The organism is Dickeya oryzae, from assembly GCF_009372235.1.
In the GTDB taxonomy this organism is placed as follows: domain Bacteria; phylum Pseudomonadota; class Gammaproteobacteria; order Enterobacterales; family Enterobacteriaceae; genus Dickeya; species Dickeya oryzae.
Genome location: NZ_ML762920.1, coordinates 452312 through 509982, shown reverse-complemented (window position 1 = coordinate 509982; position 57671 = coordinate 452312). Strand labels below are relative to the sequence as shown.

52 protein-coding genes and 1 tRNA gene (1 of these 53 cut by a window edge) are annotated in these 57671 nt (G+C 48.7%); 35 read left to right on the top strand and 18 right to left on the bottom strand.

The features are described 5' to 3' along the window. From FAZ14_RS02215 to phoH, 13 genes are all read left to right on the top strand, one after another. Positions 1 to 629, top strand: the 3' portion of a protein-coding gene (locus FAZ14_RS02215; RefSeq protein ID WP_016940886.1) for a NeuD/PglB/VioB family sugar acetyltransferase. It extends 28 nt beyond the left edge of the window; only the last 629 of its 657 coding nucleotides appear in the window; its start codon lies off the left edge, out of view; the stop codon is at positions 627 to 629. An 88-nt stretch (positions 630 to 717) separates the two neighbouring features. Next, positions 718 to 954, top strand: coding sequence for a hypothetical protein (locus FAZ14_RS02210; RefSeq protein ID WP_016940885.1), 237 nt, complete (start codon positions 718 to 720; stop codon positions 952 to 954). Between the two features lie 9 nt (positions 955 to 963). Then, positions 964 to 1707, top strand: a complete 744-nt coding sequence (locus FAZ14_RS02205) for an SDR family NAD(P)-dependent oxidoreductase (RefSeq protein ID WP_016940884.1) — start codon at positions 964 to 966, stop codon at positions 1705 to 1707. A 16-nt stretch (positions 1708 to 1723) separates the two neighbouring features. Then, positions 1724 to 2470, top strand: a complete 747-nt coding sequence (locus tag FAZ14_RS02200; protein ID WP_029456284.1) for an SDR family NAD(P)-dependent oxidoreductase — start codon at positions 1724 to 1726, stop codon at positions 2468 to 2470. Further along, positions 2467 to 3291, top strand: coding sequence for a transketolase (locus FAZ14_RS02195; RefSeq protein ID WP_016940882.1), 825 nt, complete (start codon positions 2467 to 2469; stop codon positions 3289 to 3291). The genes FAZ14_RS02200 and FAZ14_RS02195 overlap by 4 nt, the downstream gene beginning before the upstream one ends. After that, positions 3285 to 4253 carry a transketolase family protein gene (locus FAZ14_RS02190; protein WP_016940881.1) on the top strand — a complete coding sequence of 323 codons (969 nt, stop codon included), beginning with the start codon at positions 3285 to 3287 and terminating at the stop codon, positions 4251 to 4253. The genes FAZ14_RS02195 and FAZ14_RS02190 overlap by 7 nt, the downstream gene beginning before the upstream one ends. Positions 4254 to 4255: 2 nt before the next feature. Beyond that, a complete protein-coding gene (locus FAZ14_RS02185) occupies positions 4256 to 5662 on the top strand; it encodes an AMP-binding protein (RefSeq protein ID WP_016940880.1) in 1407 nt (468 codons plus the stop codon). Further along, positions 5655 to 6737 carry a LuxE/PaaK family acyltransferase gene (locus FAZ14_RS02180; protein WP_016940879.1) on the top strand — a complete coding sequence of 361 codons (1083 nt, stop codon included), beginning with the start codon at positions 5655 to 5657 and terminating at the stop codon, positions 6735 to 6737. The genes FAZ14_RS02185 and FAZ14_RS02180 overlap by 8 nt, the downstream gene beginning before the upstream one ends. Further along, complete coding sequence (locus tag FAZ14_RS02175) at positions 6691 to 7935, top strand: acyl-CoA reductase (protein ID WP_420890227.1); 1245 nt, start codon at positions 6691 to 6693, stop codon at positions 7933 to 7935. Before FAZ14_RS02180 ends, FAZ14_RS02175 begins: the two co-directional genes overlap by 47 nt. A gap of 107 nt (positions 7936 to 8042) precedes the next feature. Further along, a complete protein-coding gene (locus FAZ14_RS02170; RefSeq protein ID WP_033581369.1) occupies positions 8043 to 9461 on the top strand; it encodes a hypothetical protein in 1419 nt (472 codons plus the stop codon). 381 nt (positions 9462 to 9842) lie between these two features. Further along, on the top strand, positions 9843 to 10565 hold the full coding sequence (locus tag FAZ14_RS02165) for an RNA polymerase sigma factor FliA (protein ID WP_012884247.1): 723 nt from the start codon (positions 9843 to 9845) through the stop codon (positions 10563 to 10565). A gap of 52 nt (positions 10566 to 10617) precedes the next feature. Continuing rightward, a complete protein-coding gene (gene fliZ / locus FAZ14_RS02160; protein ID WP_016940876.1) occupies positions 10618 to 11130 on the top strand; it encodes a flagella biosynthesis regulatory protein FliZ in 513 nt (170 codons plus the stop codon). A 644-nt stretch (positions 11131 to 11774) separates the two neighbouring features. Further along, on the top strand, positions 11775 to 12563 hold the full coding sequence (gene phoH, locus FAZ14_RS02155; protein WP_153507974.1) for a phosphate starvation-inducible protein PhoH: 789 nt from the start codon (positions 11775 to 11777) through the stop codon (positions 12561 to 12563). 70 nt (positions 12564 to 12633) lie between these two features. Here phoH and FAZ14_RS02150 read toward each other — a convergent pair whose 3' ends face one another. The 5 genes from FAZ14_RS02150 to FAZ14_RS02130 form a co-directional block, all read right to left on the bottom strand. Beyond that, a complete protein-coding gene (locus FAZ14_RS02150) occupies positions 12634 to 14238 on the bottom strand; it encodes a methyl-accepting chemotaxis protein (RefSeq protein WP_153507973.1) in 1605 nt (534 codons plus the stop codon). 896 nt (positions 14239 to 15134) lie between these two features. Beyond that, positions 15135 to 15224 (bottom strand) — tRNA-Ser (locus FAZ14_RS02145). Between the two features lie 184 nt (positions 15225 to 15408). Next, complete coding sequence (locus FAZ14_RS02140; RefSeq protein ID WP_016940872.1) at positions 15409 to 16047, bottom strand: RpiB/LacA/LacB family sugar-phosphate isomerase; 639 nt, start codon at positions 16045 to 16047, stop codon at positions 15409 to 15411. A 329-nt stretch (positions 16048 to 16376) separates the two neighbouring features. Further along, positions 16377 to 16895, bottom strand: a complete 519-nt coding sequence (gene fabA, locus FAZ14_RS02135; protein WP_016940871.1) for a bifunctional 3-hydroxydecanoyl-ACP dehydratase/trans-2-decenoyl-ACP isomerase — start codon at positions 16893 to 16895, stop codon at positions 16377 to 16379. 90 nt (positions 16896 to 16985) lie between these two features. Then, on the bottom strand, positions 16986 to 18716 hold the full coding sequence (locus tag FAZ14_RS02130; RefSeq protein WP_016940870.1) for an AAA family ATPase: 1731 nt from the start codon (positions 18714 to 18716) through the stop codon (positions 16986 to 16988). Positions 18717 to 18924: 208 nt separating this feature from the next. Between FAZ14_RS02130 and matP the strand changes: the two genes are divergently transcribed. Then, the gene (gene matP, locus FAZ14_RS02125; protein ID WP_038926155.1) at positions 18925 to 19398 is read left to right on the top strand and encodes a macrodomain Ter protein MatP; all 474 of its coding nucleotides are present in this window, start codon (positions 18925 to 18927) and stop codon (positions 19396 to 19398) included. A 226-nt stretch (positions 19399 to 19624) separates the two neighbouring features. Here the strand turns inward: matP and FAZ14_RS02120 are convergent, their stop codons facing one another. Further along, positions 19625 to 19810, bottom strand: coding sequence for a GhoT/OrtT family toxin (locus tag FAZ14_RS02120; protein ID WP_016940868.1), 186 nt, complete (start codon positions 19808 to 19810; stop codon positions 19625 to 19627). A gap of 863 nt (positions 19811 to 20673) precedes the next feature. Here FAZ14_RS02120 and FAZ14_RS02115 point away from each other — a divergent pair. Both FAZ14_RS02115 and FAZ14_RS02110 read left to right on the top strand, forming a co-directional pair. Next, entirely contained in the window at positions 20674 to 20949 is a 276-nt protein-coding gene (locus FAZ14_RS02115) for a hypothetical protein (protein ID WP_016940867.1), read from the top strand. A gap of 1200 nt (positions 20950 to 22149) precedes the next feature. Then, positions 22150 to 23814: a methyl-accepting chemotaxis protein gene (locus FAZ14_RS02110; RefSeq protein WP_016940866.1), complete on the top strand. Its 1665-nt coding sequence runs from the start codon at positions 22150 to 22152 to the stop codon at positions 23812 to 23814. A gap of 131 nt (positions 23815 to 23945) precedes the next feature. On the opposite strand, the gene FAZ14_RS02105 is transcribed toward FAZ14_RS02110, so the two are convergent. Together FAZ14_RS02105 and FAZ14_RS20430 are read right to left on the bottom strand one after the other, a co-directional pair. Beyond that, a complete protein-coding gene (locus FAZ14_RS02105; protein WP_038926156.1) occupies positions 23946 to 25427 on the bottom strand; it encodes a PepSY-associated TM helix domain-containing protein in 1482 nt (493 codons plus the stop codon). A 214-nt stretch (positions 25428 to 25641) separates the two neighbouring features. After that, on the bottom strand, positions 25642 to 26091 hold the full coding sequence (locus FAZ14_RS20430; RefSeq protein ID WP_071526191.1) for a DUF2946 family protein: 450 nt from the start codon (positions 26089 to 26091) through the stop codon (positions 25642 to 25644). A gap of 470 nt (positions 26092 to 26561) precedes the next feature. Between FAZ14_RS20430 and FAZ14_RS02095 the strand changes: the two genes are divergently transcribed. Both FAZ14_RS02095 and mdoH read left to right on the top strand, forming a co-directional pair. Next, positions 26562 to 28064, top strand: coding sequence for a glucan biosynthesis protein G (locus FAZ14_RS02095; protein WP_085930101.1), 1503 nt, complete (start codon positions 26562 to 26564; stop codon positions 28062 to 28064). After that, positions 28057 to 30606: a glucans biosynthesis glucosyltransferase MdoH gene (gene mdoH / locus FAZ14_RS02090; protein WP_016940863.1), complete on the top strand. Its 2550-nt coding sequence runs from the start codon at positions 28057 to 28059 to the stop codon at positions 30604 to 30606. The genes FAZ14_RS02095 and mdoH overlap by 8 nt, the downstream gene beginning before the upstream one ends. Before the next feature lie 85 nt (positions 30607 to 30691). Here mdoH and mdtG read toward each other — a convergent pair whose 3' ends face one another. The 3 genes from mdtG to FAZ14_RS02075 all read right to left on the bottom strand — a co-directional run bounded on the left by mdtG (position 30692) and on the right by FAZ14_RS02075 (position 34223). Continuing rightward, positions 30692 to 31918, bottom strand: coding sequence for a multidrug efflux MFS transporter MdtG (gene mdtG, locus FAZ14_RS02085; protein ID WP_016940862.1), 1227 nt, complete (start codon positions 31916 to 31918; stop codon positions 30692 to 30694). Positions 31919 to 31965: 47 nt separating this feature from the next. Next, positions 31966 to 32886: a Kdo(2)-lipid IV(A) acyltransferase gene (locus FAZ14_RS02080; protein WP_016940861.1), complete on the bottom strand. Its 921-nt coding sequence runs from the start codon at positions 32884 to 32886 to the stop codon at positions 31966 to 31968. 242 nt (positions 32887 to 33128) lie between these two features. After that, complete coding sequence (locus FAZ14_RS02075; RefSeq protein WP_153507972.1) at positions 33129 to 34223, bottom strand: NADH:flavin oxidoreductase/NADH oxidase; 1095 nt, start codon at positions 34221 to 34223, stop codon at positions 33129 to 33131. 201 nt (positions 34224 to 34424) lie between these two features. On the opposite strand from FAZ14_RS02075, the gene trhO reads away from it, so the two are divergent. Then, entirely contained in the window at positions 34425 to 35495 is a 1071-nt protein-coding gene (gene trhO, locus FAZ14_RS02070) for an oxygen-dependent tRNA uridine(34) hydroxylase TrhO (protein WP_153507971.1), read from the top strand. A gap of 47 nt (positions 35496 to 35542) precedes the next feature. On the opposite strand, the gene FAZ14_RS02065 is transcribed toward trhO, so the two are convergent. The 5 genes from FAZ14_RS02065 to pyrC form a co-directional block, all read right to left on the bottom strand. Further along, a complete protein-coding gene (locus FAZ14_RS02065) occupies positions 35543 to 36124 on the bottom strand; it encodes a YceI family protein (RefSeq protein WP_016940858.1) in 582 nt (193 codons plus the stop codon). 29 nt (positions 36125 to 36153) lie between these two features. Beyond that, positions 36154 to 36708, bottom strand: a complete 555-nt coding sequence (locus FAZ14_RS02060; RefSeq protein ID WP_016940857.1) for a cytochrome b — start codon at positions 36706 to 36708, stop codon at positions 36154 to 36156. Positions 36709 to 37075: 367 nt separating this feature from the next. After that, positions 37076 to 37330: a biofilm formation regulator BssS gene (bssS, locus tag FAZ14_RS02055; protein WP_016940856.1), complete on the bottom strand. Its 255-nt coding sequence runs from the start codon at positions 37328 to 37330 to the stop codon at positions 37076 to 37078. Between the two features lie 297 nt (positions 37331 to 37627). Continuing rightward, the gene (dinI, locus tag FAZ14_RS02050; RefSeq protein WP_016940855.1) at positions 37628 to 37870 is read right to left on the bottom strand and encodes a DNA damage-inducible protein I; all 243 of its coding nucleotides are present in this window, start codon (positions 37868 to 37870) and stop codon (positions 37628 to 37630) included. A 126-nt stretch (positions 37871 to 37996) separates the two neighbouring features. Beyond that, positions 37997 to 39040, bottom strand: a complete 1044-nt coding sequence (pyrC, locus tag FAZ14_RS02045) for a dihydroorotase (protein ID WP_016940854.1) — start codon at positions 39038 to 39040, stop codon at positions 37997 to 37999. Positions 39041 to 39218: 178 nt separating this feature from the next. On the opposite strand from pyrC, the gene FAZ14_RS02040 reads away from it, so the two are divergent. Beyond that, positions 39219 to 39506: a putative quinol monooxygenase gene (locus FAZ14_RS02040; protein WP_029456281.1), complete on the top strand. Its 288-nt coding sequence runs from the start codon at positions 39219 to 39221 to the stop codon at positions 39504 to 39506. Positions 39507 to 39594: 88 nt separating this feature from the next. Here the strand turns inward: FAZ14_RS02040 and rne are convergent, their stop codons facing one another. Next, on the bottom strand, positions 39595 to 42846 hold the full coding sequence (gene rne, locus FAZ14_RS02035) for a ribonuclease E (RefSeq protein ID WP_153507970.1): 3252 nt from the start codon (positions 42844 to 42846) through the stop codon (positions 39595 to 39597). A gap of 579 nt (positions 42847 to 43425) precedes the next feature. Between rne and rluC the strand changes: the two genes are divergently transcribed. Beyond that, positions 43426 to 44388, top strand: coding sequence for a 23S rRNA pseudouridine(955/2504/2580) synthase RluC (gene rluC / locus FAZ14_RS02030; RefSeq protein ID WP_016940852.1), 963 nt, complete (start codon positions 43426 to 43428; stop codon positions 44386 to 44388). Between the two features lie 71 nt (positions 44389 to 44459). Here rluC and FAZ14_RS02025 read toward each other — a convergent pair whose 3' ends face one another. Next, positions 44460 to 45062: a Maf family protein gene (locus FAZ14_RS02025; protein ID WP_016940851.1), complete on the bottom strand. Its 603-nt coding sequence runs from the start codon at positions 45060 to 45062 to the stop codon at positions 44460 to 44462. Between the two features lie 142 nt (positions 45063 to 45204). Here FAZ14_RS02025 and yceD point away from each other — a divergent pair, with 142 nt between their 5' ends. The 14 genes from yceD (at position 45205) to ptsG (ending at position 57548) form a co-directional block, all read left to right on the top strand. Continuing rightward, positions 45205 to 45726, top strand: coding sequence for a 23S rRNA accumulation protein YceD (yceD, locus tag FAZ14_RS02020; protein ID WP_016940850.1), 522 nt, complete (start codon positions 45205 to 45207; stop codon positions 45724 to 45726). Between the two features lie 16 nt (positions 45727 to 45742). Next, complete coding sequence (gene rpmF / locus FAZ14_RS02015) at positions 45743 to 45913, top strand: 50S ribosomal protein L32 (protein ID WP_012769343.1); 171 nt, start codon at positions 45743 to 45745, stop codon at positions 45911 to 45913. Positions 45914 to 45939: 26 nt separating this feature from the next. Then, a complete protein-coding gene (plsX, locus tag FAZ14_RS02010) occupies positions 45940 to 46986 on the top strand; it encodes a phosphate acyltransferase PlsX (RefSeq protein ID WP_016940849.1) in 1047 nt (348 codons plus the stop codon). 6 nt (positions 46987 to 46992) lie between these two features. Next, positions 46993 to 47943: a beta-ketoacyl-ACP synthase III gene (locus FAZ14_RS02005; RefSeq protein ID WP_016940848.1), complete on the top strand. Its 951-nt coding sequence runs from the start codon at positions 46993 to 46995 to the stop codon at positions 47941 to 47943. 19 nt (positions 47944 to 47962) lie between these two features. Then, positions 47963 to 48892, top strand: a complete 930-nt coding sequence (gene fabD, locus FAZ14_RS02000) for an ACP S-malonyltransferase (protein WP_016940847.1) — start codon at positions 47963 to 47965, stop codon at positions 48890 to 48892. A 14-nt stretch (positions 48893 to 48906) separates the two neighbouring features. Continuing rightward, positions 48907 to 49641, top strand: coding sequence for a 3-oxoacyl-ACP reductase FabG (gene fabG / locus FAZ14_RS01995; protein WP_016940846.1), 735 nt, complete (start codon positions 48907 to 48909; stop codon positions 49639 to 49641). A gap of 154 nt (positions 49642 to 49795) precedes the next feature. Further along, on the top strand, positions 49796 to 50032 hold the full coding sequence (gene acpP / locus FAZ14_RS01990; RefSeq protein ID WP_016940845.1) for an acyl carrier protein: 237 nt from the start codon (positions 49796 to 49798) through the stop codon (positions 50030 to 50032). Between the two features lie 81 nt (positions 50033 to 50113). Continuing rightward, positions 50114 to 51352, top strand: coding sequence for a beta-ketoacyl-ACP synthase II (gene fabF / locus FAZ14_RS01985; RefSeq protein WP_016940844.1), 1239 nt, complete (start codon positions 50114 to 50116; stop codon positions 51350 to 51352). A 125-nt stretch (positions 51353 to 51477) separates the two neighbouring features. Next, positions 51478 to 52281 carry an aminodeoxychorismate lyase gene (pabC, locus tag FAZ14_RS01980; protein ID WP_153507969.1) on the top strand — a complete coding sequence of 268 codons (804 nt, stop codon included), beginning with the start codon at positions 51478 to 51480 and terminating at the stop codon, positions 52279 to 52281. Positions 52282 to 52287: 6 nt separating this feature from the next. Then, a complete protein-coding gene (gene mltG / locus FAZ14_RS01975; protein WP_153507968.1) occupies positions 52288 to 53322 on the top strand; it encodes an endolytic transglycosylase MltG in 1035 nt (344 codons plus the stop codon). Beyond that, on the top strand, positions 53312 to 53956 hold the full coding sequence (gene tmk / locus FAZ14_RS01970; RefSeq protein WP_153507967.1) for a dTMP kinase: 645 nt from the start codon (positions 53312 to 53314) through the stop codon (positions 53954 to 53956). The genes mltG and tmk overlap by 11 nt, the downstream gene beginning before the upstream one ends. A 7-nt stretch (positions 53957 to 53963) precedes the next feature. Further along, positions 53964 to 54974, top strand: coding sequence for a DNA polymerase III subunit delta' (holB, locus tag FAZ14_RS01965; RefSeq protein ID WP_016940840.1), 1011 nt, complete (start codon positions 53964 to 53966; stop codon positions 54972 to 54974). Positions 54975 to 54992: 18 nt separating this feature from the next. Continuing rightward, positions 54993 to 55787, top strand: a complete 795-nt coding sequence (locus tag FAZ14_RS01960; RefSeq protein WP_038926161.1) for a metal-dependent hydrolase — start codon at positions 54993 to 54995, stop codon at positions 55785 to 55787. 327 nt (positions 55788 to 56114) lie between these two features. Next, positions 56115 to 57548, top strand: a complete 1434-nt coding sequence (gene ptsG / locus FAZ14_RS01955; RefSeq protein ID WP_016940838.1) for a PTS glucose transporter subunit IIBC — start codon at positions 56115 to 56117, stop codon at positions 57546 to 57548. Positions 57549 to 57671 lie beyond the last annotated feature (123 nt).

Below are 57671 nucleotides of genomic sequence, written 5' to 3'. Positions count from 1 at the left end.
GATTGGGTAGAGAGGTATTGCTTCTTGCCAAATATATTAACTCTGTTCATTCGAGATGGAGTGAGATATTTTTCATCGATGATTTTAATTTTGATAGAACACATAAAGGTCACCCTGTAGTATCATGTGAGTCGCTAGTTAAGAATCAAGTTGTTAGCAATGTTGAAGTTGTGATTGCTGTCGGTGAACCAAGTTTACGTGCACGTCTTGCGGATAAGATAGAGTCACATGGAATTCCATTAGCGATATTGATACATCCATCAGTTACTGTGCCAGAGTGTACAACAATAAATAATGGATGCGTGATTAATATGGGAGTTTATATATCCTGTGATATAAAAATAGGAAAGAATGTTTTCTTTCAACCCAACTCTAGTATTGGGCATGATTCTTATATTGGTGATCACTCAATAGTATCAACATATGTCAGTCTTGCTGGTGGATGTAGGATCGGCGAACAAGTGTTTTTAGGGATGGGGGCTATTGTTAAGGAAAAAACATCGATTGGCGATATGAGTATAATTGGAATGAGCTCGGCTGTGTTTGGAGATATTCCTGCAGAGGTTATCGCGCTAGGTAATCCTGCTAGAGTATTGCGGAAAAATGAAAGCAAAAAAATTTTTAACTAGCTATTCAGTGAAGCGAGTTAAAAGAAGCTATATAATAGAGCAATTGTAACATATAGTGCTATTAATATTTTTATTGAAGAGATTACTAATGACTAATTTAGAGAAATACAATCAGGTTTTTGTTCAAACATTCGAAGTTTCTGAAGAGATATTACCGGGATATAAATATCAAGATACAGCATCTTGGGATTCTGTTGGGCATATGTCCATGATTTCTTCTCTGGAAGAGACTTTCGATATTATGATGGATACTGAAGATATCATTGACTTCTCCTCGTATGAAAAAGGAAAGGAGATCTTAAGTAAATATGATGTAGTTATTTAGGAGTGTTCCATGCTGCTATCAGGAAAAACTGCTGTAGTTACAGGCTGTCTGCAAGGAATTGGCTTGGCAACATTAGATGCATTCGCTGCTGCGGGTGCAAATGTTTTTGCTTGTTGTCAGTACGCTGATGAAAAATTTCTCACCCATATAGAAAATCTTAAAGAGGAATATAAAGTTGAAATTATTCCTGTTTATTTTGATTTAATGAATTATGAGGAAATCAAGCAGGCTGCACGTCTTATACAGAAAGAAAAAAGAACGATAGATATATTAGCTAACATAGCTGGCGCTAATATTGATGCGTATTTTCACATGATGAGCTTGGAACAGTTACAAAATACATTTTCTATTAATTTTTTCTCTCAGGTTTATTTTACACAATATATAACAAAACTAATGTTAAGAGAGAAAAGAGGAAGTGTTATAAATGTTTCAAGTATATCGGCTATTGATGGTAATCTTGGGCAGTTTGCTTATTCTGCATCAAAAGCAGCAATGATTGCAGGTACAAAAACGTTAGCTGCCGAATTAGGGCCACACGGTATAAGAGTCAATGCTGTTGCTCCGGGCGTCATTAAAACACCGATGACAGAAAATCTGCCAAAGGAAGCGCTTGATCGTCAACTAGGCCGATGCGAACTAGGTCGGATTGGTTTGCCGCAAGAAGTTGCTAACACCATTCTCTACCTTGCATCAGATTCATCAAGCTATATTACTGGGCAAGTAATACGTATTGATGGCGGTATTGGATAATAAGTGGGGTTTTTATATGTTATTAAAGGGGAAGAATGTTCTCATCACTGGCACTCGACGTGGTATGGGGAAGTCGATGGTCGAGGCATTCGCTGCCAATGGAGCGAATATATATGCACACGCGCGACAGGAAACCCCAGATTTTGTGTCGTACATTCAATCCATAGCATCTAAATATCAGGTTGAAATATGGCCACTTTATTTTGATATGACTGACAGTATCGGCATGAAAGCGGCGATTAAAAAATTGATGGCAGAAAAAAAAACCATTCATGCGCTAGTAAATAATGCTGGGATTACGTTAAATTCATTATTTCAAATGACTACGGAAGATATTTTAAGAAGACAGTTTGAGGTGAATTTTTTTTCTGTCTTTCTTTTTACTCAATATATTTCCAAGCTTATGGTCAGACAGAAAACAGGAAGTATTATCAATATTTCTTCGACAGCTGGGGAAGATGGGAATCCTGGTAAATCAGCTTATGGTGCTTCTAAGGCAGCAGTCATCGCTATGACTAAGTCGATAGCCGCTGAATTAGGTGAGTATGGAATACGAGCGAATAGTATAGCACCCGGAGTTACAGATACAGAGATGTTGGAGACATTACCTGCATCTGTCCTTGAAGAGGCTATAAAAAATACGAAAATCCTTCGGGTTGGTAAGCCTGAAGAAATTGCTGATACGGCAGTCTTCCTTGCATCGGATTTATCGACCTATATTACAGGTCAGGTCATCCGCGTTGATGGAGGATTAACATTGTGAATGACATGGCTGCATTGTTTGACTCTGCACGCAATATACGAAAAAGTATATTACAAGTCGCTTATAATGCACCCAGTGATGGTGTTCATATATCTCCCGCTTTATCAATAGCCGATATACTCTCTGTGGTTTATGGTTCAAAATTACGTTACAACCCTGAAGATATAATAAATAAAAACCGAGATACATTTATTTTAAGTAAGGGACATGCAGCGTTGGGGCTTTATGCTGCGTTGAGAGAGTTTGGTATAATTAGCCAGGATGTTCTTGATACCTTCGAAGTAAATGGCTCTATTCTACAAGTTCATCCAACAAAATGTCCTGAACTAGGAATTGATTTTTCTAGTGGGAGCTTGGCTCAGGGGCTATCATTTGGTATCGGTCTGGCGCTAAGTTATCGATTAAAAAAACAGCCCTGGCATACCTATATTCTTGTTGGTGATGGTGAGTGTAATGAAGGTGCAATTTGGGAGGGTGCATTTTTCGCTGCGCAGCAACGCTTAGATTCATTGACTGTTATTGTAGACAATAATGGATTACAGTCTGATGGTTTTACCAGAGACATAATGAATATTAGTCTATCCTCTGTATGGCGTGCATGTGGCTGGTGTGTTGTTGAGTGTGATGGCAATAACATTAGCGATCTCATAAAAGCATTCGATGTGTCTAATAATAAGAAACCCAAAGTTATTATAGCTAATACCATAAAAGGAAGGGGTGTTTCTTTCATGGAAAATAACAAAGAGTTTCATCGAAATAAGCTATCTAAGCAGCAATATATAGATGCTTTGGCTGAGTTAGATGAGGGGGCGAAATGTTAGAAATAAAACCATCAAATATCCGCTCATGGTCGATGCTGGGGTCAAGGGGGACATTTGGTGTCGTACTTTTAGAGTTGGCTCATCAGTATGACAATCTGGTAGCATTATCAGCTGATTTATGTAAATCATCAGGGTTAGATCGTTTTAACAGTGCGTACCCCGAGCGTTTTTTTAATGCTGGAATTGCTGAACAAAATATGATCGGCGTTGCATCAGGTCTGGCCGCTGGCGGATTTATTCCATTTGCAACATCTTTTGCGAATTTCCTAACCATGCGAGCAGGTGAACAAGTCCGTCATAATTTAGGATATATGAATGAAAATGTAAAAATAGTTGGATTAGCTAGTGGTATCGCTACCGGGATGTTTGGTGCGACACATCATGGAATAGAGGATATTGCTGTTCTAAGAGCAATATCAAATATTACTATACTCTCTCCCGCAGATTGCACCGAAACAGCCAAAATGACAGAAGCTGCGTTGCTCCACCAAGGACCAGTATACATTCGGCTCACCGGAAATATGAGAGCACCTGTTGTATATAATTCTGACTATGAATTATCAATAGGTAGAGCTATCAAACTAAAGGATGGAGGCGATATATGCATTGTAGCAACAGGGAGTATGGTTTATCCATCACTGAAAGCAGCAGATATATTAGAACATGAAGGAATTAAATGTTCTGTTATCAATATGCATACTATTAAGCCTCTGGATTATAAAGCTTTAGATGATATTTCTGATAAGAAATTAATTGTTACAATTGAGGAGCATAGCACTATTGGCGGATTGGGTAGTGCTGTTGCTGAGTATTTAGCAGATAAGGAAAATCGACCAAGACAACTGATTATAGGTATCCCTCAAGGATATCCACATGCAGGCGATTATGATTACTTGTTGTCAGTGAGTGGATTAACAGTGACTGATATTGTAATGAAAATCAAAAAAAACATAAGTGATTAATTATGTTTCTTAATATAGAAAAGCATCCAGTTCAAAGCCTTGTTGCAGTTGATGAGAATTGCAATGAGTTATCTTATGGTGAATTAGTCTGTAATATAAATGCTTTTTCAGGGAAAATAAAAAAAAGGACATTAGTTTTTTGCTTTACCGAGAATTCGATCGGTAGCCTATTTGGCTATACTGCTTTTTTATCAAATCAAGTTGTTCCTCTTTTATTTAATAAAAATATCGAATCTAAATTCTTGGATAATCTGATTGATATATATCAGCCTTATTATCTTTGGCGGCCGGTTTCTGAATGGAATGATAACTATAGGGTTGTCTTTAGATTATATAATTATGAACTGGTTGAGACTGGTTTTCGTAATTACGAAATTCATGATGAATTAGCATTGCTTATAACCACATCTGGTTCGACAGGGAGCCCAAAGCTCGTTAGGCAGAGTTATACGAATATAATAAGTAACGCTTCTAGCATATCGAGTTATCTGAATATTGATAAGACCGAGAGAGCCTTGGTAAATTTACCCATGTACTATGTATATGGTCTATCTATTATCAATAGTCATTTGTTAAATGGAGCTACACTTTTATTAACAACCAAAGGACTAATGCAGAAGGACTTTTGGGAGTTTGTCAAAGAATATCAGGCATCATCCTTTTCTGGTGTTCCCTATACATATGAAATGCTAAAAAAGATAAGATTTTTAAATATGGAGTTACCATATTTGAAAACGATGACTCAGGCTGGTGGCAAATTATCACATGAGCTACATAAAGATTTTGCTGAGTATGCCAAAAAAAATGGAAAGCAATTTTTTGTCATGTACGGTGCAGCTGAGGCCACGTCGCGGATGGGATATCTCCCACCAGACGTTTCTTTGGAAAAAATTGGTAGTATAGGCATCAGTATTCCTGGTGGTCAGTTCTCTATTATTGACACTAATGGCATTGAGATTACTGAAAATAATGAGATTGGGGAATTAGTATACCTTGGTGATAATGTGACTTTAGGTTATGCACAGTCTCGTCTTGATCTCGTTAAGGGAAATGAGAGAAATAACCGACTTGAAACAGGTGATATAGCCCGTAGAGACGATGACGGTTATTATTATATTGTTGGAAGGAAAACGAGATTCTTAAAATTATTCGGGAATAGAATAAACCTGGACGATATAGAAGGGTTGATAAAAGAGAAATTTCCTGGCACTGAATGCGCATGCAATGGTATTGATGATAAAGTGAATGTTTTTGTCACTGAGCCAGAGCACATTGATGCAATAAAAAAAATGTTATCAAGCAGTATGAAGATAAATCATACTGCGTTCAGTATTAAGGTTATTCCTGAAATACCTAAAAATGAAGCCGGGAAAATATTATATTCAAAGTTGGACTGCAACGATGATTAAATATGATGATATATTTTCAATTCCACCATATTCGCTAGATAAGAATCAAAAAAAAGAGATTTTTATAAACAGACTGAGTTACTTGACCGCACACCACATTAAATCATGCAAAGCATATAAAAATATGCTAGATGGCATTTATTTCAATGCTGATAATGTAAACGATGTTGCTGACTTCCCATTTTTGCCGGTATCTCTTTTTAAAAATCTTGATTTATGCAGTGTTGATGAAAACGAAGTTATAAAAACAATGACATCATCCGGCACAACAGGACAGCAGGTTTCAAAAATTTTTTTAGATAAGATTACCGCCTCCAATCAGCAACGGGCATTTGTCAAAATAGTGAGTGACTTTACTGGTGCTTCACGCCTTCCGTTAATGATTATAGACACGCCGACCGTCATGAAGGATAGAAATCTCTTTTCTGCACGCGGTGCAGGGATTCTGGGTTTCTCTATTTTTGCATCAGATAAAATTTTTTGCCTTGATGATGCAATGAATATTGATGTTGATGCTATTGAGCGTTTTTTATCCAAGCATAAAGATAAAAAAATATTACTATTTGGGTTTACTTTTATGGTATGGCAGCACTTTTATAAAGTTGTCAAAGAGAAAAATATAAAAATAGATCTTTCAAATGCTGTGCTTATTCATGGTGGTGGATGGAAAAAACTACAATCGGAAGCTGTCTCTCAATCTGACTTCTGCTCTCTTTTGAAAGGGACTTTCGATATTAACCAAATAGTTGACTATTATGGTATGGTTGAACAGACTGGATGCATATATATGGAGTGTGAGCATGGGCATCTTCATGCAAGCTCTTTCTCTGATATTATAATTCGAAATCCTAAAGATTTCTCAGTTCTCCCTAATGGTTTCCCTGGTATTATTCAGGTTTTATCCCTGCTACCAGAATCATACCCTGGACATTCATTATTAACCGAGGATGTCGGTGTTATTTTGGGTGAAGATAATTGTCCTTGTGGGCGATTAGGCAAATACTTCAAAGTATTAGGTAGGCTCCAAAATGCTGAACTCAGAGGATGTAGTGATACCTATGCATCACAATTTTGATAATATAACTATATTAGTAGGTAATGAGACGTTTCTTGAACTGCTACCAGACATCAGTCCTTTGACTGCATTTGAAAACAGGGTTATTGATTTTTTGGATTGCCTGTCGAAGCTTATATTTAAAAACCCTAATGCAAAAAGATATCCTGACATAATTACTTTGGCTTTCTGGTGCAGAAAGGCATCTATCATCAATATAAAAGAAAAAGAGTATCCTACGTTAGATTCTCGGCTGGGGCGTGGTATCGCATTTCATATAGCCCCGTCAAATGTCGCATTAAATTTTGCATATTCACTGCTTGCTGGGTTAATGACGGGTAATGCAAATATCGTGAGGGTCCCGTCAAAACTATTTCCACAGATTGATTTGTTTTGTAATGAAATTAATCGAGCATTAGAGAGTTTTCCAGACTTAGCACCTTACATTATTCTTCTTCGCTATCCTCGAGAGAAACAGATTAATGATTATTTCTCGTCAATATGTCGAACTAGATTAATATGGGGTGGTGATTTGACAATTGAAATGCTTCGCAATTCTCCAACGCCTCCTAGATGTATTGATATTGTTTTTTCCGATCGATACTCTATTTGTGTTATTGATGCTGATTCTTATTTGAAAAATAACAATAAAGAGAAGGTTGCTATCGATTTTTACAATGACACTTTACTTTCAGACCAGAATGCATGTACTTCTCCTGGATTGGTTGTGTGGCTTGGTAAAGATAAAGATGCCGCAAGGAATCTATTTTGGGAGAAGTTTACAAAACTGGCTAATGAAAAATATGAGCTCAGTGATGTCGCTGCCGTTAAAAAATTAGCTGACTTCTATAGGCTTTGTGCAGAAAACGAAGGAGTTAAGAAAAATGCTGATGGTAACAATACAGTTTTCAGAGTTGAATTAAATTCTCTGAAGGCTACAACAATGGAGTATTCAGGAAATTGTGGCTACTTTATGGAGTATTTAGCTAGTGATATTTCTGAGATATACCCTGTATGTAGTGAGCGGTGTCAAACACTTTCTGTACTTGGAGTCAGTAATAAAGTTATACATGATTTTATCTTGAAGTACAAACCGCCTGGTATTGACAGAATTGTACCAATTGGGGAAACGCTGAATTTCTCCATGAAATGGGATGGCTATGACTTAGTGTACGCTATGACGCGTAGTATATACTCACAATCTAGTAAATATGTTTAATGGGGGATTTCCTGATTTAGAGTTAATCAAAATATATTTTAAAAGATTCTACTTCGGTCACCCTCCCATTTTCACCAGTCATGATAAATATCAATAAGAGGTTGTTAATGTCAAATTACTCTAACGTTAAGTCAACTCACCAATACTATCGAGATATATTTAGTCTGGATCTAAAAATTGGTGATATTGGTGATTTACCAAAAGATATTATCTATGATGTTCTTTTTAAAAAAAGTTGTGATATTTTCTCTTTAAATAAAAAATTAGAAAATAGTCAGAGCAAGTTGCCAGAAAAACAAGATAGAGCATTAAAATTCTTATTAAACGCTATTGCTTTATCTAACCTTGCGTTGGATGGTAAATGGAATGGCCAGCAAGTAAAACTACCGGCAGAATATGTGGATGGCATTATTGGCTATTTGAGTGATGCTATTGATCTGGAACCCAGTCTTGAATATTTAGTTATCTCTATTCAGATGTTATTTCGTATTGGTGCGATAGAGCACGCTATAGCATTGATTGAAGATAACTTAGATGCCTTGGAAGATGTACCGATTATATTTAAAATATTACTGCTTACGTGTGTTCTCGAAGAGAATTATGATTATGCGATGTTACTAGCAAAAAAAATGACTGCTAATTCTTACATGATTGGAGAAGATCCATTAACGTTGTTGATGATAGTGACAACAATATTCAAGAATGGTGGTTATCCTGATTCATTTATTGATTTTAATTCACTGATATCTAAAAAAGAGGACATTCCTTACGATCATTATCAGTGGTTACTGAATAGACGGGTCGATAATGATAAGCCTACAGTGTTGATCGCCTGTGATGTTAAGTATTATCAGCAGCATGCATCATATTTGATTTTTTCTCTTTATGAGACTAATCGAGAAAATCTTAATGTACATCTCCATATCTATGATATTGATGATGCAACAATTGAAGACATTAATAGTAAATGTACACAATTCCCTGAGCTGAATATTTCTTGCACAAATGAGCCTGTTGGTCGTGCATTTGGTATTAACGTACACTATGCCTGCAGACGATTTACGGCTGCAAACTATTTATTACCAATATTTAAAGGGCCGGTGTTGATTGTTGATGCAGACTCTCTGATAAAAAATAATTGGCAGTCTGTTGAAGCACTTCTATCGTCAGCAGATATAGCACTAACGAAAAGTACTGGTGCACCATTTTGGGAAAAAGCAATCGCTGGATTTGTTTATCTCAGCGGCAGTGAACAGTCCAGACGTTTTATCAAAAAAGTTGCTCTTTTTATATGGCACAATTTAGCGAAGGATAACGCTGCTTGGTTTTTGGATCAAGTGGCGCTGTCTGCTGTGTTGGATGGTGTGGATGTATCAGCCCGTATTGTACGAATTGATACATCGTTCGCTTTTGACGTGAATCACAAAGAAGGTGCTTTTATCTGGGCAGTAACCACCATTAAGAATGGGGATACTCCTTATTCGACATACAAACATTATCTTTCTGAAAAATATAAAAAATCGTAATTGTTAATTTGGTTGATAAGATGGCCTGTTACTTGGGTCGTCTTAATTTACAATTCTGTTTTTGGGCGGTAATTTATTGTTGAGTAAGCTGATTCTATTTCGATGACTGATTGGCTCAGTTTACTTTCTTCATCATGACAATTATTGTGTTAATAGTTTCTTTCATTATCAGTCAGTAACCGCACATCAATATCGCAAAAAATGTGCCTTTCCTGGTGGGACAGGTATCCACTTTGCGCTATAGCCGCTACAATTTTCAGAAATGGGAATCTGGCAGCATATCTGAAAAAAGCCTTTTTTCTGCACCTATTCTTCCGATTGTCATCGTATGCTAAACGCATAATGATGTTGAGCACCTTAATTTTATAGGTATTTATCACTGTGAGCGAACTGTATACCGCTGAAGGCACAATGGATAAAAATTCATTATGGAAGCGCTATGTTCCGTTGGTGCGCCATGAAGCCTTGCGGTTGCAGGTTCGTCTTCCGGCGAGCGTTGAGCTTGATGATCTCCTGCAGGCAGGGGGCATTGGGCTGCTCAGTGCCGTAGAGCGTTATGATTCGTTGCAAGGTACGGCATTTACTACCTATGCCGTGCAACGTATTCGTGGCGCGATGCTGGATGAGTTGCGCAGCCGGGACTGGGCGCCGCGTAGTGTCAGGCGTAACGCCCGGGAAGTGGCGCAGGCAATGCAGCAGGCTGAACAGTCACTCGGCCGGGCTCCAACCGAACAGGAAGTGGCCCAAACCCTGAACATCTCGTTAGAGGAATATCGTCAGATTCTGCTGGATACCAACAATAGCCAGTTGTTTTCTTACGATGAGTGGCGGGAAGAGCATGGGGATAGCGCTGAGGCGTTACTGGAAGGGAATGAGGATGCCAATCCATTAAACCTGTTGATGGACGTAAATCTACGTCAACGGGTGATGGACGCGATTGAAAACCTGCCAGAGCGCGAAAAAATGGTGTTGACTCTCTACTACCAGGAAGAACTGAACCTGAAGGAAATCGGTGCGGTTCTTGAGGTGGGCGAGTCGCGCGTTAGTCAGTTGCATAGCCAGGCGATAAAGCGTCTGCGTGCAAAATTAATGAGTGACGTTTAATTTGGAGCACACAGACATGTAGTTGTACCACCCTACAGTCAGGAATGGACTCATGCCTCAATCAACCAGGAAGAAGCAGCTTCTTAGCCGTTATTTAAAGGACTTCAAGCACAGACAAACACACTGCGCGCATTGCGCCAAAGAATTGGATCGTGTGTCGCTGGTATTTCGTGATCAGCTGATCAACAAGAAGTCGATTGCCATGATGGATAGACTGATTGACAACACGATCTGGGAGTCTGTGCAGGAAGAACTTGTCCCGCTATGCCGTTTTTGCAGCGAGGTCTCCTGCAATACGCACGCCAATTATTTCGATATCAAAGCGTTTACGCAGTATTTGATAGAGCAGACAGAAGTGCGACACAGCACTATGCGTGAATATGTCATTCGCTTACGACGTCTGGATGAACTACTGTTGGCGAAAAATTATCCACAGGAAAGTTTCACCTCAGACGGTAATATTCAGCAGCGTGTCTGCGATTATTTACCTGATATCGAGCAAAACACATACCGCAGTGCCCTGCGCAAGTACGACCAATACCTGCACTGGCAGAAACACTACTAACCCCTGGATTCCTCCGTCAGTTGGCGGAGGATATCTCCCTTGCACGAATCCCGTGTGACTAATCCAATATATACCCGTCACGCTTGAAGTTGCCGGCGTGTTGCCCTGCAACTCGAATTATTTTGGGTACAACTGGCCTGACCCAGAGTGGGCGCAATATAGAGTTTTATGTTATGGCTATGCAAAAATACTTGCCATGACGGGGCAACATATAGCACTGTCATCGTAATGACATCTACGGACGGTAATTTCATCCCAGATGTCGGATGCCTGATGCGGTCAATCATTATTCATCCGAATAGTTATTGTCACAGTGAGGAGTGCGAATGGTAGAGTCCTTCCCTGGACGGAATAGTCAGCAAATTCGCCCGTTTCTGCCGCCTTACCGAGGCGGAGGTTCTCTCTCCCGCTCCGTTTTTTCACTGTCTCCCGGTTGTTGCGATAATCCCCATAGAGCGATTTCCGCTCCATTCATCTATGCCAATGTTGAACTCGACTCTCCGCAGGGGGAACGGTGTCGGTTATGCATTGGCTTTCGTCATTTCCAACGCTACGGCTTAATAAGGAAGCCAAACCTCATTTGTGAACAAAACACCGTCGATCTCAGATCGTTCGGTCAGTGAAACAAACTGTAAGGTGCCACTATGGGAAGACAAAAAGCAGTGATCAAAGCGCGTCGTGAAGCCAAACGTGTTATCAGACGTGAATCGCGCGGCTATCGTCAGCGTGAAGAAGATTCGGTCACTTCTCTGGTTCAGTTGGGCGGCATTGAAGCTATCGGTATGGCGCGTGAGAGCCGTGACACCTCAGTCATTGAGGCCCGAAACCCGGCGCAGGAACACTACTTGTCTGCAATAGAAAATAAACAGTTAATCTTTGCCACCGGCGAGGCGGGTTGTGGCAAAACGTTTCTCAGTGCGGCCAAAGCGGCTGAAGCACTGCTTCATAAAGAGGTTGAACGCATTATCGTGACACGGCCAGTCTTGCAGGCTGAAGAAGATCTTGGCTTCCTGCCGGGCGACATTGCGGAGAAGTTCGCGCCGTATTTTCGCCCTGTCTATGACGTGTTGCAACGTCGACTTGGCTCTTCCTTCTTGCAGTATTGTCTGCGACCGGAAATTGCTAAAGTGGAAATTTCACCGTTTGCTTACATGCGTGGGCGTACGTTCGAAAATGCCGTGGTGATCCTGGATGAGGCCCAGAACGTTACCGTCAATCAGATGAAGATGTTCCTGACGCGCCTGGGTGAGAACGTGACGGTGATTGTTAATGGCGATATTACCCAGTGTGACTTGCCTGCCGGTGTAAAATCCGGTCTGCGGGATGCGCTGGAGCGGTTTACGGAAGACGATATGGTCAGCATCGTAACCTTTGGTAAAGAGGATTGTGTGCGTTCGGAGTTGTGTCAGCGGACGCTGGTGGCCTATTCCTGATACCGGGTTAACATCCATGTAAAAAGGGTTGCTCTCGCAACCCTTTTTTATCGCTATACCTGTTGATGACTTAGCGGTGGCTCAGACGCAGGTGGCTGGCACCACTCATGGTGTGCGAGTCAGTAAAGTGAGAGCCCGCTTCGAGTTTGAAAACTTCGACCGACTGACGCAATTTGGTTGCCTGTTCGTTCAGTGAGTCTGCGGCCGAGGAGGCTTGTTCCACCATGGCGGCATTCTGCTGTGTGACGCCTTCCATCTGGTTAATGGCGGTATTGATCTGGGAGATACCGCGGCTCTGTTCTTCGGAGGCCAGCGATACTTCGTTGACCAGGTTAGACACGTTTTGAATCACGCCTTTCACATTGCTGATAGCGTCGCGGACCTCATCGGCCTGCACCGCACCGTGTTTCACCGCGGTAATGGCACTGTCGATCAGGCTCTTGATCTCTTTGGCGGCGGACGAAGAGCGTTGTGACAGTGTGCGTACTTCACCCGCAACCACTGCAAAGCCCCGGCCATGTTCACCTGCCCGAGCGGCTTCTACCGCGGCATTCAGTGCTAGAATATTGGTCTGGAACGCGATGCCTTCAATCAGGTTGGTGATATCGGCCACTTTGGCGGAGCCATTGGCGATCTCTTCCATCGCATGTACCATACGTTGTACCGCTTCGTCACCGTGCTGAACCGCAACACTGGCCTGCTGACCCAGTTTATTGGCTTGTGCGGTATTGTCGACGTTACTTTCGATCGTGGATGAAATCTCATGCATGCTGGCGGCGGTCTGTGCCAGAGAAGAGGCCTGCTCTTCTGTACGTGCTGAGAGGTCTTCATTGGCAGCAGCGATCTCACCGGATGCCGTTGACACACTCTCGCTGGCAGAACGAACGTCGGACAATACCATCGCAAAACGTTGAATCAGATTATTGAACGCGCTTGATGTCTGGCCAATTTCGTCATTTTTGCTGGCATCGGCATGTAAAGTCAGGTCCAGGTTTTCGCTGACGGTAATCAGTGTCTGGCGTAAGGCATTGAGGCTGCTACGCACGTAACTGATGATCACCGTGGAGAAGGTGCCAGCAACGAGCAATGCCACCACAATCAAGCCAATCAGCCCAAAAAACGCTTGCTTGAAACTGGTATTGTTTTGCTCCTGCAGTCCGCCAGCCAGCGTGACATTATAGTCGTACTGGTCCTGGAACCCTTTCACCAGTTTTTCCTGGGCCAGAGTGACATAGCCCTGGGAGGAGAACGCTTTTTCTGCTGCCTGCGTGTCGGATTGCGCTTGCTGAAACAGCTTATCTTTCGCGGCACGGAAATCATTCAGGTATTGCAGATTATCATTCGCCATCTGTAAATCTTTGGGATCTGAAATCAAATCCTTCTTGTAAATGGCATTCAGTTTTTCAACTTTGGCGAGCGACTCATCGAGTGCGCGTTTTAAGGTAGTACGTTGTTGCTCATCTCTGGTTAGAAAGATAAGTGCCAGCGCGTTGCGGGCATCATTTAATGTGTTATTCGATCTCACGAGATTATCGAGGCTGGGTAAGGTATTCACCATCACATATTCCAGGCGGTCTTTTGACTGGCTAAGTGATTGAAGTCCAAAGCCACCGACGCTAATCAGTGCAAGGGCGAAGATACTGATTACGATAGCGAGTTTTTTTACGATAGTCATGTTGGAATACTCCGCCAAGGAAATAATCGATGGTAAAAATACAAAGGTTCAATACTCTTTCGGGAGTAAATTTATTTTATTTAGATTAAGTGAACATTAATGGAAATAAAAAATAGCTTTGTATTTTCTTCCATTGGTAAGTATAACCTGAGTGACTAATTATTATTTAATTTTGTTGTTTTACATCAATGTTTTATCTGTTTGACTCACTGTGAGTTGCTTTACTTTGCGAAAAAAATATTAGTAGACAGATACATAATACGGATTGTTATATGAAATAAGCGTTAATGTTACTCCGACACAGGAAAAACAGCGTTTTATCATAAGTACTGGTATTTCTATCATTTATCAGGTGATGAGATATTGTGTCTAACAGTCTGGGAGGGGGGAATGGTCGGTCAGGATTGACTCGCGCATGGCGCTCGCCCTACGGGCCGCCTGCGGCGGTCCAAAACGGCAGGCCGTTTTGTCGACCCCTGTCGGGGATTCTCGTCCATCCCGTCACCGGTTAAAAACAAAAACCCCAGACTTTCGTCTGAACAGAAAAGGGGGGCGTGAGCTGAGCTGGTCGGTCGGGATTGACTCGCGCGTGGCGCTCGCCCTACGGGCCGCCTGCGGCGGTCCAAAACGGCAGGCCGTTTTGTCGAACCCTGTCGGGGATTCTCGTCCATCCCGTCACCGGTTAAAAACAAAAACCCCAGACTTTCGTCTGAACCGAAAAGGGTGTGAGATGGTCGGTCGGGATTGACTCGCGCATGGCGCTCGCCCTGCGGGCCGCCTGTGGCGGTCCAAAACGGCAAGCCGTTTTGTCGACCCCTGTCGAGGCTTCTCATCCGTCCCATCACCGGTTAAAAACAAAAACCCCAGACTTTCGTCTGGGGTTTTTGTTTTTAATCTGGCGGTGAGGGAGGGATTCGAACCCTCGATACGTTTTCACGTATACACACTTTCCAGGCGTGCTCCTTCAGCCACTCGGACACCTCACCGGATTGTTACCTCAAGGGCAACGGGGCGCTACTATAGGGAGTCACCCAGTTATGGTCAAGCAGTATTTCTGGCTTTTAAAGCGTCTGGCTAACAGTTGTTCGACCTGAACAGGCGTGCACCGAATTACCGATAAAAAAAAGACCACCGCGCATGCGGTGGTCGGGATAACACCAGCTGACTGAATTAGTTCAGCAGGGATTTGATGAAGCTGGTCAGCTCCGCATTGGTGCTGTTGGCGAAGAAATACTCCTGGAATTTCGGACCAGCGATAGCGCCTTTAACCAGATCCTGATCCAGACCTTTCAGAATGGTGATCAGATCGTTATAGGTCACTGCTTTTACTGCATCCAGAATTTTCTTGTTACGCTGCTGCGGTGCAACGCGATCGCTCGGGTAACCACGGCCACCTTCTTCTTTGAACAGCTGAGTGAACAGGTTTTCCAGATTTAGTTCAGCACCCCAGCCAAAGCCTTTAGCGTAAGGCAGAGAAACGGCATTACCGTTATTGATCTGAGAGAACAGGTAAGCGTCAGACGGGTCAACAACCAGACCACAGATTACACCCGGGAAAGAGTTACAGGCCAGCATCGCACCCTGACCCGTACCACAACCTGTGACCACGAAATCAGCGGCACCGGAGTTCAACAGGATGGCAGCCAGAATACCGTTCTGGATGTAGGTCAGCTGTGCAGCGTCTTCAACAGCATATTGACCGTAGTTGTATACGGTGTGACCCATCGGTTCAACGGCTTTGGACAGAGCAGTCGCGATAATCGCGTTTTTTGCAGCCTGGCTGTTCTCGTTAATCAGTGCAATTTTCATGTTCGTTCCTTTAAGTGTGCGGACAACTACATTTTTTAAAACACTATTTCATTTCAATTGACCCAGTATACCTTGCTCGTCAGAAACCGCAAACCACCAGAAACCGGAATTGATCGCAAAAACGTGACCTGTTCGACCATCTTGTGATGACCGCTGCTGCTGTGATGTGTTGTACGAATGGGCTGGGTTGCCGGACGGCGTATTTAATGTGCTAACGGCACAGGGTAAGGGGGGAGGTATCAGGCATAACAGAAATATCAATAGCAAAACGCGGCGTTATCGCCGCGTTTTTTCTATTCATCTCATCGCTATTGATAAGCGATGCGGAATTAGAATGTGCTGGTATCTTTGAACAGACCGACTTTCAGATCGGTTGCTGTATAGATCAGGCGACCATCAACCAACACTTCGCCGTCGGCGATGCCCATAATGAGCTTACGGTTGATAACGCGCTTGAAATGGATGCGATATGTCACTTTTTTAGCATCCGGCAGCACTTGCCCGGTGAACTTCACTTCGCCTACGCCCAGCGCACGACCTTTACCTTCGCCGCCCAGCCAGCCGAGATAGAAACCAACCAGCTGCCACATTGCATCCAGACCCAGACAGCCTGGCATCACCGGGTCACCGATGAAGTGGCAACCGAAGAACCACAGATCAGGATTGATATCCAGTTCTGCTTCCACATAGCCTTTTCCGTGCAGACCACCGTCTTCGGTCATAGAGATGACACGATCCATCATCAGCATGTTGCCGGCTGGCAGTTGTGGCCCCTGTGGCCCAAACAGTTCACCGCGTCCGCTGGCGAAAAGATCTTCTTTTGAATAGGAATCGCGTTTGTCTACCATGTTTCTATAAGCCCTGTTTTTGTGGAGCAGGCAGGTTAGCGTACAGATGTACGCTGAGCAAGTCTGTTGCTTCTGGCCCAACCAGTTTCTTTAACGGAAAAACCACGGAAAGCGACGCCGCTCCGGTGGTGCCAACTGCGCGATGCGTTCACGGATCGCTGCCAGCAGGCTGGGTTGATGTTCATCGTCGTAAGGCACCTGCGTCAAGAGCGTCAGGGCTTCGGCGACCGAATCCACGACATAGATATGGAACTGCTCTTTGCGTACGGCGTCAATGACGTCTGGCAGCAGGCATAAATGACGTTGATTGGTCGATGGGATTATCACCCCTTGCTTACCTGTCAGGCCGCGACGCTGACATACCTCGAAGAATCCTTCAATTTTTTCGTTAACGCCGCCAATGGGCTGTACGTGCCCAAACTGGTCGACGGAACCGGTCACCGCCAGTTGCTGATTGATAGGACATTGCGACAACGCACTCACCAGCGCGCTAAGTTCAGCCAGTGATGCGCTGTCACCATCGACCTCGCCATAGGACTGTTCAAACACAATCGAGGCGGAGAATGGCAGTTGTTGCTCGAGTTCCAGCTCGGAAATCAGAAACGCCTGCATGATCATCATACCTTTAGCATGCAGGTTGCCACCCAATTCGGCCTTACGCTCGACATCGGTGAGTTCGCCATCGCCAGGATGGACCACACAACTGATACGAGCTGGCTCACCAAACATCAGCGGGTAACCGGGGTATTCCAGCACTGACAGGCCATTGACCTGGCCAATCATGTCGCCTTCGGTTTCGATCAGAACCTGACCCAGTTCGATTTCATCCTGCATGCGCTCAGACAGATACCCTTCGCGCCAGCGGCGTGCCGTGACGGCATCAATAAACGCTTGCCCGGTAATCTCCTCCTGGCGCGTATAGAGCGCCGCGTGCTTGAGCTGGTGCGTCAGCCATTGCGGGCATAATGGCACATTACCTTGATCACCACTATAGCGCACAGCCAGTGAAAACAGCTCTGGCCAGGCATCGGCGGCCAGCAGCGGCAACTGATTTTCCAGACATAACGCGTTGATGTAAGAACACCAGTGCACCATATCTTCCGGTTCGATTAATTGCAGGTGCGACTCAAATTCACCATAGATCGCCAGTTCGCCCAGTTCTGGCTCCATGTCATGGATATCGCCCAGACTGTCACGATCGCCGAGTACAACCAGACGCAAGTCGACTGGCATCGGCGGGATCTCTACCGGTAACGGTCGTCGCTCATCAGGAGACAACCAGTGATATTGACCATCAATGATGATTTGCTTAAGCCGCAGCCACATCAACGGCTGCGCCAGCAATGTCCGTGCGGACAGGATCAGCGTGCCGCCGTTGACGCGGTGGAGCAGGCCGGGTTGCAGAGTGATATCGTCTTTGTATATCCGCACACAGCCAAATAGCTGTTCCGGTTCGATCCATTCCTGGTAGCCGCAACGCAACGTAGCCGCAAAATTGTCATCCGGATACTGGGCTGGCTGAATGCTGATCTGCCGTCCATCAATATGATAACGATAGCCAGATAACGTTTCTGGTTGCCGCGCAGGTAACTGCGCGATGGCGTTGGCGATCAAAGCCAGATAAGCATTATTTTCCTGTGCCTTCAGCAACATAAACTGCGATGGCGAGCGGGGATGGCAAAAAATCGTCAGTGCATCGGCAAGCCGAGGCTGTACCGCAGAGAATTCAGCGGGGGCGAGTTGGGCTGCCTGGGAGAATAACGTCTGATATGGCGTATGATCGGGCAGCAGTTGCTGCCATTCGAGTCGGTTATTGGTCAAAGTATCTGCTGTAATCGTTTAAAGGAAAACCGTAATTATACAAGAATTCTCAAGGCTGCATACGTGCTGAGTTGGGAGAGGTTAACAAGAGAGCATTCAGAGGCCATTCTGGGCGAAAAATAACCAGACAGGGATTGCCTGGAGTGGGAATATCGGGCAACAATGGGGGCAAGTTCAGGCACGTTACACGGTCACTAAAGAATAATGTATGAAATATCAACAACTAAAAAATCTTGAGTGCGGCTGGAAGTGGAAGTACCTGGTTAAAAAACATCGCGAGGGTGAGCCGATAACGCGCTTTATTGAGCAAAGCGCAGCCGATGAAGCCGTCAGCCGACTGCTGAAAATGGAAAGCCAGCCGGTATTGGTGCTGGAGTGGATTGCGCAGTGCATGAATCCGACGCTGGAGAATCGCATGAAGCAGACGATCCGCGCCCGGCGTAAACGGCATTTCAACGCCGAACACCAGCACACCCGTAAAAAATCTATCGATCTGGATTATCTGGTGTGGCAACGCCTGGCGGCACTGGCGCAGCGTCGCGGCATTACCCTGTCAGAAACCATTGTGCAATTGCTCGAAGATGCCGAGCATAAAGAAAAGTATGCCAGCCAGATGTCGCTGCTCAGACAAGACCTCCAGGCCATGCTGAATCAACCACCGGAAAATGACGTTTCGGGCTGAAATACGTCGGCGATAACGCGCCATTTCGCCAGTTAAGTTTGTCGATTAATAAGAGGGGGGTTACTCGTTAAGTGGTGTTAATGCGTTATCCCTTCCCGATTAATGCAGTGAGTTCCATCACAGATTTCAGATCTCATACCCGACAGCACCTGACCGTTCAGCACGCCAACACATTTCAACATGCTAACTGATTGTCCTGAGACTTAAATTATTTTGAGTATAATAATTAAAAAAATGAAAAAACGATGACGACGGGAAAACTTAATGGCCAGGTGATGCCAATTAATATGGAGGCTAAAAAACGCATTATTAACGAATTATCTTTGCTCATAAAAAAAGTAAATATCATCGAGACCGCAAGGCCCAGGAAATAGAGGGTTCTGATCATTTCCCACAGGTGATGGTGTGACATATTTACTTCCTTATGGTTGCAGGGGCGTGTATTCTATGCCGTTAAAATTTTACGATCAATCGATTAACCTACCTGAATAATGTCTGCACGGACATACCGGCGGAGAAACCTTGTTGCACGGCCACTAAGTGAGCATCGCCACTGTTGTGACGAACTCCCACCATAGGCACCTGAATACCGCAAAAATGTTAACAGCAGTGAATGTCGCCGCTGTGAGACACTCAGCCGTAAGATTTGCTTTGTAATAATATTACACAGGGTCACGGTTTATTTCTGTCAGATATGTCAAAGAATACAAATCCAGAATAGTCTGAGCTGCATTTATCCCTTTTTTATACCCGTCATACTTCAAGTTGCAGGTGTGTTGGCGGTGTTAATTCACCCGAATCACTTACCTGAGTAAGCTCATCGGGATGAAATGAGAGACATCCTGTCTCTCACCAGAGGCCAGCCGTTGGCTGGTCAAATTCGTTCCCGACGAATTTGTCACTCTCTTGCCGCGTTACAAGGCTCTAATTAGCCTTGCCCTAAAGGACCAATGCGTGGCGTTGTTCAAAACGCAGTGCGTTTTGTCATGCAACTCGAATTATTTGGGGTATAGATAATTATTTATTTTCAGGCAAAGTATAAAACGCAGTGAGTGGCTGTGATAAAAGTCGCTACTCACGAGGTATAGTCAGAACACGCTTAAACAAGGGGTGGGTTAAAAAGAATAAAATTGAGATCTATATCACATCAAAAACACGTATTTTTTATATTTTTTTGTTATTTATATGACAATTATATTAATTTTTTGTTTCAGTATGGACTTTGTCAAAGGACTGGCATAGTTTGAGACTTTATCCTGCCAGAAAGGTAATGAAATGAGTGAGATATCCAGTCTGTCGCTGAAAATACCATCAGAGCTGAAAGAAAAGATTAAAGCCGCCGCGTTGGAAAACGAGGTTTCTATCAGCGCTGAGGTCAGTGCCCGTTTGCTGAGAAGTTTTGATATCGACGATCATGCCGATGATACTGATGAGGCAGAGATCGTTGATAGCCAGAACACGGAAGAGCTCGTCGAGCAACCGCTGACGGCGAAGGAAATCAAAAAGCTTCGCCAGTTGCTCAAAGGCAAAGGAACCTCCAGGAAGAAATAATCCTCGCCTTGTATGCTGTATCAGCCTTAAGTGGTACAGCATTTATCTTGTTTTTCTCCCTTTAGTTTGAGCGACTGCTCTCCCTGCCTCATCAATAGCGTTGATGCATGCGTCTTATCCCAGTATGCACGATAGCAACAGCGCCGTCGCAAAAAGGGGTCAGCCTGAAGGAACGTTTACCTGACTCTGACTACTCAGTTCTCATCGATGCAGTTCTCATCGATGATTGTTAGCTCAGAATGTGGGGTGAATTGCTTGCTATGATATCGGTTGTCGACCACTCCAGTGCTAATACTCCAGCGCTAACAGGTGTGAGCGGCGAAGATGAGCGTACCGTATCGGGTGTATGTGAATAAAGCGGGGCGTCGTTTTGCCGGGTGTTTACCCGAAAAAGTAAACATCGCGCTATCTTTCCAAAAAAACACCGAGTATTTTCCTGCACTATCGTAGATCGTTGTGTGTTCCAATGATAAGTATTTTCGGATAAAAAATATTACTCAAAAAATATTGCTTAAATAGACAGTCACATTATTTATCGCGTAATGATATGGAAAATTTTGTAAGATTTTTCTGTCAGCAACAACAAGAGACTTACTATTCTTTTTATAATATGAAACAATCCATCATCGGTGTGATTTCATCACAGAGATGACGCTGATAATGAGGATGGCAGGATGCCGAATCCGATTATTGCAATCAATATCTTATAGATATAACCGTGTCATTCACCAGACTCAAAACTAAACCATGCATGGTTGCTTTAGCGACGGATTCATCGCAGGAAATGATAATCATGGAGGATAATGTGATTTCCAGATATAAAATATACGGTAAACGTATTCATTGTACTAACCAAAACAATGTAAGACTCGACTTTCCCTTATGCGCATTTCCGCAATGCGCATGGCATCACACAGATGTTGTCACATGGTGCACAGGTAAGAGATCAGTGTTGTTATCTTATTTTACATCCTTTCTCTACCCCAGATAATTTGAGTTTCAGGACAACGCGCTTGTGTGCAACGCGTTAGCCCTCTAGGGCAAGGTCCAAGCTTGAAGTATGGCGTTTATAGAGGGTGAATCCATGATTCATGAAGCCAAAAGATGAATCGACCAAGGTGTGGGACCTGGTAAGTATAAATTATTTACCCATCGATTTATCGGATTGTAAACGAAAGGATTTTATTAAAGGGGCTCATAATGAATTTTTCCAATTTAAAAATAGGTTACAGACTAGCAATCGGATTTTCATTTCTTATTGTTATGTTATTGATTTCAGGCGCTGTGGCATTAAGCAATTTGAGCAATTTTAACCAAAAAATGGATCATACTGTTTCTGAACTTTATCCGCTGACAGAAAAAGGAAATAAATTAATTGATGAATTGAATGATGCATTGCTGGGACAGCTGTTTGTTTTAATGTCAGATTCCGTGGCAGATATTCAAAAGCAAAATGAAGAGATTAAAGCGCACTCTGCGGAAATTACGACTTTACTGACTGAGTTGAATAAAGACGTTAAAGATGCCCATTCTATTGGTTTGCTTAAAGATATCCAGCAGATTCGCAGCGAGTACACCTTGTCAGCGAATAAATTGATGGACCTGGCAAGTCGTGGGAACAAGCGTGAAGCTATAACGGAATTGATGAGTGTCTCTCAGGCGTTACAGCAAAAATATAAAAGCAAAGTCGCCGAATTCATCAATTATCAGGATAGCCAAATGATTAGCGCACAAGATATGGTGCAAAAGAGTTATAACGAAATTCGTATGATGCTGTTGATGGTTTTTATCATCAGTATTGTGGCAGGTGGACTGATTGCTTGGGGAATTACCCGTAGTGTGACGCGGCCATTGCAGGAGGCGCTCATACTGGCTGAGAAAGTGTCCAAAGGTGATTTAACGTCCGAACCCTCAGTGTGTACACAAGATGAAACCGGGAAGTTATTGCACGCACTGTATGGGATGAATGACAGTTTGTGCAATATCGTCAGTCAGGTCCGCGAGGGCGCGGAAACCATTTCTTCCGCTGCCTCGCAGATTGCATCAGGTAATCAGGATTTGTCTGCCCGAACGGAGGAACAGGCCAGTTCGCTGGAGGAAACCGCCGCGTCGATTGAACAACTGACCGCGACTATCAAAAATACGGCGGCCAATACGGAACACGCGGCGTCACTGGCGGGACAGGCTTCCGACATTGTACGTCAGAGTGGTGAAATGATGGTGGATGTCACCCGGGAGATGCGTGAAATACGCGATGGGTCTCAGCGTATGGCTGAAATTATCGGAGTTATCGACAGTATTGCCTTCCAGACCAATATTCTGGCGCTGAATGCCGCCGTGGAAGCTGCCCGGGCCGGTGAGCAAGGACGAGGGTTCGCGGTAGTGGCCAGCGAAGTTCGTGCTCTGGCACAACGCAGTGCGAATTCAGCCAAGGAAATTAAAGAGCTGATTGATAACTCGGTGCGGAAAGTGCAGGACGGCATGTTGCTGGTAGAAAACACGGAGCACACGATGGGGGCAGTGATCGATAATGCGCACAACACTGATAGCGTGATTACGGAAATCGCGAGGGCCAGTCTGGAGCAAAGTGAAGGCATTAATCAGATAAACCTGGCGATCGGCCAGATCGATACAACGACGCAACAGAATGCCGCCCTGGTAGAAGAGTCCGCAGCGGCGGCGTTATCGCTACAGGAACAGGCGCAAACGCTGGCGAAGACCGTCAGTGTATTCAAGCTGAGCCATTCTGGTTCAGGGAAAGGAACGTTGCGGCGCGAATCAGCAGGAAAAGGGGGGACGCTGACCGGATTACCGGGCACAAAAAACGCGAACGTGTCTGATACACCGGAATGGGCAATCTTCTGATCAACGATTCATTGTTGATGCAAATAAAAACCGCAGCCTGACAGCATGTCGCTGCGGTTTTCACATCCAGACGCGAGCATTACCAGAGAATAGCGTGGTGGTTGCTTATCTCAGCTATCTCATTAAGTTGGTTACCCAACGTGCCGATGTCGTGACCATCGCCAGATGTCGACGACCAGAAATAGCACCAGACTGACCCCCATGACGGGCAGGCTAACCATCAGCACACCTGAAATGACTAACACCAGCAGTCGCAGAGGTACAGCCAATTGCAAGAACGCTGTGGTTAAGGTCTGTACCGGGTTGCGGGCAGAGGCATATGCCGGACGTCGTATCCACCACATGCGATATCCCCAGACAATCAGGCAGCAAAGCCCGAGTCCAAAAGCAGCGAGCAACAACTGGTTGGGCAGGCCGAATAGTACGCCCATATGAGCGTCAATGCCCCAGCGAGTCAGTTTGGCGGCCAGTGGATAGTCGGCAAAGCGGACTTTATCTATGACGTGGAACGTTGTTGGGTCAACGGCAACCGAATCAACCTGTGTTGGCCATGACCGATCAATTTCGCTGACAGTCCAGGCTCGCTGAGGTTTGAGTGATGGGCGAATCTCTATTTTCCCGGCATCAATACCCGCGCCTCTGGCGGCGGCTAGTACGTTATCGAAGATCTGCGGTGTGACAGGGGTGGGCATCGCAGGCATAGACATCATGTGATGTTCTGCATGTGGTGACGCTGGCGTGTTCGGCACCGTATCCAGATGGGTATTCACCGATGGGGTTTGCCAGCCGAGTACAGCGCGAAGCTGGGCAACATTGTCACCTGCCCAGCGTGACCAGGTCAGACCGGTTGCTGAAAAGAAGAGCAATCCAAGCAGCAACAGCAGGCCGAGGGACGCATGATTGCGGCGTAATCCCTGACGTTGCCGGACGGGGCTTGGGCGCTTGCTGGTGGAACGACGACGTGAACGAGGCTGCACTTTGCGGGTCGAGAGCCAGATATAACCCCCTCCCAGTGCTGCAATCCATAGCCAGGAGGCGGCCAGTTCGCTGTAATGGCGACCAATATCGCCCAGCAACAGGTTGCGATGCAGATAATCCAGCGCGGTGCGAAACGGCAAAATACCACTGGTGCCATAGACGGTCAGTGCGCCACGAATATCAAGGGATACCGGGTCCACGAAGACCGCAAAACTTTCTGATGGGCCGAGTTCTGGCAGAGAATACATCACCCGGGTCGTCTGCCCGGCACCAGGTGCGGGTCGAACGGCGGTCAGTCGGGCATATTGCGCCTTATCACCCAGCGCATGCGCTGCCGCGTCAATTTGGTGCGACAGCAACTGCGGCGTTCCGCTGGTATCGGTAAACAACTGCTGGGAATAGAGCTTTGTTTCAATCTGGGGAGTTAGCACATAGAGCGTGCCCGTCAGGGCTGCAATAAAGATAAACGGGCCAACAAATAGTCCAATATAAAAATGCAAACGCATCAATAATGCCTGCATCGCGATACGTTGAGACCGAACCAGATTGTCGTGGCTCGCGTTTTGCACGGGCGACACATCCGTGAGTGTTTCTGCCTGATGGATGCGGGTGGTGACTGTTTTTGACTCGGACATAACCTCTCCAATAGCGTAAACCTGCCGCCGACAGCGGATATTTCTACGCTTGTTGGCGGGCATTGTTGTTCACCGGCACTGAAATCACCTTCTCATTGATGAAATCAGCTGTAAGCGTGTGATGTGACACCACGCCTGATGAACACTATGTTTATGAACACTATGTTTATGAACACCATGTTTTATAAACACATTGTTTTATAAACACATTGTTTTATAAATGAGCGATTGATAAAGGTGGGGCGCGAGCTAAGGGCGGCAGAAAACGCAGAAGATGAGGCGATGAACATAGAGGGCAAGGTTTCTGCCTGCGAGATAACCAGACTGCATGGGCAGGTTGGAGTGTGCCTGATAACGCCAGCAGCGGTAAATGCGACAACAGGACGCAGTAACCACATGCAGCATGATCCTCCATCCCCATCTCCCCGTGTGATATCGGGGTAATGGGCGAATGGGCAGGATACGCAGCGGGCGTATGCATACTATGATGTTCATGATGACCCGACATGGGGGCCATGGCTGACAGTGAAGCGGGAGAGGGGGTTTGAACGTGATGGCTATTTCGCAGCGATTGCGAAATGGGCGGAGCCAAAAAGATCATGACAAGGGCCAATATCCCAAGCCAGGCAGGGAGGCGTCGTTGTCTCAGTTCAAACAGGGACATGCGTTACATGCGATGCTCGTAAAAAGGCAGAATGGGCGATACTGTACCCGATCAGTTGATAAGGGTTAAGAAAATGTTCTTTTTTGATCCCGTCCGGTGAAAAAATTGCGTTCTGTTTTCCATAAATCGCCGTTTAATGCCTGTTGGGGCCAGAAGTTTCTTGCTACTGCCGTCATGTGAGAGGAAAATTTACCCTCGTTTCTCAACGGATGATTCCTAGGCATTTCTGGCGTCATATCCGTTATGGTTTTTCATCTTGAGGACGTGGTTTGTCACTGAAGTGGGTCGATGTTGTCTAAACGGTGACCTATTATGATGAACCATTCTTTTCTCAAGTTGTCGGAAAGCTAACTTATCCATTAATATGGGTTTTAGTTGATTTAGGCACACATACAGGGGGAGATGTGCTGGTTAATAAATTTAGGGTTAAGCAGCGTGTTGCTAATCTTCGCTGGGTTTCAGCGGCGGTCATGTTGTCTTTGACGTCATTGCACGCTTGGGCTTTTTCCATTGATGATGTGGCGCAAAAGGCGGAAAAGCTGGCTGAAAAGGGCTATGAAGCGCCAAAGAGCAATCTTCCTGCCCAGTTTCGTGACATGAAATTTGCTGATTATCAGCAAATTCGCTTCAACCAGGACAAATCCTACTGGAATTCAGACCCAACGCCTTTCAAACTGCAGTTCTACCATCAAGGTATGTATTTTGACATTCCGGTCAAAATCAACGAAGTGACTGCCACTGAAGTCAACGAAATCAAATATTCTACGGATTACTTCGATTTTGGCTCGGTCAACCATGACCCGGCGACCGTGAAAGATCTGGGCTTTGCTGGCTTCAAGGTGCTTTACCCAATTAATAAAGCGGATAAGAACGATGAAATCCTCAGCATGCTGGGGGCGAGTTATTTCCGTATCGTTGGTAAAGGGCAGGTGTATGGGTTGTCTGCCCGTGGGTTGGCTATCGACACGGCATTGCCTTCCGGTGAAGAGTTCCCACGTTTTCGCGAATTCTGGATTGAGCATCCGAAACCGGAAGACAAGCATCTGGTGATCTATGCATTGCTGGATTCTCCGCGTTCTGTTGGTGCCTACCGGTTTGTGCTTTATCCAGGCAGTGACAGCATGATGGACGTGGAAGCCAAAGTCTATCTGCGTGACAAAGTGGGTAAACTGGGCATAGCGCCGTTGACCAGTATGTTCCTGTTTGGGCCAAACCAGCCGTCGCCGACGCTGAACTACCGCCCGGCGCTGCATGATTCCGACGGTCTGTCGATCCATGCCGGTAATGGTGAGTGGATCTGGCGTCCGCTGAATAATCCCAAACATTTGTCGGTCAGCACCTATACCATTGAAAACCCGAAAGGCTTTGGTCTGCTGCAACGCGGCCGTAACTTCTCCGGTTATGAAGACCTGGACGACCGTTATGACCTGCGCCCAAGCGGCTGGGTTGAAACCAAAGGCGACTGGGGTAAAGGCAAAGTTGAATTGGTAGAAATTCCGACTGCGGATGAAACCAATGACAATATTGTCGCTTTCTGGACACCGGAAAACTTGCCAGAGAAAGGCAAGCCGTTGGAAATGAAGTACCGCCTGCATTTCACCCGGGATGAAGAAGCACTGCATTCTCCGGAACAGGCTTATGTCATGCAGACCATGCGTTCGACGGGTGACGTGAAGCAGTCTAACCTGATTCGTCAGCCAGATGGCACCATCGCATTCCTGGTTGATTTTGTCGGTGGCAAGATGAAGGGTCTGGATCCGAATACGCCAGTCGCGCCGCAAGCCAGTATTGGTGACAACGGCGAGATTGTGGAAAACAGTGTTCGCTATAATCCGGTAACGCATGGCTGGCGTCTGACACTGCGTCTGAAAGTGAAGGACAACAAGCAGCCGACGGAAATGCGAGCAGCGTTGGTCAATGGTGATACCACATTGACTGAAACCTGGAGCTATCAGCTGCCTGCTAATGAATAAATCAACGACTTCCCTCGAGTATATCGAGAAATTGCCTCTGCCTGCCGGGCAGGCAGAGGCCCTTCGCGAGACGCTGTCTTCGTCTCAGGATTTGTCTTCCTTACATCACTCACTGTCTGATGGTTCTGTCGTCAATATGCAGTCGCCGGACGATATTCCGCTGGTTTCTGTACCGCGTCGTCTGGAAATGGCGTGGGAGGACGGACTCAATGGCGGCAAGCAACTGGGCAAAGACCGTGAAGGTCGCACCGCATTACAGGCTATGCCGCGTATTACCCGTGCTTCTATGTTCCCTGATGCCTGGCAGACGAACCCAATGGTGCGCTGGTGGGATACTTTCAAAGGTCGCACTAAACCTCCTCGCCATCAATACAAGACGGCAGAGGAAAACGAAGCGGAAAACCGCTGGCGTAAGGTGGGGACGCTGCGTCGTTATATCCTGTTGGTGCTCACCCTGTTCCAGACAGCGATTGCTACCTGGTATATGAAGACCATTCTTCCTTATCAGGGATGGGCCTTGATCGATCCGTTTGCGATGATTCATCAGGATGTCTGGCGCACTGTCATGCAATTGCTGCCTTACGTGCTGCAAAGCGGAATATTGATCCTGTTTGCGATTCTGTTCTGCTGGGTCTCCGCCGGTTTCTGGACGGCGCTGATGGGCTTCCTGCAGTTGCTCATCGGTAAGGATAAATACAGTATCTCGTCGACAGTCACCGGGAATGAGCCGTTAAATCCGGCGCATCGCACGGCATTGATTATGCCTATCTGCAATGAGGACGTAGAACGCGTTTTCGCAGGGTTGCGGGCGACCTATGAGTCGGTGGCGGCTACCGGTGATCTGGATCATTTTGATATTTATGTCCTCAGTGACAGTAATGATCCGGATATTTGCATCGCGGAACAAAAAGCGTGGATGGATTTATGCCGGGAAGTCGACGGTGCGGGTCGTATCTTCTATCGTCGCCGTCGTCGCCGTGTGAAGCGTAAGAGTGGCAACATCGATGACTTCTGCCGTCGCTGGGGTAACCAGTACAGCTATATGGTGGTGCTGGATGCCGACAGTGTGATGAGTGGCGAGTGCTTAACATCACTGGTTCGGTTGATGGAAGCCAATCCAAACGCCGGGATTATCCAGTCCGCACCGCGTGCATCGGGTATGGATACGCTGTATGCCCGCTGCCAGCAGTTTGCTACCCGTGTTTATGGACCACTGTTCACTGCCGGTCTGCATTTCTGGCAGTTAGGTGAATCCCATTATTGGGGACATAACGCCATCATCCGTGTGAAACCCTTCATCGAGCATTGTGCGCTGGCACCGTTGCCGGGCGAAGGCTCTTTTGCAGGTTCGATCCTGTCACATGACTTTGTCGAAGCCGCGCTGATGCGTCGTGCCGGGTGGGGCGTCTGGATCGCGTATGATTTACCGGGCAGTTATGAAGAGCTACCGCCTAATCTGCTGGACGAATTGAAACGCGATCGTCGCTGGTGTCACGGTAACTTAATGAATTTCCGCCTGTTTCTGGTCAAAGGCATGCACCCGGTACACCGTGCGGTATTTTTAACGGGGGTGATGTCTTACCTGTCCGCGCCGCTGTGGTTCATGTTCCTGGCGCTGTCTACGGCATTGCAGGTGGTACATACGCTGATGGAGCCGCAGTATTTCCTGCAGCCCCGCCAGTTGTTCCCGGTGTGGCCGCAGTGGCGTCCGGAACTGGCGATCGCCTTGTTCTCGACAACACTGGTGTTGCTGTTCCTGCCCAAGCTGCTGAGTGTCATTCTGGTTTGTGCCAAGGGGGCTAAGGCGTATGGCGGTTCGATAAGGCTGTGTACTTCACTGCTGATTGAAATGCTGTTTTCTGTCTTACTGGCGCCAGTGCGTATGTTGTTCCATACCGTATTCGTGGTCAGCGCATTTCTGGGGTGGTCAGTACAATGGAAATCGCCACAGCGTGATGATGACGCAACGCCCTGGAGCGAAGCCTTCACCCGTCATGGCTCTCAGTTGTTGCTGGGGCTGGTATGGGCTGGCGGGATGGCATGGCTGGATTTGCGCTTCCTGTGGTGGCTCGGACCTATCGTGTTCTCACTGATCCTCTCGCCGCTGGTCTCTGTATTGTCCAGTCGAGCCAGCCTCGGTTTGGCTTGTAAGCGTGGTAAGTTGCTACTTATTCCGGAAGAGTCTACTCCGCCGCGAGAGCTGGTGGCGACCGACGAATACTTCCGTCGTAATCGTGAGCGCAAACTGGAACATGGCTTTATGCATGCGGTGTTTGATCCGTCAGTCAATGCACTGGCCAGTGCCATGGCAACAGCACGTCACTGCCTGAGTAAACCGATTGAGGATATGCGTGAACAGCGCGTGAATGATGCACTGAATCGTAACCCTCATGAGGTTGATGGTAATTTGCGTCTGGCATTGATTAGCGATCCGGTGACATTGGCTCGCTTGCATCATCGGGTCTGGAGTCAGTCTGATGCGTACAGCAACTGGCGAAACCATTACCAGACGCTTGCCGCGCCGGTGATTAAAAGCGAATAAACCTGGATAGGTCAGTGAAAAAGCAACGGCTAGTCCGTTGCTTTTTTTATGCCTATTGCATGCCCGAACGTGATGCCTGACAGCACTATTCTGCTTCGGATAACGCTTCCCGGTTTGATTTCCGGCGTAACGAGAGCCATGAGTAGAACGTATTGATCATCACAACGCTGGCTGTTACCAGAAATACGGCCCTGAACCCAAAACTTGCGGAAACGCTGGCACCTAACAGCGGCCCTGTCACGTTACCGACATCGCGGAATGACTGGTTATAGCTGAATATCCGCCCGGCAACCTGATGAGAAGAGTGATAGATAAGCAACGTTTGCACGGCGGGCAGTAACGCGCCGTCAGCCGCACCTAGTAGGAAACGTAATGCTGCCAGTTGCCAGGGTGATTGTACGAATGCCATGGGGATCAGTAGTAATACTGACAGTATCAGCATGGCAACCAGAATCCGCTCCGGGCCAATTTTGTCGCCAAGTTTTCCCAAACGGGGGGCGCTCAGGAGTGCTGAGACACCCGGAATAGCCGCAATCGCACCACTGATAAACGCCAGATTGTCGGTTTGGCCTGCCAGCTCGCGTACATACAGGGTCAGTATCGGTGCAACGGAGCCGGTTGCTACCTGAATGATCAGCGTAGTAACGAACAAACTCATCACCAGATGGGGGTTTTTCAGAGAAACCATGACCTGACGCCCGCTAAGCATGTCTTTTTTCCTGACAGGCTCAATGCGCTCGCGAATGAAAAAGAGCGTAACCAGAAAGCAGATAAGCAACACTACGGCGGTAATGAAAAAAACGGGACGCAAACCGAAGGTATCGGCCAGATAGCCTCCGAGTAGCGGGCCAAGCAGTGCGCCACCAACCGCGCCGGTAGACAAGGTTCCCAGCGCCCAGCCACTACGATTACGAGGCACTTGTGTGGCGATCAGGGCATTGGCATTCGGCACAAATCCGCCCAAAACGCCTAATGCGGCTCTGAGTAACAGAAACTGCCAGATATTCTGCACCAGGCCCATTAACGCCATCACTATTGCCATCCCCAGGGCGGAGCGTAGTAGCATCAGTTTTCGCCCTTTGCGGTCGGCAAGGCGTCCCCAGAAAGGTGAAGCGATCGCGGAAAATAGAAACGTGATGCTGAACACTACACCTGACCAGAGATTGAGCGCCTCATGACCCTGTATGCCCAGTTGTTCGACGTAAAGTGAAAGAAAAGGCATGACCAGGCTGAAGGCCGCTCCGGTAAAGAAACATCCCAACCAGGCAATGTAGAGGTTGCGTTTCCAGTCAATCGGAGCGGTATCGTTCATCGTGTTTCCCTGTCTGGCTGTATGCCAGCACATGATTCAAAAAGCGCTTAATAGAGCGAAGATTCCCCGTCAGGGCGTGTTTTAAAACGGCGGTGCAACCACATGTACTGGTCCGGTGCCAGCAGGATATTTTCTTCAACCAGCTTATTCATCCAGGTAGCTGTGGCTGTCTCATTCTCCAATGGAATATCCAGTTGGGCTGGGCGAATGAGCAGCTCATAGCCTTTTCCATCCGGTAAACGACGGGGGACGAATGGCACAATAGCGGGTCTTGCTGCACGGGCTAGCATATAACTACCGACCGTCGTTGCGGCGTTTTTAACAGCAAACAAAGGAACAAATACACTGCTGCGTGGACCATAGTCGTGATCAGGGGCGTACCAGATAATCTCGCCTTGTTTCAGCGCCCGGATCATGCCCTTAACGTCTTTTCGGTCCAGCATGGATTTATTAGAACGCATTCTTCCCCAGGTTTGCAGCCAGTCGATCAATTTGTTGTCGTTAGGCCGATAAACACCGATGCCGGCGTTTTGTATGCCAAAGATGCGAGCCCCTAATTCCAGGGTAAGGAAATGCAGACCAATCAGTAACACACCGCGTTGTTGTTCTCGCAGCGGCCGCATGTGTTCGAGTCCAGTTACTGTAAACCAGCGCTCCACTCGCCAGTCTGGCCAGAACCAGGCCATACCTGTCTCCATGACGCCCATCCCGACGGATTCAAAATTTTTCTTAACCAGCGCCTTTCGTTCCTCAGTTGGCATATTCGGGAAGCAAAGTTGCAAATTACGATGCGCGATCGCGACGCGGCGTTTCAGTATACGCATTGACAGTCTTCCCAACCCGGTACCGATGCGATAGATGAGAGGATAAGGTAACAGGACCACCAGATAGAGTAGCGCGATGCCTGTCCAGGTCGGCCAGTAGCGTGGGTGTAGCAGCGAGCGATTGAAGGCGGGGATTTGAGTCATAGCATTAGTATTAAAAAACGGCGAATAATACGCCGACGGTTAATGGAGTTCTTTGCGTTTTCCAACCGAGCAGCCAAAGGCGACATTCTTAAGAGGAAAACACACGTGTGTTTTTTATCCGCAAATTCAACACGGTATTTATCATAGCATCTGTGAAAGACTGATTTTAACGTTTGATGACATTAGGGTGGGATCAGCATCAAGCCTGTGATCCCCGCACGGTGACGGCGGGGATATGGCAGTCAGGAGGTGAACAAACCTTTGGCGTAGTGAGGCTCACTGCGCCAGAACTGCGGAGGAACGGTGACGTTTTCTTTCAGTCGGATCGCGGCATGCCATGGCCAGCGAGGGTTAAACAGTATGGCTCGGGCAAGGGCCACCGCGTCCGCTTCTTCGGTTGCAAGAATAGCTTCCGCCTGCTCTGGCTCCGTAATTAAGCCGACGGCAATCGTGACCAGCCCCGTTTCCTGGCGAATTTTTTGTGCGAAAGGCACCTGATAGTTGGGCGCGGGCTGAATGTGCTGTAACGGCGATAGCCCACCGCTGGAAACATGAATATAGTCGCATCCCAGTTGGCGCAATACGTGACCAAGTTCAATGGATTGTGTCAAATCCCAGCCGCCTTCAACGGCATCCGTGGCGGAAATGCGAACACCGACTGCTTTATGCGGTGGAAACACCTCTCGTACTGCCATATAAACCTCACGCAGTAACCGCATCCGATTGGTCAGTGAACCACCGTATTCGTCGTCACGCTGGTTGGAGAGAGGTGAGAGAAACTGGTGCAACAGATAACCGTGTGCCGCATGGATTTCTACCAAATCGAATCCCAGTCGGTCTGCCCGTTTGGCTGAAGCGGCAAAGGCATCAATCAGGTTTTTGATTTGATCATGGCTCATGGCGACTGGTACGGTGTCATCAGGGGCATAAGGCAATGCCGAGGGCGCGACGGTTTGCCAGCCACCTTGCGTGGGAGACAGGACGGCCCGGTTAGCCCAAGGGGCGTCGGTCGAGGCCTTTCGGCCAGCATGGCCGAGTTGAATACCCAACGGGATAGTGGAGTGCTGACGGATTCCCCGGATGACAGGTGCTAAAGCACGTTCGGTATCGTCATCCCACAGGCCGAGATCATGTGGTGAGATGCGTCCTTCCGGCGCTACGGCGGTGGCTTCAAGAATCAGTAAGCCCGCGCCGGAATGCGACAACGTGCCCAAGTGCATCATGTGCCACTCTGTGGCTTTGCCGTCTTTTGCGGAGTACTGACACATGGGGGCGATGATAATACGGTTTGGTAGCGTCAGGTTTCCCAGTGCCAATGGACTGAACAGCTTGCTCATGAAAATAACCCCTTATCTGAGATAGATTCAGCACACCATGCCAGAGTGTGGCTGAAATCCTGATTTCACATTCCGATATCCCCGTCATTCACTGACAGCATGCTATCCCTCCTGTATGATGCGACGGGAATTTATTGGTTACGCAACATCGCGTTCATATCATCTTAACGCCATTCACCTCTAAAAACAGGACAGTACACCATGCCAGTGTTACATAACCGTGTTTCCAATGAGGAACTGAAAGCACGTATGCTCGCTGAAGCCGAGCCGCGAACGACAGTGTCCTTTTACAAATATTTTCAGTTGGATGAACCACAGGCCTTTCGTGACGCACTGTATATTGCGTTTGATAAGGCTCGGGTCTTCGGTCGCGTTTATATCGCCCGTGAGGGGATCAATGCGCAGATAAGCGTCCCCGCCAGTCGATTTGAGGATTTCCGTACCGCGTTGTATAGCGCGCATCCAGCACTCAACGGCGTTCGTTTGAATATTGCACTGGAAGATGACGGCAAGTCATTTTGGGTATTACGGATGAAAGTGCGGGATCGCATTGTGGCCGATGGGATTGACGATGCCAGTTTCGACCCAACACGGGTAGGGCAGTATCTCAAGGCGGAAGAGGTTAACCGGATGGCCGATGATCCCGGCACCTTGTTCGTGGATATGCGTAATCATTACGAATATGAGGTTGGTCATTTTGAAAACGCGCTCGAAGTGCCTTCCGATACATTTCGTGAGCAATTGCCGATGGCTGTCGACATGCTGGCAAACGCACGTGACAAGAATATTGTGATGTATTGCACCGGCGGGATTCGCTGCGAAAAAGCCAGTGCCTATATGCTTCATCATGGTTTCAGGAATGTTTACCATGTTGAGGGCGGTATTATTGAGTATGTCCGTCAGGCTAAATCCCGCGGGCTGCCGCTGAAATTTATCGGCAAGAATTTCGTGTTTGACGAACGGATGGGGGAGCGGGTATCCGATGATGTGATTGCGCATTGCCATCAATGTGGGGAGCCTTGTGATACCCACGTCAATTGCAAAAATCAGGGATGCCATTTGTTGTTCATCCAATGCCCGACATGCGCAGAAAAATATGTGGGTTGCTGTAGCAGCGCGTGTCAGGAAGAAACACAGCTGCCGCTTGAAGAGCAACGTCTGCGCCGCAAGGATCGTGAAATCAGCATGAAGGTTTTTAACAAATCGAAAGGGTTGCTGAACACCACATTGGGGATCCCAGCACCGGAAAAAGAGCCCGGAAAAGACAAATAATCAGATCGAAAATAGGCGCAGGGCTCGTAAGAGCCCTGCGTTAGCGATTATTTCTGACGAACACCTTCGAGAGAGATAATCAGTTCTACTTCCTGAGACGCTGGGCCGAGATCAGTTGTGATATTGAAATCTTTTAATGCCAGTTTACCTTTCGCCTCAAAACCAGCACGATACCCGCCCCATGGGTCATCACCTTTGCCCATCAGTTTGGCGTCCAGCGTTAAGGGTTTGGTGACACCGTGTAATGTCAAATTACCGGTGATTTTTAATACATCCCCGTCTTTCTGAACGCTGGTTGAGGTAAATGTTGACTGAGGGTATTTGTCGGCATTTAACAATTCAGCACTACGAATGTGCTTGTCGCGTTCTGCCTGATTGGTATCCACACTGTTGGTATTAACAGTAACATTCACTTTATCCGCGGCGGGGTTATTTTCGTCGAACGTAAATGTCCCGTTGAAGTCTTTGAATGAACCGTAAATCCAGCTATATCCCAGATGTTGAATCCGGAATTGAATAAACGCATGTTGTTCTTTCTTGTCAATTTGATAATCAGCGGCAGAGGCCGAGCTGGTCCAGGAGAACAGAGACGCCAGGGTGACACCCAACAGAAGCGTTTTTTTCAGCATTGCTATTTTTCCTTAAATTCCCAAATGAATTAATCAACATGTCGACCAGACATGCGTTTTAACGTTACATCACGATCAATAAAATGATGTTTTAGCGCCGCCAGTGCATGTAAAACCGATAAAATGACAACCGACCAGGCCAGATATAAATGAATCTTTCCGGCGCTATCCGCCTGGTTTTGAATGCCACTTAACGTTGCAGGCACGGAGAACCAGCCAAAAACAGAAATGGCCTGGCCTTCAGCCGTGGAAATCAGATAGCCACTAATAAGAATGCTAAATAACAATAAATACAGGAAAACATGCGCTGCTGTAGCGCCGATGCGAGTTAATGTTGAATAACTTGATAACGGCGGGGGCGGTGGAGAAAGCCAGCGCCATATAACGCGAAAAAGCAGGGTTAAAAACAGCAGTATGCCTATCCCCTTGTGTATTTCCGGGGCATTGTGATACCAGGGGCTGTAATATCCCAGTGTGACCATCCACAGTCCTAAGGCAAACAAGCCATACACTGTTATGGCGCTGGCCCAGTGCAAGAGTACACTGATATGCCCATATCGGGTTGATGTATTACGCCAAACCATTATTGAAATCCTTATCCTTTACAGACAACTGTTGCAGAAACATAACTATACGGAATCGTAAAATCAATATAAAAATGGCATATCTAAGCCAGTTAAATTATATGTCAGTGGTTTTGAATGTGTGCTCGCATTTTTATTCGAATGAGTTGTTTTAGTAGGGTTTGTTATTTTTTATTTTTGATTTTTATTTTAATAAAAAATCGGATTTATCTTAAAGTAGTTTGTTGATTTTTTTATTTCGATTCCTCTTTTAAAGAAGAAATCAAAATGTGAATCATTGTAGTGAGGGTAATAACGGTAGGACACCGCTCAGGGAGCGGTGTCCGGATGGTGAGTAATAACGGTGAATGAGGAAATATAAAAAGCGTTAATGCTTAAGATAGTCGGTCAGTTGACAGTCTTTTGATTCAATTTTGGCAATGCCAGCCTCAAGGATAGAGATAAGCTGTTTTGCCACATCGGTGGTCAACCATAATGTGCGATCAACCTGGGCTTCGTCCGGCGCCTGGTCTGCCGTAGCGAGGTAATGCAGACGGATCATCATCGCGTCATAACTGTCAACGGTACTGATATCCCAACCCACAAGCGGGTGCGTTTGAATGATCTCATTTTTTCTGTCCATAAATACCCCTTATTAACTAGTTACTACCGTGAGTGACTAAACGAGGTTTAAGACGGCTCTTGTACCTGAGCAATATCAGTATATCTCTGTCGGATTCATTTATGGAAATTAAATGTAAAAAAAACTCAAGTGGATGTTTCGATTAATTATCCAGCAAAATGAGCGCTGTGATTTGAACGAAAATAGTACAGTGCGTTAATGTAAGACGGCGAGGTAGTACGACATCTTACCGAAGAAACGAAAAGGTCAGACGAGATGTCTGACCATTGGGTAACCGGTGCGGATAGAAAAAGGAGATTACTCGCTTTGAACAAACCAGTCGTCAGCGCTTTCCCAAGTCTCTTGCAGGATTTCCGATATTTTCTCTCTGTCGTCTTTACTGCCGCCCAAAACGCTCAGGTTATTCGAGGCGGCATAACGAATGCTCACTGGGGTATCCGGGTAAATGTCATGAACCCGATGGCTCAACTCATGGGTTAATGCTTCAAGTGCGCCAGTAGGCAGTAGGGTGGTTTTTGCAATAGTCAGTTCAATACGCATGGTTGCCTCCTCTTTACTGTAATTTTATACAGTAAAGAGGAAAAGGCAACAACATGGATAAAAATAACAACATAGACAAAATGTAGAGCGCGCGTCCTTTATTACATGGCCGCGCGTCAACCACTATCAGGCGACAGACCAGTTCAGGCTCTGTCCGGCGAGGAATGGAATAATGCATTCTTCACCTGTCACGATTTCTTCGGGGAATTGCACCGGCTGGCGGCGTAATTCCAGCGTCTCTTCGTTGACCGGCAATCCATAAAAACGTGGGCCATTCAGTGAGCAGAATGCTTCCAGTTTATCCAGGGCGTTCAGTTCTTCAAAGACGGTGGCGTAAGCGCTTAATGAAGCCTGGGCGTTGAATACACCAGCACAGCCGCAGGATGACTCTTTGCGGTGTTTCGCGTGGGGGGCTGAGTCTGTGCCAAGGAAAAATTTCTCACTACCTGAGGCAACGGCTTCGCGTAGAGCCTGCTGGTGAATGTTACGTTTAAGGATTGGCAGGCAGTACAAATGTGGGCGAATACCGCCGACCAGCATATGGTTACGGTTAAACATCAGATGCTGCGGGGTAATAGTCGCGGCAACGAAGCGATCGGCCGCTTGCACATACTGAGCGGCTTCGCGGGTGGTGATATGCTCAAATACCACCTTTAGTTCTGGAAATTGCTTACGCAGCGGCTCCATGATTTGCTCGATAAAGCGAGCTTCGCGATCGAAAATATCGACTTGTGGATCGGTGACTTCACCATGAACCAACAGCGGCATGCCCAGTTTCTGCATCGACTCCAGTATTGGGTAGATAGTTTTGATATCTGAGACACCATGGCTGGAGTTCGTGGTCGCATGGGCTGGGTACAGTTTGGCGGCAGTAAAAACGCCTTGCTGGTAGCCGGAGATAATTTCGTTTTTATCCAGTGATTCTGTCAGATAGCAGGTCATCAGCGGCTGGAAGGTGTCGCCAGCCGGTACGGCAGACAGGATCCGTTGCCGGTACGCCTCTGCCTGGGCCACACTGGTAATGGGTGGTGTCAGATTCGGCATGACGATAGCTCGGGCGAACAGGCGGCTGGTGTAAGGCAGCACGGCTTTGAGCATCTCGTCATCACGCAGATGAAGGTGCCAGTCGTCAGGGCGACGAATCTTCAGAATAGTCGGCAAAGGGGTCATGAAACGCTCCGCGATCAGTAAATAACGCCCCTGAAGCAGGGGGAAATACGGCGGGGAATAAGCATAAGCGGAAAGCGCAGCGAATGCATCCGTTCGTTGTGAAAAGGTTGAAATTAGCTTGTTATTGGCGTTTTATGGGTGAATATTCAATCTGTTGCTATATCAATGGAGTATTGTGATGGAAATTCGTATCGTTGCCAGTGTTCAGGCCAAGCCGGAATTTATCAATGAGGTTGCCGCTGCGGTTCGCCAGGTCGTTGCACCGAGCCGTCAGGAAGAGGGCAATTTGCAGTATGAATTGCATGAAGAGTTGAACAAAAGCGGCTCGTTTGTATTTTTTGAGCGCTGGAAGAGTCAGCAGGCCATCAGTGAACATGAGCTGACTGCACACTTTCAGGCGCTTGTCACTCAGCTGGAGGGCAAGGTAGAGCGCATGGATATTAAATTATTGCAGCCAGTAGCATAAAAAAATGCCCGTCATACAGACGGGCATCGAATCAGAATAAGCACCTGCGTTAGCAAGGTGCTTTTTTCTATTGAGTCCACAAGACTCTTTATTCCACAGGACGAGTTGCCGGGGCACTGGCCTGATTAACGGCAGAGTGACCGCCAGCAGAGCCTTTGCCTGTGAACTCAAACACCGGGCGTTGCCAGTTGCTGACACGCGGCGCATCCGGAATATAAACCGGTGCTGGTGCACGTGTCATCGGTGCAGTGGCGTAATGCTGGTGAGGCTGTGCCGCCACGGTGGTATTAACGGGTGCTAATGCAGACACCGGTTCCTGAGCCACAGGAACTGGTATCACGTCTACAGCAGCATGAATCACCGGCGCTGGTTCGGCAGGTTGAGCATCCACGGATTCATCAGCGCTGGCAGTCGTGGCGTTATCGGCAACGACGGCAGCTGGTGTTTCTTCAACGTGCTCTACTTCAATGTGCGCTACGACTTCAACGTGCTCTACAACAGGCGCAACCGGCTCCTCAACTTGCGGTGTCGGCTCTTGTACTTCCAGAGGCGCTGTAGCTGCCTGCTGTACAGTGCTTTCGACGATTTGAGTAGCTTGTGCGGCTAAGGCTTCATCCTGCTGTGTTGATGCGAGGACCGGCACTGCGGTCGGATTCTCCTCGACTGAGGCGCTGGCAGGGGCTGAATCCAGAGCAGTTGTGACGTCCTGCGCAGTGATATCCGGTGTCGTGACATCGGGTAACGCGGTTAGGGCAGTGGCCAGTGCCGGTGCTGCAGACAGTTGCTCATTGGCCGGCATATTCAGCTCTTCTACACGCTCTGGTTGCTGTGACTGCGCAACCGGATAACGAACCCAGACTTTACCTGAAGCCATTTCCGGTGAGGCCGACGCTTGTGCCAGCGGCATCGGCGACTGTGCAGGGTAACGCTCATCGCGGTAACGACGACGACGCTGACCACTGACGCGCAAATGACGAGGTGAGCGGCGAGAACGACGCGGCAGGCTGTTTTCACGGTTACTTTCGGCTGCTACCTCGTTTTCTGTATCGGTAATGTCGGCGGCAGAGGTGGCGGATTCCGGCGCTTTCTCTAGCGGTGATTCCTGCACGTAGGATATCGCCAGAGGTAACGCGTCAACATTCGCTACCGCTGACTCTCCAGTCGCGCTGCCATCGTCCACCCTTACTTTTTGGGGTAACTGACGGCGTTGACGACGCGCCATCACTTGTACCGGTTTTTCCTGTTCGGCAGCAACGGTATCTTCTGCTTCAACGGCAGCCGCATTCAGCTCTTTAACGTCATTCTGCGCCTGGCGTTTTTCTTCCTGACGGCGACGTTGGCGTTCAGCGCGTTGTTCGCGGCGTTGTTCATCACGTACCGCCTTATCCTGCACGGATGTCTCTGCTACCGCGGTAGTATCGACGTCGGCATTTTGTTGCTGTGGACGTTTGTTACGGCGTTGCTCATCGCGCTCACGCGGTTCGCGATTATCACGGGGACGATCACGTCGACCGGACTGACGGCGATTGTTCCGACGATCCTGCTTCTGCTCCTGCTCATCAGACTCGGTTTTCGCTGCTTCAGCCGGTTTATCTTTAACGGCGTCAGAAGAGGAGAACATCCCTTTCAGCGCACCAATAAATCGACCAAATAACCCGCGCTCGGAAGCGGCCGGTTTTTCCACGCTCGGGGGCGGGGTGACGGGAACGGGTTGGGCTTCCTCTGGTGAAATGTCCGTCATGGTGAAGGAGGCCAGAGCCGGTTGCTCCGGGGCCCGGCGCTCAGAAACCTGTTCTTCCGTTGCCTGCTGGGCTTCAGCTTCCAGCAACTGAGGCAACATATAGCTTAGAGTCTGTTTTTCCTCACCTTTACGGATACGCAATACGGCGTAGTGCGGCGTTTCCATACCGTCGTGCGGGACGATAATGGCGCGTACACCGCCCTGACGTTTTTCAATCGCGTTGACGGCTTCACGTTTTTCGTTGAGCAGATAAGACGCGATAGGCACCGGTACAATCGCATGCACCTCTTTGGTGTTTTCTTTCAGCGCCTCTTCTTCAATCAATCGCAGGATAGACAGCGACAGCGATTCGTTGTCACGAATTGTACCGGTGCCATTACAGCGAGGGCAGACATGATGGCTGGATTCACCCAGTGAAGGACTCAGACGCTGACGAGACATCTCCAGCAAACCAAAGCGGGAAATGCGGCCAATCTGAATACGGGCACGGTCCTGGCGGACGGCTTCACGCAGGCGGTTTTCCACTTCGCGTTGATGGCGAACCGGCGTCATGTCGATGAAGTCAATAACGATCAAACCACCCAGGTCACGCAAACGTAACTGACGGGCAATTTCATCGGCGGCTTCCAGGTTGGTGTTAAACGCGGTCTCTTCAATATCGCCGCCGCGTGTTGCACGGGCGGAGTTGATATCGATAGCGGTCAACGCCTCGGTGGTATCGATGACGATAGAGCCGCCGGATGGCAGACGCACTTCACGCTGGAAGGCGGACTCAATTTGCGACTCAATTTGATAATGGCTGAACAGCGGAATTTCACCGGTATACAGCTTTATTTTACTGCTGAAATCCGGGCGGCCCAGCGCAGCGATATGCTCTTTGGCCAATTCCAGAATTTTGGGGTTATCGATCAGGATTTCACCGATATCCGGGCGCAGGTAATCACGAAACGCGCGGACAATCACATTGCTTTCCTGATGAATCAGGAATGGGGCTGAGCGGCCTTCTGCGGCTTTTTTGATGGCCTCCCAGTGTTTCAGACGAAACGCCAGGTCCCACTGTAATGCGTCGGCGGATTTACCCACCCCGGCAGTACGGACGATAAGGCCCATACCATCCGGCAGCTCCAGTGAGCCAAGCGCTTCTTTCAATTCGGTACGGTCATCCCCCTCAATACGGCGGGAAATGCCGCCAGCGCGGGGGTTATTTGGCATCAGCACCAGATAGCTGCCGGCCAGACTGATGAACGTCGTTAAGGCAGCCCCTTTGTTGCCGCGCTCTTCTTTGTCCACCTGAACGATAACTTCCTGGCCTTCACGGAGCACGTCTTTGATATTCGGCCGACCGTGAGAGTTGTAATTGCTAGGGAAGTATTCGCGTGCGATTTCTTTGAGGGGAAGGAAGCCATGTCGCTCTGCACCATAATCAACAAAAGCGGCTTCAAGGCTGGGTTCAATGCGGGTGATTTTGCCTTTGTAAATGTTCGCCTTTTTCTGTTCGTGTCCAGGGCTTTCAATATCCAGATCGTAGAGCCGCTGACCATCAACCAAGGCAACACGCAACTCTTCCTGCTGAGTTGCGTTAATTAACATTCTTTTCATCGTACTTAACTCGTTATTTTTACTTGCATTATTGATAGAGCTGCGGATGAACGCGGTGCATGACCGGAGGGGACCGATGGCCTCGTGTCTTATCGCAGGGGCGTCAACCTCACGGTTGTCGCCTGCATAGAGGCGCATGTTTCGGTAGCCTGTATTTCCTGATGGAATACAGCACGTTTACTGCGGGAACAGCTTCTGAAAATAGGTTGCCAGATCTGATTCCATATACCGGCCAAGCTGCAAACCACAGCTCGCTAACTGCCTGATTATTCAATACGTCTTACGCCATTGCTGCGTTTATGAGCAATCAGACAAATATAATAATTCCGCAATTTCCCTTGTTTTACCGGAAATCAGCACGGAAAGCCAAAGCATTATTCCATTGCTGACACGTCGATAGCAAGGTGACTTTGCCTGTCAATATAAAGTTTATTGTGCTGCTTTTAACCAAACTGATACCTGTTGATGCTGAAACCAGTCGGGCCATGGACAGTAACAATATCTTCATAAGCCAGACTGACAGTTAACCATAGAAAAAGATGTGGCGCTATCGGTGTGTGCTCTTTAGAATCCGCCTCCATGAAAACAGAGAATCCAACCGTACAATTTCTGACGATCTCCGCCGAAGAAGCAGGCCAGCGGATCGACAATTTTTTGCGTACGCAACTTAAAGGCGTACCGAAAAGCATGATTTATCGCATCTTGCGTAAAGGCGAGGTGCGGGTAAATAAAAAGCGCGTGAAGCCAGAATACAAATTGCTGGATGGTGATGAGATTCGCATTCCTCCGGTGCGCCAGTCAGAGCGTGAAGAGGCAGCAGTTTCCGCCAGCCTTGATAAAGTCTCCGCGTTGGCAAACTGCATCCTTTATGAGGATGACTACCTGTTGTTGCTGAATAAACCGTCAGGGACAGCGGTGCATGGTGGCAGCGGGCTGAGCTTTGGGGTGATCGAGGGACTGAGAGCACTGCGTCCTGAAGCGCGCTTTCTGGAACTGGTACATCGTCTGGATCGCGATACGTCCGGGGTGTTGCTGGTGGCCAAGAAGCGTTCGGCGTTGCGTTCACTGCATGAGCAACTGCGTGCTAAAGGCATGCAGAAGGATTATCTGGCACTGGTTCGCGGGCAATGGCAGTCACATTGTAAGTCTGTGCAGGCACCGTTGCTGAAAAATGTGCTGCAAAGCGGTGAGCGCATCGTGCGCGTGAATAGTGAAGGTAAACCATCGGAAACGTTGTTTAAGGTAGAAGAGCGATTCGATTGCGCCACACTGGTACGCGCCAGCCCGATAACCGGCAGAACCCACCAGATTCGCGTACATACTCAGCATGCCGGTCATCCGATTGCGTTTGATGATCGCTACGGTGATCGTGATTTCGACGCACAACTGGTGGGTACCGGACTAAAACGTCTGTTTCTCCATGCACAGGCATTGCGTTTCGAGCATCCCCATACCGGTGAAACGTTACGTATTGAGGCTCCGCTCGATGCGGGCTTGCGTCACTGTCTGCAGGTTTTGCGACAACGGCAAAGTCAGAAATAACATGTGCTACTGCGCACGCGTTGCCGACATGGCAGGGCGCGTGCGCGCTCTGCCTCCAGACCACTCCCTCATCATTGCAGTAACGGATTAACCCCTTCCACGCGCAATAACTCCAGTAACGTAATGAGCGGTAAGCCGACAAGCGTATTGGGGTCGCGTCCTGATAACCGGTCAAACAAAGTAATGCCAAGTCCTTCGCTTTTAAAGCTGCCAGCACAGTCAAGCGGCTGCTCAATATCAACGTAGCGTTCAATTTCCCGTGCACTGAGTGCACGAAAATACACGTCAAACGGCTCAACGACCGATTGCAGGTGCGCCGTCGCGCTGTTGAACACTGCCAATCCGGTATAAAAGGTAATGCATTGCCCATTGGCTTGCTGTAACTGGCGTATCGCGTTTTCCGGTGTGTGCGGTTTTCCGGTAATCGTGTTGCCTACCACACACACCTGATCGCTGCCAATAATCAGGCTGTCTGGGTAGCGTTCTGCGAGCGATTTTGCTTTGCCGATAGCCAGTCGGCGAACCAGTTCGGTGGCGCTTTCTCCGGTATCTGGTGTTTCATCGTAATCAGGTGCGGCGCAGATAAACGTCAACCCCAGTTTTTCAAGCAGGGCCTTGCGATAAATGGATGTAGAGGCGAGTACAATCCGGGACATAAATTTCAACCAGGTCATAGCGTAATCAGGGAATGCATTTTAAACTGCTTGTCGCTCTGGAAGCGAATTGAGGTGTGCGAAAGTAAATTTGGGTGAAAGCACTGACATCGCCACCTTTTTCTTTGACTCTCCGTCGTTACGACGTTAATATGCGCGCCCTATGCAAAAGGTAAAATTACCCTTAACCCTTGATGCGGTTCGCACTGCTCAAAAACGTTTAGATTATGTTGGTGTCTATACGGCTGAACAGGTGATGCGTGTTGCCGAATCAGTGGTTAGTGTGGACAGTGATGTGAATGCGACGCTGTCATTCAACATTGACAGCCAGCGGCTGGCAGTGATTGATGGACAGGCTGATGTAACGGTGACGTTGCTGTGTCAGCGCTGCGGCAAGACTTTCGAACATCAGGTCCACACCACGTTCTGTTTTAGCCCGGTCATCAGTGATGAACAGGCTGAAGCCTTGCCGGAGGCTTATGAACCTATCGAAGTCAATGAGTTCGGTGAGGTTGATTTGCTGGCGATGGTTGAAGATGAACTTATCCTCTCTTTACCCATTGCGCCGGTGCATGATTCTGAACACTGTGAAGTGTCCGAAGCGGATATGGTGTTTGGTCAATTGCCCGCTGAGGCGGAAAAACCGAATCCATTTGCCGTATTAGCCAGTTTAAAGCGTAAGTAATTAAGGAGTAAGGTCCATGGCCGTACAACAGAATAAACCTAGCCGTTCCAAGCGTGGTATGCGTCGTGCTCACGATGCGCTGACCACTTCCGCTGTATCCGTAGATAAAGTTTCCGGCGAAACTCATCTGCGTCACCACGTCACTGCGGATGGCTACTACCGCGGTCGCAAGGTTGTTGCTAAGTAATTCTTGCGATTTCGCAAGGAAAAACTTTGACGCGCCTAACCTTGGCGTTAGATGCAATGGGCGGGGACTTCGGTCCCTGCGTTACAGTGCCTGCTGCATTGCAGGCACTGGATTCTAATCCAGACCTCCATTTACTGTTGGTCGGCGATCCTTCTGCGCTTACTCCATTACTTGCCAATGTCGATTCCCCTTTATCTTCCCGTCTGGAAATTGTGCCAGCCGAATCGGTGATAGCGGGTGATGCGCGTCCATCCCAGGCTATTCGAGCCAGTCGGGGGACTTCTATGCGCATCGCCCTGGAGCTGATCCGGGAAGGGCGGGCGCAAGCCTGCGTTAGTGCAGGGAATACCGGCGCGCTGATGGGATTGGCGACGTTACTGATCAAACCCATTGAGGGGATTGAGCGACCAGCATTGATGACGATGTTGCCTCATCAGCAGCACGGGAAGAGCGTTGTATTGGATTTGGGAGCAAATGTTGACTGCGACAGCACGATGCTGGTGCAGTTTGCCGTGATGGGATCGGTCATGGCGGAAGAAATCCTTGGATTGAAGAACCCGCGCGTCGCGTTGCTGAATATCGGTGAAGAAGAGAGCAAAGGGCTTGCCAGTATCCGTGACGCCGCAGCGCAACTGAAAGCTATGCCTTCGATTAACTATATTGGTTATCTGGAAGGCAACGAATTACTGACTGGCAAAACGGACGTGATGGTCTGTGACGGCTTTGTAGGTAACGTCACGTTGAAAACTATGGAAGGTGTCGTGCGAATGTTTTTGTCTCTCCTGAAGGGGACATCCGGTGAGGGAGAGGGTCGGCAAGCACAGCCGTGGTGGTTAAAAGTTGTAGGGCGCTTTTTGCAACGACGTCTGTCCAGGCGTTTTGGACACCTGAACCCTGACCACTATAACGGCGCATGTCTGTTAGGATTACGTGGAATTGTTATAAAGAGCCACGGCGCTGCGAACCAGAATGCGTTTGCCGTAGCGATCGAACAGGCTATGCAGGCAGTGCGGCGACAACTCCCACAGCGGATTGCGTCGCGACTAAAAGCTGTATTACCCAAGAGTGGCTGAGCGTACATGTATACAAAGATTCTCGGAACGGGAAGTTATTTGCCCGAACAAATCAGGACGAATGCTGATTTAGAAAAAATGGTGGATACGTCAGACGAGTGGATCGTTACACGTACCGGTATCCGTGAACGCCGTATTGCTGCGCCTGATGAAAGCGTCGCCTCAATGGGGTATCGTGCGGCACAGAACGCACTGGATATGGCGGGTATCGACCAGAGTCGGGTCGGTTTGCTTATCGTAGCGACGACGTCGTCCAGCCATGCGTTCCCCAGCTCGGCCTGCCAAATCCAGCACATGCTGGGAATTAAAGATACGATCGCTTTTGATCTCGCTGCCGCCTGTGCCGGGTTTACCTATGCGTTAAGTGTCGCAGATCAGTATGTCAAAAGTGGTGCGGTGGACTATGCATTGGTCATCGGGTCTGATGCGTTGTCCAGAACGCTTGATCCGGCTGATCGCGGTACGCTGATTCTCTTCGGCGATGCGGCGGGCGCGGTAGTGCTGGGACGCTCGCAAGAAGCAGGCATTCTGTCCACACATCTGCACGCTGACGGCCGTTATGGTGAGCTTCTGGCCTTGCCTTATACCGATCGGCAAACGCCTGAGCCGGCCTATCTGACGATGGCGGGTAACGAAGTATTTAAAGTCGCTGTAACGGAACTGGCCCATATTGTTGAAGAAACATTGGATGTCTCTGGCCTTGATAAGAGCAAAATCGACTGGCTGGTTCCCCATCAGGCAAACCTGCGCATTATAAGCGCTACCGCCAAAAAATTAGGTATGGGCATGGATAAAGTGGTGGTAACGCTCGATCGCCATGGCAACACGTCCGCGGCTTCCGTGCCTTCAGCGCTTGATGAAGCGGTTCGCGATGGTCGTATCCAGCGCGGTCAGTTGATTCTCTTAGAAGCATTCGGTGGTGGTTTCACCTGGGGTTCAGCGCTGATCCGTTTTTGATTAATCAGGACCTATTACTATGACGAAATTTGCAATGGTATTTCCCGGTCAGGGCTCCCAGTCTGTGGGGATGCTGGCAGAGTTGGCTGAACAGTTTCCGCTTATCAAAGAAACGTTTGACGAGGCTTCCTCTGTACTGGGATATGACCTGTGGCAGCTTTCCCAACAAGGGCCGGCAGAAGAACTGAATAAAACCTGGCAGACCCAGCCAGCGTTGCTGACAGCATCAGTAGCACTTTGGCGTGTCTGGCAGCAACAGGGCGGTGCACAGCCGACATTGATGGCTGGTCATAGCCTGGGCGAATACTCCGCGCTGGTATGCGCTGGGGTGCTGGATTTCAAACAGGCCGTGAGCCTGGTTGAACTGCGCGGTAAACTGATGCAGGAAGCGGTACCGGAAGGAACGGGCGCAATGTACGCGATCATTGGTCTCGATAATGACGCGATTGCCACTGCCTGTGCCGAGGCGGCGCAAGGTCAGGTCGTTTCGCCAGTGAACTTCAATTCGCCAGGGCAGGTTGTTATTGCCGGTAATAAAGAAGCGGTTGAACGTGCCGGTGCTGCCTGTAAAGCCGCGGGTGCGAAACGTGCTTTACCGTTGCCGGTCAGCGTACCTTCACACTGTGCACTGATGGAACCCGCAGCCTATAAACTGGCACAAGCGCTGGAGGCGGTGACGTTCGATGCACCGCAGATTCCGGTGGTGAATAATGTGGATGTGCGGGCTGAATCTGCACCGCAAGCTATTCGCAGCGCACTGGTGCGTCAACTGCATAACCCGGTCCGCTGGACGGAGTGCGTCGAATATATAGCCGATCAGGGCGTGTCAGCCCTGGCGGAAGTTGGGCCTGGTAAAGTATTGACCGGGCTGACCAAACGAATCGTCGACAGCCTCGCGGCGACGGCGATTAATGATCCTGCTTCCTTATCAGCAGCGCTTGAACAGTAAAAACGGTGAAGATAATGAATTTTGAAGGAAAAGTTGCCCTGGTGACGGGTGCAAGTCGAGGCATTGGTCGTGCTATTGCCGAGATGCTGGCTGCCCGTGGCGCCACCGTAATCGGTACCGCCACCAGTGAGAAAGGGGCGGCGGATATCAGCGAATGGCTGGGGCCGAAAGGCAAAGGCTACGCGTTAAACGTTACGGATAGCGCCTCGATTGAAAGCGTTTTGGCCAGTATCAAAGAAGTGTTCGGCGATATTGATATTCTGGTCAACAATGCCGGTATCACGCGCGATGATCTGATGATGCGCATGAAAGACGATGCCTGGCAGGAAGTGCTGGATACCAACCTGAGTTCGGTTTTCCGCCTGTCGAAAGCAGTGTTGCGTGCCATGATGAAAAAACGTTTTGGCCGCATCATTACTGTCGGTTCCGTGATTGGTTCTCGCGGTAACGCGGGACAGGCCAACTATGCTGCGGCTAAAGCAGGGTTGGTGGGGTTCAGTAAGTCGCTGGCGCAGGAAGTCGCGTCTCGCGGTATTACTGTCAACGTTGTCGCGCCTGGCTTCATTGAAACCGATATGACCCGGGCATTGACAGAGGAACAACGGGCGGGCATTTTGGCGGGAGTTCCTGCCAGCCGTCTGGGTGATCCAAAAGAAATCGCCAGTGCTGTGGCGTTTTTAGCCTCTGATGAGGCGGGCTACATTACCGGTGAAACATTGCATGTCAATGGTGGCATGTATATGATCTGATAAGTAGCACCGTAATTTGCGTTAATTTACAGCGAAAAATGCAAAAAGCACAAAATCTTGGTTCGACCAGTATTGATTTTGTTGCATCTTTTTCAACATTTTATACACTACGAAAACCATCGCGAAAGCGAGTTTTGATAGGAAATTTAAGAGTATGAGCACTATCGAAGAACGCGTTAAGAAAATCATCGTTGAACAGTTGGGTGTTAAGGCGGAAGAAGTCGTGAACAATGCCTCTTTCGTTGATGACCTGGGCGCTGATTCTCTTGACACTGTTGAGCTGGTAATGGCATTGGAAGAAGAATTCGATACCGAGATTCCAGACGAAGAAGCTGAAAAAATCACGACTGTTCAGGCAGCCATCGATTTCATTCAAGCTAATCAGCAGTAATCGAACATATCTAGGCGGTCGCTCGACCGCCTAAGTTTTCTTCTACCTCAGTATCATTTTTTCCCTCCCTGGAGGATCAGCGTGTCTAAGCGTCGAGTGGTTGTGACTGGTCTGGGCATGTTATCTCCTGTCGGCAATACAGTAGCGTCAACCTGGAATGCTCTGCTTGCCGGTCAGAGTGGTATCAGCCTGATTGATCATTTCGATACTAGTGCCTATGCAACGCGTTTTGCTGGCTTAGTAAAGGACTTTAACAGTGAAGACTTCATCTCGCGTAAAGAAGCGCGCAAGATGGATGCCTTTATTCAATACGGAATTGCAGCAGGCATTCAGGCCATGCAGGACTCAGGCCTTGAGGTAACGGAAGCTAATGCGAGTCGTATCGGAGCTGCTATCGGGTCGGGTATTGGTGGGCTGGGGCTGATCGAGGAAAACCATGGCGCGCTGGTGCATGGTGGCCCGCGTAAAATCAGTCCGTTCTTTGTGCCGTCTACCATTGTGAACATGGTCGCGGGACACCTGAGCATCATGTTTGGTCTGCGTGGACCTACCATTTCGATTGCCACCGCATGTACTTCTGGTGTGCATAACATCGGCCACGCTGCGCGTATTATCGCGTATAACGATGCCGATGTTATGTTGGCCGGCGGGGCTGAAAAAGCCAGTACACCGTTGGGCGTAGGCGGATTTGGTGCTGCGCGAGCATTATCGACCCGTAACGAGAATCCACAAGCAGCGAGCCGTCCGTGGGATAAAGATCGTGATGGCTTCGTGCTGGGCGACGGTGCCGGTATCCTGGTGCTGGAAGAGTATGAACATGCCAAAAAGCGCGGCGCGAAAATTTACGCCGAAATCGTCGGTTTTGGTATGAGCAGCGATGCCTATCACATGACGTCTCCGCCGGAAAGCGGTGCCGGAGCCGCTCTGGCGATGGAAAACGCGTTGCGTGATGCAGGCATTACCACCGATAAAGTGGGTTACATCAACGCACACGGCACGTCTACCCCGGCGGGTGACAAGGCCGAAACGCAGGCAGTGAAATCCGTTTTTGGTGCAGATACCCGTGTGATGGTCAGTTCGACCAAGTCGATGATCGGCCATCTGCTGGGCGCAGCGGGTGCGGTAGAGTCAATCTTCTGTATCATGGCGCTGCGTGATAATGCTGTTCCACCGACCATCAACCTGGATAACCCTGATGATGGTTGTGATCTGGACTTTGTAGCGCACGAAGCGCGTCAGGTCGCCAATATGGAATACACTTTGTGTAACTCCTTTGGTTTCGGCGGCACCAACGGTTCTGTGGTGTTCCGAAAAATCTGATGTAATGCTTTAATAAAGAGCCCGGTTCTGCCGGGTTTTTTTTCGTCTGTGCAAAAATAGGAGTATTGCCGCTTGCCGGACACCCCGGCGATTGACAGGCTTGCACTCTGGCCGGGGAGGCGACTATGTGGTGGGTTGACGGAAAGGCGGAACAGCAACTGCCGGTATCGGATCGCAGTGTTCAATTTGGTGACGGTTGTTTTACTACCGCCAGGGTTGTGACGGGGCAGGTAGTATGGCTGGAGCGGCATATCCAGCGGCTTCGGCAGGCGGCGGAAACATTGCTGTTGCCTGAGGTCGACTGGCCGCGCTTGCGCGATGAGATGCAACAGGCGGCGGTGGACCGAGCGGATGGCGTCGTGAAAGTTATCATCAGCCGGGGTCACGGAGGTCGTGGTTACAGCCCCGCTGGGTGTAACCAGCCGGTTCGTATCGTAATGCAGGCTCCCTACCCACAGCATTACGTCAACTGGCGTCAGGATGGCATTCGGCTGGCGCTCAGTCCGGTGCCGCTGGCGCAAAATACGTGGCTGGCGGGTATCAAGCACTTGAACCGGCTGGAGCAGGTACTGATTCGCACGCATCTCGAACGCTCTGGTGCCGATGAGGCGTTGGTGCTTGACACCTCCGGGGCGCTGGTGGAATGCTGTGCCGCTAATTTATTCTGGCGTAAGGGATCGCGGGTTTTTACGCCAGATCTCTCGCTTTGCGGTGTTGACGGTGTGGCACGGCGACATATTATGGCGCTGTTGCAGTCCTCCGCGTTTGAACTCCATGTGGTATCGGAACCTTTGGAAACGTTGGCGGATGCCGATGAAGTGCTGGTGTGCAATGCGCTGATGCCGGTGATACCCGTGAATCAGGCGCATATCTGGCGTTATCGCTCACGAGAGTTATATGACTTTCTGAGCCCTAACTGTGAGTCATGATGGGTTATGAAGAGAACGACGTGGGGTCTTGGGATTATTGTTCTGTTGGCGGTGGTTGTCTGGAGCGGGTGGCGGCAAATACAACACTTCGCTGCCTTGCCGCTTATCATCAAACAGGAAACCATTTTTACTCTCCCAGCCGGCACGAATCGTGAAGGCTTACAAGCATTACTGACAGAACAGCATATTATTGATGACAGTCACTGGTTCCCCTGGTTACTGCAGTTGGAACCGGAGCTGGCCACGTTTAAAGCCGGAACCTATCGTCTGACGCCTGCCATGACCGTGCGCGATATGCTGGTGCTGTTAGCCAGTGGCAAGGAGGCACAGTTTTCGGTGCGATTTGTGGAAGGGTCGCGTCTGAAAGAGTGGCTGGAAACACTGAAATCGGCCCCGTATCTGCGGCACACGCTGGAGGATAAAACCCCGCAAGAGATTGCTGAAGCGATAGGGCTGAAAGATAAACCGAACCCTGAAGGGTGGTTTTACCCGGATACTTACCTTCATACCGCCGGGATGAGTGATAAGTCGATTCTGCAACGGGCACATCAGCGGATGACCAAAATACTTAATGACGTCTGGACTGCTCGGGATGAAGGGCTGCCGTATAAGTCGCCGGAAGAACTGCTGGTGATGGCGTCATTGATTGAAAAAGAGACCGCGATTAACGAGGAGCGGCCACTGGTGGCGTCGGTATTTATCAACCGCCTGCGCGTGGGGATGCGTTTGCAGACTGACCCGACGGTAATCTACGGCATGGGCGAGAACTATAACGGCGTGATTACCCGCAGTGCGCTTGAAGCGGCCACTCCGTACAATACCTATGTGATTAATGGGCTACCGCCAACACCGATCGCCATGCCGGGCAAGGCATCACTTGAAGCGGCCGCGCATCCGGCCAAAACCAGTTATCTCTATTTTGTGGCCGATGGTAAAGGTGGGCATACGTTTACCTCGAATCTAAACGATCATAATCGCGCCGTGCAGGCGTATCGTTCCGCGCAGGCTGCAGCCGCCGGAAAGGAAAAGAATGAACAGTAAATTTATTGTGATTGAGGGGCTCGAAGGGGCGGGGAAGACCAGCGCTCATGCCGTGGTGGTGGAAACACTGCGCGAGTTTGGTATCGACGATATTGTATTTACCCGTGAACCTGGCGGTACGCCATTAGCGGAAAAGTTGCGTACGCTTATCAAACAGGGTGTGGCAGAAGAGAAACTCACGGATAAAGCAGAATTGCTGATGTTGTATGCCGCTCGCGTGCAACTGGTGGAGAACGTGATCCGCCCGGCGCTGGAGCGCGGTGCCTGGGTGGTTGGCGACCGACACGACCTCTCGTCTCAGGCTTACCAGGGCGGTGGGCGGGGAATGGACCCGCACTTGATGGCGTCATTACGGGACACGGTGTTAGGCAATTTTCGTCCTGATTTGACGCTTTATCTGGATATTCCACCTGATCTGGGGCTAAAACGCGCCCGCCAGCGCGGTGAACTGGATCGTATCGAGCAAGAGTCGCTGGCGTTTTTCGAACGAACCCGCGCCCGTTATCAGCAATTGGCGGCGGCCGACAACAGTATTGTGACGGTTGACGCGTCCCGCGGGCTGGAAGAGGTCAACGCGGATATTCGCCGGGTACTCTGTGACTGGTTGCAGCGGCTGACCGGGCGAGGGGAGTGAATCGCTGATGGAGTGGTATCCCTGGCTGAACGCACCTTACCGACAGTTACTGGCGTCGCATCAGGCAAAACGCGGCCATCATGCGGTGTTGTTGCAGGCTATCGATGGGATGGGCGAGGCGTCGCTGGCGTATGCCTTCAGCCGGTGGCTGCTGTGTCAGCAGCCGGAGGGGGCCAAAAGCTGTGGCCGTTGCCATTCCTGTGAGTTGATGAACGCGGGGACCCACCCTGACTGGCACACCCTCAGCCCCGAAAAGGGGAAGCACAGTCTGGGGGTCGACGCGGTGCGTGATGCACTGGAGCAGGTGTACCAGCGTTCGCGGCAGGGGGGGGCCAAGGTCGTTTGGCTACCACTGGCGGAAAGCCTGACCGAAGCGGCGGCTAATGCGTTGCTGAAAACATTGGAAGAACCGCCAGCACAGACCTATTTCCTGTTAGGGTGCCGTACACCGGGACAGTTGCTGGCGACGTTGCGCAGTCGCTGTTTGCATTTATACCTGGATGCACCGGCGCAGGCGCAAGCCATGCAGTGGCTGCGTACGCGCGGGGTCGCTGATGAGATGGCGTCACAGACCGCATTGCGGTTGTCGGCAGGGGCACCACTGGCCGCAGAGGCGCTGCTGCAACCCGACATCTGGAAAGCACGCCAGGCGGTCTGCCAGCAGTTAGGTCTCAGTCTGCAATCAGGCGACGCGCTAACGCTGTTGCCTGTATTGAATCATGATGACGCTGAACGCCGCATTCACTGGGTTAGCACCGTATTTCTGGATGCGCTGAAATGGCGCTATCAGGCGGCTAGCCTGCGAACCAACCAGGATCAGGCACCATTAGTGGCGCAACTGGCATCACAGTGTGGCGATGCCCGCTTGCATGCCAGTCTGCGGTGTTGGTTGCAGTGCCGTCACCAACTGGTGTCGGTGACTGGCGTTAACCGCGAATTGTTACTAACGGAACTGTTGTTGACGTGGGAGTCGGTATTGTCGTCTCCTACGTTGCCGATTCCGTCACCTTTTTCCTGAATACCGGAAGTCCTGATTATGTTGTTAGTTGATTCCCACTGCCATCTTGATGGTTTGGATTATCAGTCTCTGCACCACGATGTGTCTGATGTATTGAACAAGGCACGTGAGCGTGATGTGGGCTTTTTTCTGGCGGTAGCCACCACGTTACCTGGGTTTCGCGCGATGACTGAGTTGATTGGCGAACGTGACGATGTGGCGTTTTCCTGCGGGGTACACCCACTCAGCCAGGAAACACCGTATGATTTCGCTGAACTGCGTACACTGGCGGCGTTGCCGTCGGTGGTGGCATTAGGTGAAACCGGGCTGGATTACTATTATCAGCAAGATACCCTCTCTTCGCAGCAGGCGTCGTTTCGTGAACACATTCGCATTGGCCGGGAGTTGCATAAACCCGTTATTGTGCATACCCGCTCTGCGCGTGAAGATACGCTGGCTATCCTGCGCGAAGAAAAGGCCGATGAATGCGGCGGTGTACTACACTGTTTTACCGAGGATAAGGAAACAGCGGAGCAACTGCTGGATCTCGGGTTCTACATTTCTTTTTCCGGGATTGTGACCTTCCGTAATGCTGAGGCACTGCGAGATGTCGCACGCTATGTGCCGTTAGACAGGCTATTGATTGAAACCGATTCTCCGTGGCTGGCACCGGTTCCCTATCGCGGCAAGGAAAATCAGCCCGCGTATGTGCGTGATGTTGCGGAATATCTGGCTGTTCTCAAAAATGTCAGTCTCGAAAAGCTGGCATCCACCACCACCGAAAACTTCGCCCGCCTATTCCATATTGATCCTGCGCGGTTGACCGTGGCGTGATCCTGGTTGAGAATACGCGAGTTTTTTTTGGCTTCGTAATTAATCGCTAGTAACCCCTGCCACTTGTCGTGTTTACTGCACGGTGGCAGGGCTAATTTTTGGCGTTAGATCACAAACTATAAGACTTCTGATAGTAACGTGGGTTTCTCATGAGTTGAAACGTGACTGCTATCAAACATTTGATGCAACATTTATTTTACTCTGCGTAAAAATTAATGAGGATGCATATCACATCCCGACCGCGTGAAGGATGACCTCCCCACCTTCAGGTGAACTATCAGAAACTATCAGAAATAGAAGCACTATTACTCAGGAGCACTCTCTATTATGTTCAAGAATGCATTTGCAAACCTGCAAAAAGTAGGTAAATCGCTGATGCTGCCAGTGTCTGTGCTGCCTATCGCCGGTATTTTACTGGGCGTCGGGTCAGCCAACTTTAGCTGGTTGCCGGCGGTTGTTTCCAGCGTGATGGCGCAGGCAGGCGACTCTGTGTTTGCCAATATGCCGCTGATTTTTGCCATCGGTGTGGCTCTGGGCTTTACCAACAATGACGGTGTATCGGCGCTGGCGTCGGTAGTCGCTTACGGCATCATGGTGAAAACCATGGCCGTGGTAGCACCGCTGGTGTTGCACATGTCACCGGCTGATATCGCCGCTAATCACATGGCCGATACTGGCGTGTTGGGCGGGATTATTGCTGGTGCGATTGCCGCTTATATGTTCAATCGTTTTTACCGCATTCGCTTGCCTGAGTACCTGGGCTTCTTTGCCGGTAAACGTTTTGTGCCGATCATTTCTGGTTTGACCGCCATCATCACCGGTGTGGTGTTGTCGTTCATTTGGCCACCGGTAGGGAGTGCGATTCAGGCATTTTCTAAATGGGCTGCTTACCAGAACCCGGTGCTGGCATTCGGCATCTACGGTATCGTTGAACGTAGCCTGGTGCCGTTTGGTCTGCACCATATCTGGAACGTACCTTTCCAGATGCAGGTGGGTGAGTTCACTAACGCGGCAGGTCAGGTATTCCATGGTGACATCCCGCGTTATATGGCGGGTGACCCGACGGCGGGCAAACTGTCAGGTGGCTTCCTGTTCAAGATGTATGGTCTGCCTGCTGCTGCACTGGCTATCTGGCATTCGGCGAAACCGGAAAATCGCGCCAAAGTGGGCGGTATCATGATTTCCGCTGCGCTGACTGCGTTCCTGACCGGGATTACCGAACCTATCGAGTTTTCCTTCATCTTCGTAGCGCCGATCCTGTACGTCATCCACGCTATTCTGGCCGGTCTGGCGTTCCCGATTTGTATTCTGCTCGGTATGCGTGATGGCACTAGCTTCTCTCACGGTCTGATCGACTTCATCGTACTGAGTGGCAACGGCAGCAAACTGTGGCTGTTCCCGATTGTGGGTCTGTGCTACGCCGTGGTGTACTACACCATATTCCGCGTACTGATCGCCAAGCTGGATCTGAAAACCCCAGGTCGTGAAGATTCTGCATCCGAGCAGTCTGCTCAGGGCGGTTCTGAAATGGCCGCGTCGCTGGTATCCGCATTCGGTGGTAAAGAAAACATCACCAACCTGGATGCGTGTATTACCCGTCTGCGTGTCAGCGTGGGTGATGTGTCTAAGGTTGACCAGGCTGAGTTGAAGAAACTGGGCGCAGCAGGCGTGGTGGTAGCCGGCTCCGGTGTACAGGCTATCTTCGGTACCAAGTCTGATAACCTGAAAACCGATATGGATGATTACATCCGCAATCACTGAAAGATCCGTCACCACTGACGGATAACAGGGAGTTGACGAAAGGGGCTGCGGCCCCTTTTTTATTGCCACTGATTTTATTGCCACCGATATTGTGCCTTTAATTCCCACCCGACTGAACAGAAT

Excerpts from the sequence above, each read along its gene's own strand:
- FAZ14_RS02210 (WP_016940885.1), top strand. The coding sequence starts at position 718 with ATGACTAATTTAGAGAAATACAATCAGGTTTTTGTTCAAACATTCGAA.
- FAZ14_RS02205 (WP_016940884.1), top strand. The coding sequence starts at position 964 with ATGCTGCTATCAGGAAAAACTGCTGTAGTTACAGGCTGTCTGCAAGGA.
- FAZ14_RS02200 (WP_029456284.1), top strand. The coding sequence starts at position 1,724 with ATGTTATTAAAGGGGAAGAATGTTCTCATCACTGGCACTCGACGTGGT.
- FAZ14_RS02190 (WP_016940881.1), top strand. The coding sequence starts at position 3,285 with ATGTTAGAAATAAAACCATCAAATATCCGCTCATGGTCGATGCTGGGG.
- FAZ14_RS02185 (WP_016940880.1), top strand. The coding sequence starts at position 4,256 with ATGTTTCTTAATATAGAAAAGCATCCAGTTCAAAGCCTTGTTGCAGTT.
- FAZ14_RS02180 (WP_016940879.1), top strand. The coding sequence starts at position 5,655 with ATGATTAAATATGATGATATATTTTCAATTCCACCATATTCGCTAGAT.
- FAZ14_RS02175 (WP_420890227.1), top strand. The coding sequence starts at position 6,691 with ATGCTGAACTCAGAGGATGTAGTGATACCTATGCATCACAATTTTGAT.
- FAZ14_RS02170 (WP_033581369.1), top strand. The coding sequence starts at position 8,043 with ATGTCAAATTACTCTAACGTTAAGTCAACTCACCAATACTATCGAGAT.
- fliZ (WP_016940876.1), top strand. The coding sequence starts at position 10,618 with ATGCCTCAATCAACCAGGAAGAAGCAGCTTCTTAGCCGTTATTTAAAG.
- phoH (WP_153507974.1), top strand. The coding sequence starts at position 11,775 with ATGGGAAGACAAAAAGCAGTGATCAAAGCGCGTCGTGAAGCCAAACGT.
- FAZ14_RS02150 (WP_153507973.1), bottom strand. The coding sequence starts at position 14,238 with ATGACTATCGTAAAAAAACTCGCTATCGTAATCAGTATCTTCGCCCTT.
- FAZ14_RS02140 (WP_016940872.1), bottom strand. The coding sequence starts at position 16,047 with ATGAAAATTGCACTGATTAACGAGAACAGCCAGGCTGCAAAAAACGCG.
- fabA (WP_016940871.1), bottom strand. The coding sequence starts at position 16,895 with ATGGTAGACAAACGCGATTCCTATTCAAAAGAAGATCTTTTCGCCAGC.
- matP (WP_038926155.1), top strand. The coding sequence starts at position 18,925 with ATGAAATATCAACAACTAAAAAATCTTGAGTGCGGCTGGAAGTGGAAG.
- FAZ14_RS02120 (WP_016940868.1), bottom strand. The coding sequence starts at position 19,810 with ATGTCACACCATCACCTGTGGGAAATGATCAGAACCCTCTATTTCCTG.
- FAZ14_RS02115 (WP_016940867.1), top strand. The coding sequence starts at position 20,674 with ATGAGTGAGATATCCAGTCTGTCGCTGAAAATACCATCAGAGCTGAAA.
- FAZ14_RS02110 (WP_016940866.1), top strand. The coding sequence starts at position 22,150 with ATGAATTTTTCCAATTTAAAAATAGGTTACAGACTAGCAATCGGATTT.
- FAZ14_RS02105 (WP_038926156.1), bottom strand. The coding sequence starts at position 25,427 with ATGTCCGAGTCAAAAACAGTCACCACCCGCATCCATCAGGCAGAAACA.
- FAZ14_RS20430 (WP_071526191.1), bottom strand. The coding sequence starts at position 26,091 with ATGTCCCTGTTTGAACTGAGACAACGACGCCTCCCTGCCTGGCTTGGG.
- FAZ14_RS02095 (WP_085930101.1), top strand. The coding sequence starts at position 26,562 with ATGTTGTCTTTGACGTCATTGCACGCTTGGGCTTTTTCCATTGATGAT.
- mdoH (WP_016940863.1), top strand. The coding sequence starts at position 28,057 with ATGAATAAATCAACGACTTCCCTCGAGTATATCGAGAAATTGCCTCTG.
- mdtG (WP_016940862.1), bottom strand. The coding sequence starts at position 31,918 with ATGAACGATACCGCTCCGATTGACTGGAAACGCAACCTCTACATTGCC.
- FAZ14_RS02080 (WP_016940861.1), bottom strand. The coding sequence starts at position 32,886 with ATGACTCAAATCCCCGCCTTCAATCGCTCGCTGCTACACCCACGCTAC.
- FAZ14_RS02075 (WP_153507972.1), bottom strand. The coding sequence starts at position 34,223 with ATGAGCAAGCTGTTCAGTCCATTGGCACTGGGAAACCTGACGCTACCA.
- trhO (WP_153507971.1), top strand. The coding sequence starts at position 34,425 with ATGCCAGTGTTACATAACCGTGTTTCCAATGAGGAACTGAAAGCACGT.
- FAZ14_RS02065 (WP_016940858.1), bottom strand. The coding sequence starts at position 36,124 with ATGCTGAAAAAAACGCTTCTGTTGGGTGTCACCCTGGCGTCTCTGTTC.
- FAZ14_RS02060 (WP_016940857.1), bottom strand. The coding sequence starts at position 36,708 with ATGGTTTGGCGTAATACATCAACCCGATATGGGCATATCAGTGTACTC.
- bssS (WP_016940856.1), bottom strand. The coding sequence starts at position 37,330 with ATGGACAGAAAAAATGAGATCATTCAAACGCACCCGCTTGTGGGTTGG.
- dinI (WP_016940855.1), bottom strand. The coding sequence starts at position 37,870 with ATGCGTATTGAACTGACTATTGCAAAAACCACCCTACTGCCTACTGGC.
- pyrC (WP_016940854.1), bottom strand. The coding sequence starts at position 39,040 with ATGACCCCTTTGCCGACTATTCTGAAGATTCGTCGCCCTGACGACTGG.
- FAZ14_RS02040 (WP_029456281.1), top strand. The coding sequence starts at position 39,219 with ATGGAAATTCGTATCGTTGCCAGTGTTCAGGCCAAGCCGGAATTTATC.
- rne (WP_153507970.1), bottom strand. The coding sequence starts at position 42,846 with ATGAAAAGAATGTTAATTAACGCAACTCAGCAGGAAGAGTTGCGTGTT.
- rluC (WP_016940852.1), top strand. The coding sequence starts at position 43,426 with ATGAAAACAGAGAATCCAACCGTACAATTTCTGACGATCTCCGCCGAA.
- FAZ14_RS02025 (WP_016940851.1), bottom strand. The coding sequence starts at position 45,062 with ATGACCTGGTTGAAATTTATGTCCCGGATTGTACTCGCCTCTACATCC.
- yceD (WP_016940850.1), top strand. The coding sequence starts at position 45,205 with ATGCAAAAGGTAAAATTACCCTTAACCCTTGATGCGGTTCGCACTGCT.
- rpmF (WP_012769343.1), top strand. The coding sequence starts at position 45,743 with ATGGCCGTACAACAGAATAAACCTAGCCGTTCCAAGCGTGGTATGCGT.
- FAZ14_RS02005 (WP_016940848.1), top strand. The coding sequence starts at position 46,993 with ATGTATACAAAGATTCTCGGAACGGGAAGTTATTTGCCCGAACAAATC.
- fabD (WP_016940847.1), top strand. The coding sequence starts at position 47,963 with ATGACGAAATTTGCAATGGTATTTCCCGGTCAGGGCTCCCAGTCTGTG.
- fabG (WP_016940846.1), top strand. The coding sequence starts at position 48,907 with ATGAATTTTGAAGGAAAAGTTGCCCTGGTGACGGGTGCAAGTCGAGGC.
- acpP (WP_016940845.1), top strand. The coding sequence starts at position 49,796 with ATGAGCACTATCGAAGAACGCGTTAAGAAAATCATCGTTGAACAGTTG.
- pabC (WP_153507969.1), top strand. The coding sequence starts at position 51,478 with ATGTGGTGGGTTGACGGAAAGGCGGAACAGCAACTGCCGGTATCGGAT.
- mltG (WP_153507968.1), top strand. The coding sequence starts at position 52,288 with ATGAAGAGAACGACGTGGGGTCTTGGGATTATTGTTCTGTTGGCGGTG.
- tmk (WP_153507967.1), top strand. The coding sequence starts at position 53,312 with ATGAACAGTAAATTTATTGTGATTGAGGGGCTCGAAGGGGCGGGGAAG.
- holB (WP_016940840.1), top strand. The coding sequence starts at position 53,964 with ATGGAGTGGTATCCCTGGCTGAACGCACCTTACCGACAGTTACTGGCG.
- FAZ14_RS01960 (WP_038926161.1), top strand. The coding sequence starts at position 54,993 with ATGTTGTTAGTTGATTCCCACTGCCATCTTGATGGTTTGGATTATCAG.
- ptsG (WP_016940838.1), top strand. The coding sequence starts at position 56,115 with ATGTTCAAGAATGCATTTGCAAACCTGCAAAAAGTAGGTAAATCGCTG.